Below are 57,671 nucleotides of genomic sequence, written 5' to 3' on the forward strand. Positions count from 1 at the left end.
AAGATGGCATCGTAGACCGCATACGGCTAACTAACATCCTTATCAACCAAGGCCGCTATAAAGTCATGGCGCATCTTAAGCAGTGGCGTGACGCTCTGGAGAATGCAACATGGGATGAGAAGGAGCGCGTGGCGGGCGAATGGGTGCGGACGGACGACGGCAGCTATCCGGTTGACTGCTTGGACAGCTCAGAATACGCCGTGCAGCCGTTTAAACGCAGATTGGAGGTGTAGGCTTGTGAAAACCAATCTTGATAGGATCAGGGGTATGACAGCAGAAGAGTTGGGCGAAATACTCGCTTACAAGGATATATGCCCTAATGCTTTTGGTGGACGGCGTAGAGGTAAATGGAAAACGTGCCCGTATCCAAGGCCAAATGCTGATGATTGTAAAAGGTGCTGGACAGAGTGGTTAGGAATGAAGGCGAGGTGCAGGGATGGGGTGGTTAAAGAACATGGTCATGAAGATGCTGAAAATACAGCCAGCTCCTGAAAACCGTATCATCACGATAACGGAGCCATTGAGCTACGGCACCAACGTCCTACGTAACCGGCTCTGGTACCGTGGCGATCCGTCCGAACTAGAGCAATTTGCGATGCAGACGGCTAGCGACAACGTGAGCGGTGCTCGCTTCTGGGCGGCCAGCGCATCGCAAAATCTACGAATACGCAAGATCCACAGCGGGCTACCTGCCATGATAGCGGGTACGCTGAGCGACATTGTTATCGCTGATATGGACGGCATCGAGCTGCAGCCTGTCGAGGTATCGGATAACTGGCAGGCCATTGCTGAGGATAACGGCTTTGACAAGCTGCTGGGTGAGAGTATTACCGATACGCTGGTGGCCGGTGACGGGGCGTTTAAGATTACCGTGGATCCGGACGTGAGCGAATACCCAATCATCGAGTTTTACAGCGGTGAGCAGGTCAGCTATAACCGCCAGCGTGGACGGCTCAAAGAGGTACTGTTTTACACCGATTACAGGCACCGTGACAAGGATTACCGCCTAGAGGAGACATTCGGGCAGGGTTATGTGCGGTCAAAGCTGCTATCGGCTGATGGCAAGGAGGTACCGCTGGCCACAGTGCCGGAGACGGCGCACCTGCAGCCGGAGGTCACCTATGAGGGCAAGTGGATCATGGCCGTACCGATGCAGTTTTACAAGTCCAGTAAGTGGACAGGCCGGGGCAAGTCGCTATACGACAGTAAAAACGATGAGTTTGACGCGCTGGATGAGGTCATAAGCCAATGGGTGGACGCAATCCGGGCTGGCCGCGTCCAAAAGTACATTCCAGAGGACATGATTCCGCGGTCTACGGAGACGGGTGAGTTGTTAAAGCCCAACCCGTTTGACAACCAGTTTATAAAGCTTGGAACGGCGCTAGCGGAGGATGCCAAGGGACAGATTACCACGGTCCAGCCGGCCATACTTTATGAGGCGTTTGTCGAGTCATACAGTAGCGCTCTGGATATGTGCTTGCAGGGCATCATGAGTCCAGCGACCTTGGGCATCGATCTTAAAAAGACCGATAACGCTGAGGCTCAGAGAGAAAAGGAAAAGGCCACGTTGTACACACGGGGTAAGTTGATTGAGACGCTTAACCAAGTCGTCCCACGCCTAGTTGATACCGTGCTTAAGGTATATGACACGATGCGAAACCGAGATGCAGGTGAATATGAGGCCAGCGTCAAATTCGGGGAGTATGCGAGCCCATCGTTTGACAGTGTGGTGGAGACGGTTGGCAAGGCCCGGACGTTTGGCGTCATGAGCATAGAGAGATCTGTCGAGGAGCTTTATGGGGATAGCTGGACGGATGAAGAAAAGGCGGAAGAGGTCAAGCGCCTGAAAGATGAGCAGGGGCTGCTTGATGTAAAGGAGCCAGCTATTAACCGAGACAAGCCGCCTGGCGAAGAAGACGAGGACGACAATCCAGAAGCTGATGACGAATGAGCAAATACGACGTCCGTAAAATCTTTGCCGACATGGAGCTTGATCTGATTAAGAGCATGCAGCGCAATCTTGCCAGACACGAGGCCGAGGAAGAGGAACTTGGCTTTGAGTGGGAGCAATGGCAAGCACGTAAGCTGCAAAACCTTAAGCAATTCCGCAAGCAGAACAAAAAGATTGTCGAGCAGCGCGCGCCAGAGGTTGAAAAACAGGTAACAGGCAGCATTCGGAGTGCTTTCCGTAACGGAGCAAAGAAGGTAGCTGACGCTGCGGGCAAACTCTGGAACAAATTCGGGTTTGGCCGCCGTGAGGATCTGCCCAGGCCGAAAATGCAGGAAGATGACGACGAGAACTTTTTTAAACTCAACAAGCGTCGCGTTGATGCATTGACGGATGCGTCCAAGGGTGAGTTGCGAGCGGCCCAGCACTCCATGCTGCGGCAAGCCGATGACGTATATCGGCAGACGATCTTTAAATCGCAGGTTTACCTTAACAGCGGGGCAGCATCGCTTGGCCAGGCTATCGACATGGCGACACGGGACTTTTTGGACAAGGGATTTGATTATGTCACTTACTCCAATGGGCGCCGAATCAACGTTGCCAGCTATGCGGAGATGGCGCTTAGGACAGCATCACAGCGAGCGGTGTTTTCGGGCGAAGGGGCCAAGCGCAATGAGCTGGGCATACGCACTGTCGTGATATCGGCTCATAACAACTGCTCTAAGCTATGCCTGCCGTACCAGGGTAAGGTATTTATTGATGACGTGTACAGCGGTGGCTCAGCCAAGGACGGTGATTATCCGTTGCTCAGTAAGGCGATGGCAGGCGGCTTATTTCACCCGAATTGCCGTCACAACATGGCGACCTATATACCTGGCGTAAGCAAGCTACCAGCTCCTGTTGACGATGAGGTGGCGACTGCAAATTACCAAGCGGAGCAGCGGCAACGCTATATGGAGCGCCAGATACGCAAGTACAAACGGCGCGAGGCTGGTGCGGTGGATCCGGCCAACAAAGATGCTGCAGCAGCCAAGGTCAAGCAATGGCAGGCGGAAATACGCCAGCACATAGCTAATAACGATCATCTGCGACGTGATCGAGCGCGGGAAAATTAAGGTCGTAGGCACTCACGCATAGGCGAGGGTGCTTTTTTGTTGCCCTGTCGTATGGCCTTAAACTAGGCGACTGCTCAAGGCCGGAGCATAGCGGCCTGCTCCCTTAGCTGGAGAGCAGCTATAAAAATCTATGGAGGCTGATGATAAATGGATTGGATGAAAGAGCTTTTGAAAGCGGCGGGTTTCGATGTAGCGAAGATTGACGCGTTAATTAGTGACGTTAATAAGGAGCTACCGAAGCATTTTGTGCCGAAAACGCAATATAACGAAATGTCTGAGGCCAAGAAAAAAGCTGAGAAAGACGTTACTGACCGCGATACTCAGATTGCAGAGCTTGGCAAAACGGCTGGAGCCAGCGAGGAAATGAAAAAGCAGATCGATACTCTGACAGCAGCTAACCAAGCAGCGGCAGATAAGTATGCTGCAGACCTTAAGGAGCTGACAGTGACCAATGCCATTAAAACGGCACTGGCTGGCAAAGTCCATGACGACGCGCTGGTAGCAGGCCTGTTTGACCGTGAAAAGCTCGTTTTGGACGGCGACAAGATTGTCGGTCTGGACGATCAGCTTAAAGGGCTGCAAGAGTCCAAGGCGTTTTTGTTTAAGACTGAGGACAAAGGCGGAGGCGGTCAGGGTGGTTTCAGGGTTGGTGGTGGAGGCAATGGGGGCGGAGCGCCAGCGGGCAACGACCAACTAGCCGCAATTTTCGGTGTTAAAACACAATAATAGGAGTGATTAAGATATGCCATACAATTACGTTGAAAGTTTTTTGACTGTACTGCAACAAAAGTACGCGCAGGAATTAACATCATCCGAGTTGACAACGGCTAATGCCCAATTTGTCGGTACAAAGACGGTCAAGATTCCGCGGCTTGATGTCGCTGGTTACAAAGACCATAGCCGTAACGGCGGTTGGAACCGTCAATCGATTGCTAACGACTTCGAGTTGAAGGTCCTTCAGCATGATCGCGATGTTGAATTTTTCGTCGACACAATGGATGTTGATGAGACGAACCAAATTCTTTCGGCGGCTAACGTGACCAACGTCTTTGAAGACGAGCAGGCTATTCCAGAGCTTGATAAGTATCGATATTCGAAATTATATTCTGAGGTCGTTGACCTCGGTGGGGCGCTGGATACTACTGTGCCGACCATTGCTAATGTGCTGAACATATTTGACGATCTGATGGAGGAGATGGACGAAGCCAGCGTACCACAGAGTGGTCGCATTCTCTATGCTACACCTACCATGCACAAGCTTTTGAAGCAAGCTGAAAAAGTGCAGCGTACTATCGAAGTTACCAATAATAATGGGGTGGTTAACCGCGCTGTACGAAGTCTAGACGACGTAAAACTGAAAATGGTTCCCTCGGATCGAATGAAATCGGCATTCGACTTTACTAACGGTGCGGTGCCTGGTGTAGGAGCCAAACAGATTAACATGATTTTGGTGCATCCATCTGCGGTGCTAGCTCCGGTCAAGCACAGCGCAATCTACCTTTGGGAACCGGGCTCACACACGGGCGGTGACGGTTATCTGTACCAGAACCGTAAATACACCGATCTGTTTGCCATCGAGCGCAAGTTGAAAGGCATTCAAATTAACGTCCAAGCATAAGAAGGAGGAGAAATCTATGCTATACGCAGTAAAGGGTAATAAGCAGCTTAAAATTGATGAGGCTGATGCAACTGGCTACCTGAAACTCGGCTACGACATTGCCAAGGAAGAAAACGGCGAGCTCGTGACGATTGAGGTGTCGCCATCCAAAACGGTGACCTATGCTGAGCATAAAAAGGCGCTGGACCGCATTGCAGAGCTGGAGGCAGCCGATCCTGACGAAAAGCTGCAAGCAGAAAATAAGGCGCTCAAGGAAAAACTGGCCGAGGCCAACAAGAAGCTGAAAGAAGCTACAGGCGGGTGATCGTATGGCCTATGCGACAGCAGCAGATTATGAGCAATACGGTAATGGCAGCATACCCACGGAGGCGCTAGACAAGGAGCTGCAGCTTGCATCCGATCAGGTGGACAGCCTTACGTATAATCGCATCGTGGGGCGCGGTCTGGTCGGGCTGAGCACTTACCAGCAGACAAGTGTCATTAAGGCAGTATGCCAGCAGGCGGACTTTAGCTATCAGTACGGTGACTTTCTGACGATGCCGATAGCTGGTTACAGCGCGGGTAGCGTCTCTTTGTCGTTTAAAACAGTAGAGGGAGCGGGCGGTGTTCAGACCACGGAGAGCGTTGTTAATCTGCTGCGTGCTACTGGCCTTACAAACAGGGGGCTATGCTGATGCGTGGTAAATTGCCGTTTCCAACGTGGATATTAGTCACCCCGATTAAAGTCTATCAAACTGAATTGTCAGAGGACGGTGAGCCTGTCGAGGAATTAATCTTTGATGGGCTTGCTTGCCATGACGAAAAGATGCGGCAGACCATGGACAAGGAGCGGCGTTTGGTGACGTTATCGGGCAAAGTAATCATCCAAGGCGATATTAACCCGGATAAGCTAATCGAGGGTTATGTCGTCGTTGGAGGGGCGCAGCGGTCTATATTTCGGGCTGCGCGACCACATAATCCAGACGGCACCATATTTTCTACGGAGCTGGAGCTGATGTAATGAAGGTTAAAACGAAAATGAATCGTAGGGCGCTGAGTGAGATTAGTGGCGGAGCTGTTGAGGCGCTGCAGCAAACAATCGCTGGATCTAGAAATAGTATCCTGGGCGAGATTATGGCAGCTGAGGTCACCCCTAAGCAAACAGGCGAGCTTGAGCGGAGCGCCCATATCGACGAGGCGCAGAGCAAGCGAGGCAAGGTATCCATTGTCTACGATACGCCGTATGCCAGGCGGCTCTACTATCACCCGGAGTACAATTTCCGGCGTGATAAAAATAGAGACGCACAGGGCCTATGGCTTGAAGCGTGGGCGACAGGCAAAAAGGACAATATTATCAAGAAAGTATTTTCGAAACTCTGGCAGAAGCTTGCAGGGGGCTTTATACGATGATGACAACAGGCGAGGTAAGAGATTGGCTTAAGACACAAGTAGAGTCGCCAGCGTGGTACATTGGCAAGCTGGATGGCAAGCAGCCCCAATGTATTGGTGTGTACAACCTTAACGCGGGCTCGCCAGTTATTGCATTAGGCGGGCTGGAGCAAACGAGCTACGCAGTCAAAGGCGTGTCTATCTTGGTGCATTGGGGAAAAAATGCAAACATAGCGGAGCGCAAGGCCCATGAGGTCTACGCTGCGCTATTTGGTCAGGTCGCAGAGATTGGCGGGCGTCGTGTAATCTCGTTTGATATGCGGGTGCCCGAGCCGGTCAATGTAGGCACGGACGACGACGGCATTTACGAGTACGTAATCGAGACAATTATTTATTACGAGAGGTGAGGTTAAATGGCAGAAACAGGCGTTTTTCCCGTCCATAATAACATTTTCAAAATCGGGACTGCTGGCCGCGCATCAACAGCGGCTGAAATGCTTACCGTCAAGGACTTGGAGACATTTACAATCAGCATCGACGCAAATACTGAGGAGTGGTCCCCTATGGACCAAGCAGGCTGGACGCGTCGGGCTGTAACGGGCAAGGGGATGACCATTAGCTTTTCGGGCAAGCGAAACTATGGCGATCCAGGTAATGACTACATTGCGGGCTTGATGATCGGAACAGGCCAAGAGGTAGAAACAAAATTTGAGTGGACGATGCCGAGCGGCGCGAAGCTTGTCATGGATTGCGTCATTAGCCTTACAGCTCCAGCCGGTGGCGACAGTACGAATATTGATGGTTTGGAATTTGAGCTGCTGAGCGACGGCAAGCCGACATTTACGCCAGCGGCATAATACAACATAAACGAGGAGGATTTTAAGCATGTCTAAAACAGTTGATTTGTCAGGGAAATTTAGTACGGAAAAGCCGGCCATTGTGATCGATGGTAAAAGATACATCGTCAATAACGGTATTCGTGAGGTTACGGCGTTTCAGGCTGCAGGTCAAGCAGGGCCATCCGGAATGCTTGAAGGTCTTGAAACCGTTCTGGGCAAAGAAGCATATGAAGAGCTTGGCGTTGGAAATTTCTCGCTAGACAACATCCAAGTTTTAACGACTGGGGTGATGGCTGCTGTGTTGGGTGTGTCCTACGACGAGGCTCTTGCCCGATTTCAACGGGCAATCAAGCAATCAGGAGACGTGGTATGACCTTGAGGATGACTGGTCGTTGATTGAGGCCAGCTTAGCGACTCAGTACGGTATCAGGATCCGGCAGCATCCCGATATGCCATGGGACGAGTTTTGTAATTATGTTGCAGGGATTATGCCTGAGACACCGCTAGGCGCAGTCGTGGCCATTCGCGCCGAGAAGGATCCGAAGGCTATCAGAGCTTTTGGACCGGATCAACGACGAATACACAGTGAGTGGCGTAAGCGGGGGGCAACTCGCAAGCTGGATGATCCGGTAAAGCTGGATATGGAAATGCAGAACTTTGAGCTTACGATGGCCCGACTATTCGGAGGAGGTGGCGGTTAGATGGCAGCAGGCAGTGCGGGTAGTGTCATACTGGATTTAGGCCTTAATTTTGCACAATTTAATCGCCAGCTCAACGGGATAGCGGGCACGGCGACAAACCTAGTAGGCGGTGCCTTTAAGCAGCTTGGGCTGATTATTGGTGCCGCCTTTGCTGTCCAGGGCATCACAGATTTTGCGCGGGAAGCTATTAATCTAGCATCCGACTTGCAAGAGGTCCAGAACGTTGTGGACGTTACGTTTGGGGCAATGGCAGCAGACGTAAACGCTTTTGCGGATAGTGCGCTGGAGTCATTTGGTCTGTCGGAGCTGTCGGCAAAAAAGTATACGTCAGTCATGGGGGCTATGCTTAAGTCATCCGGATTGACAGGTGACGTTGTACGTGATCTGTCGGTCGATATGACAAAGCTGGCTGCGGATATGGCGAGTTTTTACAACCTTGAGACTGATGAGGCTTTTGACAAGATCAGATCGGGAATCGCTGGCGAAACCGAGCCATTGATGGCATTGGGTGTAAACATGAACGTCGCGAACATGGAGGCATATGCGCTTGCTCAGGGCATTACAAAAAGCTGGACGGCCATGTCACAGGCGGAGCAAGTGCTGTTGCGCTACAACTACCTGTTAAGCGTCACAGGGGATGCGCAAGGCGACTTTGCACGTAATGGCGACAGCTGGGCTAACCAGATACGTGTATTGACCGAGCAATGGAAAATCTTTCAGGGGACTATGGGCGCGGGCTTTATTAACATTTTGACCCCGGTCGTTAAAGGCTTAAACTGGCTCATAGCCAAGCTTCAGATAGCGGCTGCCTATTTTAAAGCATTCACCGAATTGATTTTTGGGGACGCAACAGCAGGCGGCATGGGCGCTGTAACGACGGCTACGGAGACAGCAGCATCAGGCGTTGGGGATGTTGGCACAGCAGCTACCGATACAGGCAAGGCAGTCAAAAAAGCGGGCAAGGCCATTAAGGGCTCGCTAGGTGGGTTCGACCAACTCAACATCATATCGCAGGGCGCAGCTGGAGCATTAGACGACGCTGCAGGAGCTGCGGGCGGAATTGCGGCAGGCTTAGGCGCAGGTACAGGATTTGATATGGGTGCTATGACGCTGGAGCCCGACATTGACGTGGATCCGATCAAAGATAAGGTACAGGCATTTGTTGACCAGGTTAAGGGTATGTTTGGCGGGTTGATGACCACGTTTAAAGGCGTGGGCGCTACACTGGCAGCTATCTTTGGTCCATCCCTTCAAACGGCATGGGCGTCCATTGCGCCACAGCTCGAGCGGATTAAGCAGATATTTGCGGGAGTGTTTACCGATATTGTTGCGCTGGGCGACCCGCTTAAAAACTGGTTTGTTAACGACGTCATCCCTTTATGGCAACAGAATATTGAGGTTATGGGGCATGTGGTGGGCGGATTGATGGACAGCGTGCTAAATGTATTCCAGACCATTTGGGATACGGTGTATCCACTCATCAACAAATTTGTCACGGAGGGCCTGCCGAGATATACAGAGTTTGTCAGCGGAGCAATTGATATTTTTAAGCATCTATTTGATCTTGCGAAGCAGATATTCGACGATATATGGAGGGGCGCCGTTGACCCAGCGATGAAAATTGTATCCAAGATCATCATGGATATTATGGATATCATCTACAAAGCGTGGGATCAATGGGGTTCCAAGATCGTTGATAAGATCAAAATGGCGCTGGATGGCGTCAAGCAGCTGTGGACTGAACTTTGGAACGGATTCCTTAAACCATTTGTCGATGAAATGTTGAAAATGCTATCAACAGCTTGGGATAAGCACCTTAAGTATATGGTGGAGGATCTTGTTAACTTTGTTGCTAAGGTTGTAGATGGGGCACTAGATATCTATAACAAATTTATTTTGCCCGTGGTCAGCTATATGGTTAAGACGTTGGGGCCTACATTTAAAAATATCTTTGCATTCATCGGGGACGTTGTAGGCACGGCGGTCGGGATAATATCTGATGTAATACGAGGCATAATCAAGTCGCTTGGCGGCGTGATAGACTTCATCGTCGGCGTTTTTACCGGCAATTGGAAAAAAGCCTGGAACGGCATACAAGACTTTAGCAAGGGTATGTGCGACGCCTTGGTGGGCATTTTTAAGGGAGCGATAAACCTTATTATTGATGCCGTTAACTTTATGATCCGTCAGCTTAATACCGTTAAGATCGACGTGCCTGATTGGGTAAGCAAAACAACAGGCGTCAAAGATTTTGGCATATCCATCCCGACAATCCCAAAACTCGCAAAAGGCGGTCTAGCTTACGGCCCGACGCTCGCAATGGTCGGGGATAACAAAGGAGCTGCTGCGGATCCAGAGGTCATCAGCCCATTGTCTAAGCTGCAGGGGATGATAGATAGCAGTAATCAGCAATCCGTGCAGATACTTGGACAAATACTGCAGGTGCTCAAAAATAGCGGGAATCAAACGGCCGTCCTGCAAATTGGCGAATCGGAGTTTGGCCGGGTGGCTGCTAAATCTATCAATCGGGCATCGCAGCAGGCTGGACGGTCGCTGATAGATGTATAGGAGGTGTAAGGCGTGGAAATTAAAATAAATGGCGTGGCGATAGCGGCTTACCCGTCATCCTTTGTCCCGACAGTGCTTGACCTGGACGACGGAGAGTCAACGACCAGGACAGCTGACGGCACGCTCAACCGAGACAGGATAGCCGTTAAGCGGCAGATTGATATGGAGTGGGGCGTGCTGACATGGGCTGAGATATCGGCGCTGATGCAGGCTATGAGCGGCGTATTTTTCAGCGTTACGTATCCGGACCCTATGGCGGGGGCATATCAGACTAAAACGTTTTATGTTGGCAACAGACAAGCTGCCTTTGCGGTGGCCAAGGGCAACGACATACGGTGGCAAGGTCTTAAAGTCACCCTGACGGAGCGATAATATGTATCCTATATCAAGCGAGTTTTTAGCGATGTTGCGCAGGCATGATCGAGAATTTAAGGTTATGGCACACATTGACGGCAAAAACTACTTTGATTCGACAATTGTTGATTTTACCGTCGAAAACAGCTTGTTAGCTGGCGAAGAGTTTGAGCTGGGAACAACGGTAATCAGCCAATGTACCATCACGCTACGGACGCAGGACGTAATCCCAGCTAATGCGCTTGTACGTCCTTATATTGCGCTATCTCGTGCGGGACTCTCATGGGACGACACACTCACGAGTTGGGTCAGCACAACGCGGTCATGGGAAGGCGGCATGACTGACTGGCTATCAATGGGCGAGTATTTTGTTGACTCTCGCAAAAAGATCAACGATGTATGGACGTTTACGTGCTGCGATATGCTTGTGCGGGCTGATGTGCCCTATGTATCAGCACTCACCTATCCGGCGACGCAGCAGGCCGTGTGGAACGAGATATGCGGCAGGCTGGGCTATCTCTATGACGGCAGCGTACAGATTAATCCATCCTACCAGATCCAAGCGGGGCCAGCAGGATATAGCATGCGCCAGGTACTAGGTTACATTGCTAGCGCCAACAGTGCATGCGTCTATGTAGCCAAGTCGGGCGTGATCCGATTTAAAACGTTCGCAGCCAGTGCACCACCTGTCTTTAATATGACGACGGCTGATTACATCCGGATTAAGCAGCTCAATCCAGTCAAGACGTATACGCGGGTTGTGGTGACTTACAATACTGAGGATGGCTTAACATACGAGGCGGGCAGCGGAGACGACAACCACACGCTGTATGTCGAAAACCCGTTTGCAACGCAGGCGATAACCAATAACCTGTATGCAAAGCTTAACGGCTTTACCTATCTGCCGGTGCAAATGGACGCACGCGGGTATCCACAGCTTGAGCACGGGGACATCATCGGCTTTGAAATGCAGGAGGGCAACAGCTGGGCCGAGACATTTACAAGCTGGGATAATACGCATTTGCCGTGGAATGGCTTATCTGGCTACCAGACTATTGCGCTGCATATGTCATTTAGCTTTAAGGGCGGGCTGACAATGCAGATAGAGGCGCCGTCCAAGTCGGAGCAGCGATCCGAATTTGCGCTGGAAGGCAGCCTGACACAGCAGGTTAACCGACTCAATGCCAATACTGTACGCTATGGTAAACCGTATTACGGCATTACGCATAGCCGGACACAAGGCATGGTAATCGAGCGGGAGGACCACAAAAGCAAGCTGACGCTTAACAGCGACATTATGGACTGGCAGGTTAATGGTAGCAGCGCGTTGTATTACGATGCTCAAACAAACAAGCTTAAGTTTACCGGGGCACTTGAGGCGGCGAGTGGGACGTTCAGCGGTAACCTACAAGCGGCAGGCGGCACTTTCACAGGGACGCTTAACGGGGCCGATGGTAGCTTTAGCGGCACAATTACAGCTTCAACGTTCACGGGCGGCACCATCACAGGCGCTTTGATCCAAACTAAGGAAGTTGGTCAATTCCCACGGGCCGTAATGTCCGCGACAGACAACTATTTTGGAGTCTATAGCAATGCTGATAACTATGTAGTATTGGAAAACTATGCAGGTGCGCCAGCTTTCAGATTTGTAACCGCTGGACAGCAGCGGGCGCTAATCAATACATTGTTGGGTAATTTAGAGATGTATGGTGATAACGGAGTATATATTAATGGCAAGAACGGCGCTGCTGAAGTGCAGTTAGATGGAAGTCTAGTAAAGGTGCCTTCATGGTCAAGATTTGTTAATGCAGCGAATGGTCAAACCTTGCAAGAAGCCTTTTTAACAAAGGCGCAAAAAGGAATAGCAACAGGCGCTGGAGGTACGCATAACCACGGTATCCCTGATGGCACGAAGTTGGCAGTAACCAACTCCTCAGGCACGGTCACGGGATTTATTACGTTCTCTACTGCTGGTAGCCATACCCATGAGCAGATATAAGTGGTATAATGTGACAAAATAATCATATTCGAGGTGACTTTAGTATGAAGAAATTTGTCGCAGGATTTATAGCGGGTGCAATTGTCTTTACGGCAGGAACGGCCTTTGCTGCGAACGGGTTGACTGGAAAAAAAGTGGGCGGTGAAGTTCGAGTTACTTTAAATGGGAAGACAGTAGATAATGGAGCTGTCATTGAGGGGACGAGCCTACTACCAGTACGTAGTATTTCAGAGGCGCTAGGTTTAGATGTATCTTATAGTAAAGGGGTTGTAGCCTTGACAAGTGAGGTCGAAACGTCTGCTGAAACATCTGATCCATATTCTTTTTACAATACTGAAACGAAAATAAATGAAAGAATTACACGTCTAGAAGAAAATATAACCAGCAATGAAAAGTTTATAGCCGATCAACAGTATGCTATTGATGTCAGAACTAATTATCTGAATGAAAATCCGAACAGCCCTGATAAAGATTCTATTAATTCGGAGATTGAAGGTCGGAAAAAGCAAATTGAAACATACCAACAATATATCAATAATAACAAAAATGAAATCACAGCACTTAAAGCTAAGCTAGCAACCCTACAAACAAAATAGTAAAGGAATGATAAACATGGAGTTTGGCTTTAATGCTTCCGAGCACGTTAACAGTAATATTATCTTGTCGGATACCTTTTTCTACAAGCTTCCGAGTACATTTAAACGGGAAGATTTAATGAAAGCTGACATGATCATATTGGCTTCACAACACCCTGGCGGATATAAACTTGGAACAAAAATTCTTGACGAAAATGGTAATTTAATTATCAAAGTATCTGTATCTTAAAGCACAGCAAAAATAAAACGAAGGCGCTCCTATAAAGGGGCGTCTTTTTCGTTGGGAGTGAATCTGATTGGCACAAGTCCATCACGTTTTAAACATCGCACTTGATCCCCTTAAGCCGGTACCCGAGATATGCGCGGTCATAAAGGCCATCGTTCCGTACCATCCTGACCAGGAGGAGGCCATTTTGATTGGCGTACAAGAGGCTCTCCAAGGGCGACTGAATCAAATTAGGAAAGGAGCTGCTGCAGATGGCGAATAGATTTTGTAACCTTAACGGACCAACACCGATTAGCCAGGACTACCCTAATATCTCAATCGGTTTTGACCGTGTAGCGGCTGAGCTGGACGGGCTGGATACGCTCGATCCGGCAGACCGTACCAAGCTGGACAGCGTACAAAACGGCGCCGAGGTCAACCAAAACGCCTTTGCCAAGGTCAACAACCTGGATGCTGGGGCAGAGTCCGATACGCTTACCGTGGAGGGCGGGACAGGTATTACCGTTACCACAAACCCGGTATCAAAAAAAGTGATCATCACGGCTACAGGCGCATCAACGCCAGGTGCTCACGGTAGCAGCCACACGGAGCATGGAGCTGATCCGGTGCCCAATGCAACGGTCACTGAGGGCGGGCTAATGTCGGCAGCGGATAAAGTGGAGTTGACCGAACTAGCTGATGATATTGTCAATATGCCGTATAACGTCTATAGGCAGGCTATAATCAACGGCAATTTTGATATATGGCAGCGGGGGACGTCGTTTGCATCAGATGGATATACGGCGGATCGCTGGCAGTCGCTTAATTTTGCGGACGGCGGGACATTACCATCAATTACAAGGTCACGGCAACAATTACCGTTAGGGGTTTTAGATGGGGCGAGTTATTACTACAGTATCAGCCTTAACGGTGCAGGCAGCTCGCTTGGTGCGAACCGATACGGCATGCTCATGCAGGGTATTGAGTTTGGCGCTAGGTATTTGTGCGGGAACGGCAAAAAAGTCACTGTGTCCTTTGAAGCGAGGAGCAGCATTGCGGGCAAGCGTATTGGCGTCACGCTATCTCAAAACTATGGTACTGGTGGATCGCCTAGCTCTCCGGATAATCTTGTCGGTACTAATTTTACGTTGACATCATCTTTTCAAAAGTACAGCTTCACCTTTGACACTGCGACGTTAGCGGGTAAAACGCTTGGAACAAATAACAATGATGCCCTATATCTGTACCTGTATTATGCATGGGGATCTGTAAGGCGCTCATTTGTAGGTGCGACGACGGATGAGACATTTGGCGGCGCTGGAACAATTGAGATTGCTGAGGTGCAGGTTAATGCAGGAGATACAGCATTGCCGTTCCAGCCTAAAAGCAAAGGGCAGGAGGAGGTGGACTGCTTGAGGTATAGGTGGCAATCATGGACAGATGCATTTTTGTCTCCTAGTGTTGGATCAATATCAGGACTTGCGTTAACCACCAATGCTTTGCTTGTTAATTCGAGATTTCCAACGCCTATGCGCATAGTACCGACTATGACCGTTACAAACAATAATGTAATTAACCAGTTCCGCAGCACATCGACAGGGGCTGTTATTACGGTAACGCCGACATCGTATGCTGCCATCTCAAACAAAGGGTTTTTGCTACTGTCCGTAAGTGGGACGCCGTTTACCGTCGGTCAGTATTATGATTTTGATTTAATTGCGGACGCAGAGTTATAGGAGGGACAAAATGGACGGATACAATCACTATTTACGAGCAAACGAGGCCGGGACAATCGTCTACGGCTTTTCTTCTGCCTTCGAGCAGCCAGCGGATAACGATATTTTGCTGCTGGAGGATGGCCCAAGGCATTTCCAAGAGGCGTTCAGCGAGTCGCTGACAGACGGTCAGGGAGTGTACATCTATAAGTGGGATGGCAGTAAGATAGTCGAGCGAACAGCCGAGGAGCTGGCAGCGGATGCGACAGAACCGACAACAACGCTCACGCCGGAGCAGCAGCGGCTAATCGACCTTGAGCTTACCATGGCCGATCTAATCGCAGGAGGTGGGTTGTAATGGCTATGGCTGACTATAAGGTGAGGGTAATGGCTAATGCCTGCATCTCTCGTTACGACAAAGGGGAGCGCGGCATAGCTGATATTGTGGCCAGTTATGGTCTGCCAGCAGCTGACGCGGAGCTGGTAATGGCTGAGATTACGGCCAAGCGGTCAGATTTACAGACATCTTAAATATGAACCTAGTTTGTAAGATATTTTGTATGACAACTGTATGACAAGATTTACAGCTATGTGTTATAATACAGACAAGTTAAGCGTAAAATGAAAAAAAGGGGACGATTCGCGGTCGCCCCCTCCTGCACGATACTTGGGTGGGAATCCTCCAGCCTAGCGAAAAATAACCCGTTACCCTTGCGAGAACTTGGGCGGGTTATTTTCGTTTATGCAGATAAGTAAGTAATGCCAGCAAGAACATGCCAAGCATAATCACTTCCGTCAACGAAAAATTCATAAGCATCACCCCCGATCTGGAGGCGATACTACCCACCCAAGTAAGTCGTACCGAATTATTATACCATATCTTTACAACTATATTAATAGAATCATATAACTTTAAGCCGTATGGGATTTCAGCCCTACGGCTTTTACTATTTTAGGAGGAAAACGAGATGATGACAGGTAAAACAATTTTTGGAGCAATCGGTGCCGTAGTGGTGCCAGCGTTTGAATACATGTATGGGGCAGGGGATGCAGTGGTATCGGCAATGGTTGCACTCACGTTTTTTATTGTTATGGATTGGATTAGCGGGGTGCGAGCGGCAAAGCAAGATTATAGCTACAGCAGCAAGTATGGCATTGATGGCGTGTTTCGGACGCTGTTTATGTTGGGGTTGCCAGCTGGCGGTCATTTATTGGACAGCATGTTTAGCTTGCCTGGCATCCTGTTTGGGGCGCTCACAGCGGGGCTCCTGTACCATGTCATCCAATCCATGGTAGCTAATTCCCTACGCGCTGGCTGGGGGGAGTGGTTACCGCTTAACGTATTTGAGACGTTGCTCAAATGGGTTGGCAGCGAGCTCGATAAAAAGATTAATAGAGCAGCCGAACGCGGCGGCGTTGTGGGAGGAAAGTCTGATGACGATAACCTATAAGATTGACCACATCCCCAAAGGGACGGCCTGTAAGCGCCGTCCTGCCCTGCCTATGCAGGCTACAACGTTGACTATCCACAATACTGGTAACGCCTCCAGCACGGCGGCAAACGAGCGAGCATGGCTAACAAACGCCAGTAATGACCGTCAGGCATCCTATAATATTGTCGTGGATCAGATTGGATCAATCGAGTGTATACCACTCAACGAAAACACCTGGCACAGCGGCGACGGCAGCAAGGCGGGAAGCGGCAACCGAACATCGATAAGCATTGAGATATGCGAGAGCGGGGATTACAGCAAGGCGCTTGATAATGCCGTCGAGCTGGTAGCTGACATGCTTAAGCAGCGCGGCTGGGGCGTCGATCGGCTACGGCGCCATTACGACTGGTCAGGGAAGATATGCCCACGCCTGATGTATGACGGCGGTAAATGGACAGGCTGGGTGGCATTTAAAAATCGAGTGGCGGAAAAGCTGCAGGAGAGTGAATTGGAGATGAAGGTGGAGGACGCAAATGCAATCATTACATTTATAAAAGCGGAGTGGGCGGCAGCCCATGCTAAAGGGGATACAGCCAGAAAGACGGAGGCTAACCGGCTCGCAAACGTGCTGCGAAAAGCCAGTGGGCAAAAAGAGCAGTAATTTATCATTACAACCAAATTGCTAGAAAACCGAATAAAATACAACCAAACTCAAAAGTTTGGCAAAACTTACGTGAATTATTCCAAAAAATATTCCGGAACGCGAAAGCCCTGCTATCCATTGAATGGTCGGCGGGGCTTTTTCTTTTCCATCTAACGCAAAAAAAAGCCCACATCGGCTGCGGGCTTCGCTAGTGGCATCTTAACGAACCAGGACTATTGTCAGAGCTGTCAAGCTGATTGCCAACGCTACGAGACTAATAACCATTGCAGCCGTTATTGTTTTCGACTTCATAATATCAGCTCCTTTGTGGTATACTATATTGTAATGAGAAAGAAACAGCACCCTTATATTTCACCATCCCCCGTAAGGGGTAGCCCGCCGAAGCGGGCTTCTGGACTAGTCAGCCAGTGTGATGATGAGGATGATAATCGTATTTATCAGGCTAATGATTGCACTCACTAGCGTGATGATTTCACTACGATTAACTTGCTGTTTCTTTTTCTTTTTGCTCATGTCTCGTTCACCTCCTTTATACTCTTATTATACAACGAAAATCGTTGAATGTCAACTAAATTCGTTGACTTTATAAGGGTTTATTTTGTATAATGAGATTGAGGTGATAGTGAATGTTTAAACTTAAATTGGACAAAGTTATGGCTGAACGTGGATTAAATGCTAAACAGGTTAGTGAATTGACAGGCATTCGCTGGAATACAGTAAAAGATATGGAGAAGAACGTAGCAAAGCATTGGTCGCTAGAAAATTTAGAGAAGATAATGGTTGCGCTGGAGCTTAAGGATGCAAATGAGCTTATTGAATATGAAGCCGGTACTGATATATAATAGAAAAGAGCCGTATGGGAAAGCATCCCTGCGGCTCTTTTTCTTACCAATCTTCGTATGGCTCAATGCGTTCTATGTCTATAATGTCATACCAGTCATCTTCGACTCTAAAGGCTCCGCGTAAATCGGCTATGGCGTTCACGACGCCCTCCACACGCAGCGCCTCCCAAGGATCGTACATTTGTATACTCAACGGTACACGATGCTTGTATGACGATCTCAGGGCTATAGATATCAACTCTTTTTCCTGTTCGTCCAACTCGATACGCCCTCGTCGGTGACGTTCCTTCACAAGATTCAGATAAGCTAATCGATGCTCAGGCAGTATGATACGGCTGCTCTCCCATAGACCATTATCAGCAAGCTTTTTACTCATAACCAACGCCTCCTTGTTGGTTATATTATATGCAAACATATGTTCTATATTCAACGGAAATAAATTACTGTTGCACGAGTAAGCTAGTTTCTGCCCCCAGATATTTTGGGGACGAATTGGGGGCGGAAGCTGTTTTTTTGTCCTGTAATTTGCTCGGATGTGTAACTGGTTAAGGGTGTGAACCCTTATATATCAAGGGTTCACACATATTCGCTACGATTGGTAAGTGGTCAGGGGCATGTCTTAAAATCCTGCGGTAGGTGACTACCGTACCGGTTCGATCCCGGTCCTCGGCATACCGAAAACACCTTGAGAAATCAAGGTGTTTGTTATGTAAGTACTTGTATTAAAATTAAGAGTCCTGTGTGTTTTAACTAAGTACACAGGATTAATTAAAAGCTGATAATACCTCCTTTGTAGTATCTGACTAAATCAGATGCGGTCGAAGGAGGTTTTTTCGTTGGTAATGCGATTGAATAAGGTGAAAAAAGCGGCACCCGCAACTATGGATGAAGCTTTCACACAGTTTATTAATTGGAAGAAAGCGAACAATCTTAGTGAGCAAACTATTCTTGATTATACAACGCACTACAACCTACTAATTAAACGGTTTCCTAGTGCAATAGAATCTTATGAAGAACTCGAAAAGTCTGTATATGAACATTTGGGGCAAGAAAATATTAAACCAGCAACGTATAACAATCGTTTGGTTTATTTACGTACCTTTTTTAAATGGTGTGTAGAACATGAGGTATTATCTGACAACCCTTTGAGTGGATTTAAGAAGCGTAAAGATGAAGGTAGAATAGTCCATATTGATGAGAAAGTATTGATAGATTTACTCCAATTGCCTGATCAAACCACATATGCTGGATTGCGTGATTACGTTCTATTACTGATCTTCTTAGATACTGGAATACGTCCAAAAGAAGCTTTTAGTTAGTGTGAGTCTGATTACAATAGTCGTGCTTGCGAACTTACAGTTGATTCAGAGAAGGCTAAAACAAGAATGACAAGAACGCTTCATATATTACCGCAAACAGCAAAAGCAATCGATGAGCTGCTTTCTATAAGACCTGATGAGTGGAAAAATAAATCACCACTCTTCTGCACAAATGAAGGTAAACCATTAAATAGGCATACTTGGGGTGACAGAATCGAAATGTATTGCAAGAAGCTTGGAACCCGCTTTCATCCATATGCTTTACGTCATGCATTTTCAATCATGTTTCTGCGTGGTAAAGGAAATGCTTTTGCCCTCCAAATGATGCTGGGGTATGTAGATATGACTATGACCAAACGATATGTAAGGCTAACTAACAGTGACATTAAAGAGCAGCATTCAACAGCTTCCCCAATTAATAGAATCCTTCCTCAAAAGAAACGATTAAGGAAAATTGATGGGAAGTGAGGGTGAAGTTATGAATCACTTTGTTAGAATAGTTGTTGATGATGAGGCTGTTTCAAATGTGCTCTTAAAACTTGCGAGAAGGTATTGCTTATTAACGTCCTATGGAGTTGGTTGCGTATATGAGTGAGGGGTGGATTGTCAACAGTAAATCAGACAACTTTTTTAAGGGCTTCTTGTCGATACTGAACAGGCGTCATATAGTCTAAGGTTCCATGGATGCGATGCTTGTTGAACCAATTGACGTAATCATATCATTCCAATTCAAGATGACGGAGACTCTGGAAGGTCATCTGGTTCACAAACTCTGTTTTCATAATCTTGTATGTGGCTTCAGCCACAGCGTTGTCATAGGGACAGCCTTTCATACTTAGCGATCGGCCGATTTCAAACGTCTCCAAGAGTTCGTCCATCTATTGATTTTTGAACTCGCTGCCACGGTCGGTATGAAACCATTGAATCTGGCGTAGATCACTCTTAACGGTTGCGAAGGCACGGGTAATTAGAGCAGCGTCCTTGTTTGGACCTGCACGATGACCAATGATTTCTCGATTAAACAGATCGAACAACACAGATGTAATGCCATCGGTTCTGGACTTTCACATACGTCAAATCACTGACGACGAAGCATTTAGCTTCCGTTTGCTCAAACTCCCTCTTCAGAACATTTGTCGTTGTAGCTTCGTTACAGGACGATTTAAGGGGCTTATAGTGTGCCACCGTGTAAGTGGAAACGAGCCCTTGCTTTTTTCATAATGCGACCAATGCGGCGTCTGGAGACGATGAACCCGCGCTCGTGGAGCTTCACTTTGATCTTGCGCGTGCCGTAGGCTTTTCGGTTCTTGAGAAAGATATCCACAATAGCTTCAGTGACATCATCTGCAGTGGCTCGTTCTTGGGCGTCGTAATAAAATGTACTTCTTGCGATTTGCAGGACATCACACATTGCTGATACCGAGTATTTATCAAGATTGTTCATGATGATAGCTACTTTCGTCCCATGATCAGCGCGGCTTGCTTTAAAATATCCACTTCCATTTTTAGATGCTGGTTCTCTTTTCGCAAAGCATCCAATTCCTCTTCTTCTGACGAGCGATTGTCCTTCTCCTTGAAGGAGCCCGTTGTCTGAGCTTGATGAATCCAGTGGACTAAAGCAGAAGCTGCGAGGTCATATTCCTCCACAATCGCTGCCCTGGTCTTCCCATTTTCATAGAGCTGCACCATTTACATTTTGAATTCGGTTGTAAACGTGCGTCGTGGTTTTTTAGGCATGTAGAGATCCGCTCCTTAGCATGATAGGTTTATTCTACAAGCCCTTATTTTTTCTGTCCAACTTAGTGTAGCCGATCCAATTGAGAAAAATCTTCATAAGTTAGTGCATTCGAAAACTGTATTTTACTCCAACAAACAAGAAAAGCACATGTTTTTTGTGCAATCGGCATGAAGAGGTTGCGTTATTCTCGGCGATTACGAAATCGAAGCCAGCTAATGCTTTGCCTGACTACTACAGAGCGAATTGCACAACCATTATTATTTCTGCAAAAACTTAGACAATACCACATGCTGAATGAGACAATCCCAAATATGTAATGAGAAAGCCTCCAAAACCTCAGTGAGAGTTTGATGGAGGCTATATTTTCTTATGATTCGTATACCATAGTGGGCAAAGATCAAAAAATGACTCTAAAATAAACGGCATGAGGCAGACTAAAAGATCCGATGGCTCCAGCCGTTAAGCTTGGCGAATGCCTCCACGAAGTAGTAGTCTCCGTATATTAGCGATACGTTGATGTTGGCGTTCTCAGGCTTATGTCCGGTGCCTTGGAGAAGAATCGCTTCATGGTCCGGATTGTCCCAGGTCGCATAATTCTCGCTAAGTGAATACAGGATTCTCTCGGCAGCCGCGTTATAGATCCGGCGTTCCGTGGATGGAACCAGCTCAGCAAGTTCGAGCAGACCGGATGCTGCGATGGCGGCAGCGGAAGTATCGCGCGGCTCGTTTTCTATGTTTTCTACGCGGAAATCCCAATACGGCACATAGTCTTCCGGCAGGGCGGCGACAAAGTAATGCGCTACCCGCTTCGCAGCGTGCAAATAACGCTCAAGTCCGGTGCATCGGTAAGCAATCGCGAGGCCATGAAGCGCCCAGGCATTGCCTCGGCTCCACGCCGAGGAGCCGGAAAAGCCTTGACCGCCCAGCGGTTCTATAAACGCGCCCGTCTCCGGATCAAAAGATAAAATATGACATACCGAGCTGTCCTCGCGAATGGCGTAACGGAGGAAGGTGTCCGCGTGACGTATCGCGATATGCTTGTAACGCGGGTCGCCGGTCGTGCGGCTTGCCCAGAACAACAGGGGGATATTCATCATGCAATCAACAATGGCCCAGCCGAGCGCCTCTTGCCCGTTCCACGCACGAATAAACTCGCCATTCACGTTGAAGCGGCCCGCGAGGAAGTTTGCCGCCTTCAAGCCAATTCGCAGACCTTCCTGATCGCCCGTTAATTCGTATTTGATGACAGCAGTCGGCAGAAACTGAAAGCCGACATCGTGATGCAATTGTACAGGATGCTCGCAGAAGCAGCGCTCCAGCTTGGCGTCCCATTCCCAAGTGGCTGTCCGGAATGACTCTTTCCCTGTTACATCATGCATAACCCAGAGCAGGCCGGACCAGAAGCCGGACGTCCACCAGTTATCGTCTGTGCTGTCATAGATGCCGTTGGCTTTTGCCACATGTGGCGTTTTATCTCCAATTTGGTTTATCATACGCTCTACCTTTTCGGTTAATTGCGCCAATATTTTTTCTTTGTATGCCTGATTCATTTTGTAGTAAGCCTCCTCGTTGACCCATGATTGTGGTTAAGCTGCTTGCTAACATTATAGTCTCTGACAAATGGGCAAAGTTACGCTATAATGGTTAAAAATGTTGTTCTGTTGACTTGTTGAAATGAAGGGGTGCAATCAGTGAAGGGGACGCTGTTTCAGGAAATGGATTACGGGGGACTGACTTTTCTTTGGTCATACCGCAACTGGTCGCAGCAAGATTTCGAGGGGTATTACCATTGGCATCGGGGCTTCGAGGTGCTGGCTGTGCATCAGGGACACGGCTCGGTTACCGTCAATCAGAAGACGTACGAGCTTAAGCCCGGCATGCTGTTTTATTTCCAACCCTATCAGCTGCATAATGTTTATGCGGAAGTGGATGAAAGCCGGCCGTATGAACGCAGCGTCTTTCATTTCGACCCTGTATTTATGAAGGGCTACTTAAGGACGTTTCCGGCTCTTTATGACGTCTATAAACGAATGCTTCAAGGGCTTATCGCTTTGCAGGGCATAGATATGATCGATTGCAATGAAGAGTTGAATGCCGCTTGCTCCGCATTCCAGAATAACCTGCTCGCTTCCTCCGCCAGCAGCAAGGACGAGCAGAGCGCGCTTTATTTGTTGAAGGTGCTGTCGTTAATTATACGAAAGGTTATTCCGGGGCCCAAGCAGGAGGAGCATATGAAGCCGATTCGCCAATCGGAACGTGTTATGGCATGGATTGAAAATCATTACGGGGAGCCCTTTCAGCTGGAGCTGCTTGCGGACGAGCTCCATATGTCAAAATCTTATTTGTCCCGGCTGTTTCGGCAAGAGACGGGTAGCAATATTACGGGCTATTTGACAGCCCGCAGAATGCAGCAGGCTTGCAGTCTGCTTCAAACGACGAACAAATCCGTAGAAGTGATCGGCGAGCAGGTAGGGTTTACGAGCACCTCTTATTTTATTAGCCTGTTCAAACGGATTATGGGCGTGTCTCCGCATCAATACCGCCTGAGGCTGTAGCGGGGAAGCAGCGGTAATATAATAGCTGCTTCGTTCCAATTAAGGATTCTCTACCTTGCGAAGCTGGTTCTGAACGCGGTATTTGCTGGGACTGGCGTGAAAATGAGCCCGGAAGGCGCGGCAGAAATAAGGATAGCTGCGAAACCCGGAGGCTTCGGCGATATCTTCCAGTTTCATGTCGCTGTATAGAATTCTCTCCGAGGCAATAGACAGCCTGATCTCGATGACATAACGCATTGGAGATTGCCCGAACGCTTGCTTGAACAAGTGGGAGGCAGTCGATACGCTGATGCCATAACGTTCGGCGATATGGGTCAGCGTCAGCGGCTCGGTAGCATGCTTCTCCAAATACTGCTTCATTTTGTAAGGAATGTTGAGCTCTGGCCTGGAGGCCGCCGCCGTCTGCTTCCGTACATACCTCTCGATAGTTAGACATAAAACTTTGATCAAAGCGTCCATCATCTCCGCATTATCCCCATAAATATTCCGCTTCTCATAGATCAGTTTTCTCCACAATGCCAAGAAGTCTACCGCCGTATCCAAATGAACCTTGCTTGGAAAATCGTTCCGGCTGCACCACTGCTGAACCCATGCTCCGCTGCAGGATAAGTAGTAATCGGCGCTCTCAATTGGCTGAGAGACGTCAGCGTCTTTATCGGCCTCAACCACTAACCGGTAGTATTCCCCTGGCTTGCGGATGATCAGATCGCCGGGCTGCACAACATGTGTCTGATAGTTAATCTCGACACGGCATGTCCCTTTTACCTGGATGCGCAGGAGCAAGCGATTGTCGGCTGTGTCCTTTTGCAAGGAGCCGGTGAATGGAGAAGTATGATGAGAATAACCGATCAACAGGCAATCGATCCACGATGCGTCCATCATTTGCTGCCACCTCCAAGTGAGTAAACTAATTCTACTATCATAAATGTTGCAAAATAAGTCAACAAGCAGAGAATCGGATATTCACTTCTAAATCAGTTGTCACTATACTGGGGATTAATGAAGTGAAGGGAGATGGTAGTTTGTTAAAAGATAAGATTGCGGTTCAATTGTATACGCTTCGCGAGGAATGCCATGCAGATTTCCCGGGAGTTCTTCGTAAAATAAGTCAAATTGGCTATGGCGGCGTACAGTTTGCGGGCTTTCAAGGCTATGACCCGCAGGAACTCAAAGCGGTTTTGGACGAAGTTGGATTGAAGACCGCGGGCATGCATGTTGGTTTCCATGACATTGTTGCGAACACAGGCAAAGTGGTCTCGGACGCCAGGCTGTTCGACACACGGGATATTATTTGCCCGAGTATTCCCGCTGAGCTGCGAAATGAAGGCGGATACAAACAACTGAAGAAAGATTTGAACGGTATTGCGAAGCATTTGAAGGGCGAAGGCTTCCGAATCAGCTATCACAATCATGCTTTTGAATTTGAAACGGTGATAGAGGGGCAGAACGCGCTTTCGTACTTGCTTGAGGCTGCTGTAGACAATGAAATCCTTGCAGAGCTGGATGTATACTGGCTTCAGAAGTGCGGTTTAGAGCCAGTAACATTCTTCAAGCCATATGCGGACAGGATGCCGATTGTACATATGAAGGATATGACCGCAGACGGTGAGCAGGCATTTGCGGAAATCGGTACAGGATCGATTGAATTCGAACCGATTATTCGCTGGGGAGAGGAGAACGGAGTCGAGTGGTACGTAGTAGAACAGGATGTTTGCAGAACAGCACCGATGGACTGCGTGCAAACTAGCTTTACCAATCTATATAATTTAATGTCAAATCTGCAACCGAATCTGTTCGGTGAAGCCTGAGAACGCGACTGCCGAAAGGGCGGACCTCAGTGAGCCGCGAATCGAACAACCGGAACAGCTTTGCTGGCTTTTTTTGTAGAGAGAGGACAGCTCGTCCGAACATCAAACCATCCGGCGCTTCTCAGCTGAAGCGCCGGATGGTTTGCCCGTTATGGAAAGGGCCGGCAATACGGATATGCTCGCATGGCTCGCCCTGGTTGGCGAGGCGCCACAGCATTTTCTCAGCCGCTTTATTTCCGGTCTCCCTGATCAGAAGCTGGGGGCGGCTTAAATGCGGCAGCGCCGCCACCGGTCCGTTGGCCAATCCGACTAGGGAGATGTCCTCCGGGATGCGATAGCCCAGGGTGGTAAGGCTGTCGTACAGCCTTACGATATCTTCATCGATGCCGGCAATGATTGCTGTTGGTTGGCTGCTGCGCAGCTTGTCGATCAGCATGGACTCGTCCCAAACGTCCGTTATATGCAGTTCTGCGTCATGATCCAACTGAAGCTCACCCATCATTTCCTCAAACGCCTGCCATCTTCTTGTATACCCCCGCTGACTGTGAATATCTCCTACGTACATAATACGGGTATGGCCAAGCTGCGCGAGCCGGTCCACGGCCATGCAGACGGCTTCGAACACATCCCAGATTACGCTGTCGATCCGGGAAAGCGGTCTCGGATAATTAATCAGCACTTTGGGTAAAGGCAGCTCGAACAGCTTGCGCTCCGTGGAGTCCGAGAGCAGCCGGGGCGCGATGAACAGACCGTCCGCCGTCGGCAAATTGCGCTTCTCCATCCAGTCCGAGAATGCGTGATCCGGCACATCCTCATCCAGCACATAGCTTTCCAGTCGATGATCCAATTGATCGAGCCTCTCTCTTAACCCCTCTGTCAACAATACGTTGTAATTCATAGATTGCCGGGATTGTATCAATACAAATCGAAATTGGAAGGTAGGATAGGGCGCGATGCCGCGGCTGACCATCTCACGTGCCTGAGATACAGTCAAATAGCCGCGTACGGAGGCTGTTCGGATAATGCGGCTCCGCGTTTCCTCGGACATGCCGGCTCGTCCGCTCAGCGCTTTGGATATGGTCTGAATCGAAAGACCAAGTTCTTTGGAAAGATCGTGCAGAGTAATTGATTTACGAGTCCCCAACTTCAAAACCGCCTTCCTCTTTTCTCCGTGTGGTTAGGGGATGCGAACGTAAAGCTATCGTCCACGCTAACGCTTGACAGCTCTATTTTAAACTAAAGTTCAACTACTTTAGAAGTCCCCCGGCTCCTATAATGAAAATACTTTCAGAGGAGGGGTTAAGCATGAGAAAAATAGAGACGGATATTGTGGTATGCGGCGGAGGGCCGGCGGGGATCAATGCGGCGCTGGCAGCTGGAAGAAGCGGGGCTCGAACGCTGCTGATTGAACGATACGGTTTTCTTGGCGGCATGTCGACTGCAGCTCTGGTCTATCCATGGATGACCTTTCACACGATGGATGGCAAGCAGGTCATTGCCGGAACAGCGCAGGAAATTGTAGACCGCTTGATGGCCGAGGGAGCTTCACCCGGTCACGTTCGCGATACGGTAGGCTTTGTAAAGACGATCACCCCTTATGATCCTGAAGTGTATAAGGTGTTAATCATCGATATGCTGCGCGAGGCGGGCGTGAAGGTGCTGCTGCACAGCTTCATGGACGAAGTGCAGACCAGGGACGGCCTCATTGAAACGGTACGATTGGCTACCAAGTCCGGGAAGTACGAAATTTCGGCGAAGCAGTTCATCGATGCGACAGGGGACGCCGATCTGGCCTATCTGTCAGGCGCGCCGTGCTTGCAGGGACGCGACATTGACAATTTGACGCAGCCGATGACGATGAAGTTCCGAATGAGAGGCGTTGATCTGGCGAAGGTGAAACGGTATATGATCGAGCATCCGGACGAGTTTTACAAGAAGACACCTTTCGATGAACTGGAGGAACTGCCATTGTCCGGCGTATTGGGTTACTTCAAGCATTGGAAGGAGGCTGACCTGCCTATTAACAGAGACCAGGTCCTGTTCTTCACAGGTCCGGGACCGGACGAGGTGCTTGTCAATACGACTCGTGTTCAAGGGCTGGACGGAACTGAACTGGAGGATTTGACGGAAGGAGAGGTGCAGGGCAGGAAGCAGGTGCGCATGGTCGCGGATTTCATGGCCCGCTGCTTGCCAGGCTTCGAGAACGCTTCCATCTCTTCGGTCGGAGCTCAAATCGGCATACGCGAGAGCCGCAGAATAGACGGCTGCTATTCACTCCAGATAAAGGATGTTGTGGATGGACGTGCGTTCGACGATTGCATTGCACGAAGCGGCTATCCCATCGACATTCACGATCCGTCCGGCAAGGGCGTACAGGCCGCATGGGTCCAGGGAGATGGGGCATACGATATTCCTTACCGCTGTTTGCTGCCGAAGCGGATTGACAATCTGCTCGTGGCAGGCCGCTGCATCTCGACGACGCATGAGGCGCTGGCAACGACGCGTCTGACACCTAGCTGCATGGCGACAGGACAGGCTGCGGGTACGGCGGCAGCAATTGCATGGGAGCAGGGTATATCACCGGGAAAAGTCGACATTGGACTGCTGCAGGAGCGGCTAATTCATAACGGCGCGCTGCTTCGCAGCGGGCAGACTGCATAGCGCGTATCCGCCAGCAAGATAACGGCCAAATTCAATTGAAGAAATAATTGGAACATGGTAGACTTTCTCATAAGGTCGCCTCGTATCGGAAGTTTGTTGGAAAACAAACATTCTACCGGATGAGCGGCCTTTTTTACCATGTGATAGTATATGTTTTCGCTTACAATCTGTCAGGAGGAATCGGTGAAATGAAGCGGTATATTTCGATACGAGCCAAATTTATAACCCTGTTCGTTCTGCTTATCACCATTCCATTCCTGATAAGCGGAATCAGCACTTACAATAAATTTGCGGAGGAAACCGAAAAAAACTCCAGGGCGTACTCCATGCAAATTATGAATCAAGTGAAAATTAATTTGGAAAATACGATAAAAGACGCGGACAGAATAACTGTGGCTCCCTTGTATAACGAAGACGTGCTGCGTATTTTGGAGAAGCACAGTTATGAAGAACCAGGCGAAGAGAAGCTTATTCCGTCGGCGGAAATTACCAAAATGGCAAGAGTAGCGGCTTCGCTTACATTGGATCAGCCCGGAATTGAACGAATGATCTTTTTCACTGGCGACGGCATTATGTACAGCGTCGAAGAAAAACTGACGCAGCGTTATTGGAACGAGAAAGGGAATAGCTGGATGCAGGAGGTGCTGGATGCGGAAGGAAGGCTTGTCATTATCGAACCTCACGAGACGACTTATTACAAACGATCGGAGCGGGTTATTTCCGCTGCCAGAGCATTGAATCACCCTGCAACAGGCCAAAGCATCGGGGTTGTCAAAATTGATTTTAACATGAAAGAGCTCGAAGCGTTATTGTCAGAAGTGTGGTTGAGCGACAACAGCCAGTTTTACTTGACAAAGGATAACGGCGAGCTGTTATTTCCGGATGAACTGGTTAATTTCCCGGATACCGATCCGGGGGACGGAACGATAGATTGGAACGGCCAGACTTATCTGTACACAACCATGCACTCCAAATCAACGAAAGTGAATATTCACGGACTTATCCCGATGGCCGATTTGCAACGGGGCGGCAAGGAAATCGTCGGATTTACGATCCTCATTTCAGTCATATCGCTTATCATTGCCTATTTGCTTGCGATCTTTACGTCAGAGCGGCTGGTCAGGCCGATTCGTTATCTTCAGTCGCGCATGCGGCGGGTAAAGGACGGGGCTTTCAGCGAACGGGCAGATTTGAGCTTGATGAATCGCGATGAAATCGGGCAATTGGCCCAGGGTTTCAATCTGATGGTGACGGAAGTGGAGCGACTGGTCAAGGAGGTATATGAAACGAAACTGCGCGAACGCGAAGCCGAGCTGTCGGCTCTGCAAAGCCAGATTAATCCGCATTTTCTGTACAACACGTTGGAATTGGTAAGCATGCAGGCGCTGAAGGAGAGAAATCTCGAAATCAGCGACATTGTTGCCAGCTTGGGAAAAATGCTGAGATACACGGTTGACAAGCAGGAACGGCCGGTGCAATTGAAGGAGGAGATACGGTTCGTTCACGCTTATTTGCAAATTCAGTTATCCAGGCATGGCGAGAAGCTGAGTTCGGAAATGTATGTGGATCCGTCCTTCGAATCTTGTCTTGTACCAAAGCTGCTGCTTCAGCCGCTGGTTGAGAATGCATTGGAGCACGGAATGGGGAATAGCGGATTAACGATAACGATCAGGGCATCCGTGCTGGATCAGGATTTGCTCCTGACTGTACAGGATAATGGGGTGGGGATGCCGCCGCAACGTTTATTGGAGGTTCGCGAGCAGATGTTGTGCAAGCCGGAGCGGGACGGCAGCCGTCCAAAGTTTGGAGATACACTTAAAGGCTATGCCATCAAAAATATTCACCATCGCATTCAACTGCTTTATGGCGTGGAATACGGCTTAAGCGTGGAGAGCGATGAGGCTTCCGGAACACTATGGAGAATCCGGCTGCCATTACGATGGGGGGAATTGGAATGTACAATGTGATGCTGGTAGAAGACGAGAAGAAAATTCAGGAAGGGTTAAAGATAATGATCGAGGAAGTGATCGGCAGTTATAGGGTAACCGCGGAAGCGGAGCACGGTTTCGCTGCGCTGGAGCTTCTCAGAATGCAATCGGTAGATTTGCTGATTTCGGATATCCGTATGCCCCAGATGAACGGAATCGAGTTATTGCGGCATGTCCGGGGGCTGTATCCCGACCTTCCCGTATTAATCATCAGCGGGCATGAAGATTTCACTTATGCCAAGGCGGCGATGCGTCACAATGCGTCGGATTACATCCTGAAGCCGGTGGACCGGATTGAGCTTTCCCATTTTCTATTGAATTTGAAAGCGCGGCTGGATCGCGAGCGGGCGGTAGAGACGCCTAACGCCGAAGCAGCCCATGAAGATCTGACGATTCGAAGAGTAAAGGAACTGGTCGTCTCTTGTCTGGATCAGGATGTTTCACTTCCATTCATCGCGGAGCAGGTGCATTTGAATCATCAATATTTATCCACGTTGTTTAAAGTGAAGACCGGACAAAATTATTCTGATTATGTGACGGCCTGCCGGATGAGTAAAGCCAGGGAGCTGTTGACCCATACACATCTGAAAATATACGAGATCGCCAACCTTTGCGGCTATGCCAGCGCCAATCACTTTATGGCCGTGTTCCGGCAGCATTGCGGAGTGAAGCCTACCGAATATAGAAAAAGGCCGCTGAGTTAAGGCCGTTCAGTTCATTGAGCACAAAACAAAACAGATGCTATGAATATCGTAGTTTTTCTCGAAAATGCGTTGTTTTTCACTGACAGGCTGACTTGTATACTTATTGTTAAGCGCTTCCAATTGGTGCTGAGACTTCATGTATTGTGACAGAATGATTACATTCGGATGTTCGGGAGGTATTAGTGAAAGCTTGGGTTAGGTTGTATTGGCGGCGCTTACAAATAACCTGCAAGAGAAGAGCAAATGAAATGACATGAAAGAAAGGATGTGATGGATAATGACTAGTCTTATAAAAAGATCTACAGCGTTATTATTAATCCTGAGTATGCTGTTCACGGGTTTGATGGGCTCGAGCCGCGTGCAGGCCGAAGCCGATGCGGAGTCTGCCAACCGAATCGTATTCGAGGATTTCGAGAACGGCGCTCCGGATGAGTTTGTTCTCGATTCCGTATCAGCCCCATACTCGGTTGTTCAGACGGATGATGGGAATCACGTTTACAGAAATTTTAATTCCAGTGACAAGCAGTATGCTTACTACAAAAAGGATGACTTGCCGGACGATTACAGTGTTGAGGCGGATATAAGTCTTGACTCTTGGGGCGGTTTGACTCCTGCCGTTCCTGGGCTGTTACTGAAGTATGCGGATGCCGACAACTATTATGAAATCGGTTACAAGAAAAGCGGCGGCTCAGCTTCCGCCAAGTTCCATATTCGCAAGCGCTATAACAATACGACATCGTACTTGGCGATGAGTGCGCCGACAAGTTTCAATACGAATAAAGTCTACAAGGTGAGGGGTGAAATAATCGGCAGCCGGATTCGGCTTTATGTGGACGAAGTACTGCTGCTTGACGTTGTCGACAGCAATAATCCGCTGACATCGGGATACCCGGGGTTGTTCGCGCTGCGGACGAATGTGGATTATGATAATTTCGCGGTGTACGACGCTACGCCAGTGGAAGTGCCGGAAGCTCCGTCCGGCCTGAGCATGTCCGAGAAAACGAGTTCAACCGTGACCTTGCGATGGAATCCTTCGCCGAGTGAAGAGGTACAATCGTACCAGCTGTTCAACAACGGGGCTCAGGTTGAAGATGCTACGAGTCCGGTTTTGGATTCCGATACGGACACCTGGAGCGCCACAGCGCGCAATTTGACTCCGGAGACGGCGTACTCCTTTACGGTCAGGTCGGTGGGAAGCAATGGTCTGATATCCGAAGACAGTGCAACAGTTCAAGTGACAACTGAGGAGGCGGCGGTTGGGCCGGAACCGCCATTCGCTGTTCACGTTATGGAGACGACGAGCACAACTGTCAAGCTGCAGTGGAATCCGTTGCCAAGCTCGGATGTCAGCCAATATGTGATCTACAATGGCGACAGCCCTGCGGTTTCCGTAAGTTCTTCCACTTATGATGCGAATGGCGGTTTATATAGCGCGCTTGTGTTCAATCTGGAGCCTAGCACCGAATATGCCTTTACCATAAGAGCGCATACGACGACTGAGCTGACCTCTGTGCCGAGCAATGAGGTGATCGTATCCACACCGGCTCTTAGCGGAGCTTCAGCAACCCCGCTGACGGTCGCGGGTTATCGGGCCAGCGGCAGCGATTCCAATATTCCGGAATATGCCATTGACGGCGATATTCAGACAAGGTGGTCGGCGTATGATGACGGGCAATGGATCGAACTGGATCTGGGCTCGGAACAGCTGGTTTCTTATCTGGGAGTCGCTTTCTACCGGGGAGACAATCGCCGCAAGACCATTGATATCGAGGTTTCGAACGACCAGACCAACTGGACCCGCGTATACAGCGGCGACAGCAGCGGCACGACGATCCAGGTTGAAGCCTTTGGTTTTGAAACCGTCACCGCCCGTTATGTACGGGTTGTCGGGCGCGGAGCAAGCGAATGGACAAGCATAACGGAAATTCAGGTTTACCCTCCCCATGTGGACGGGTTTATATTAAGTGATGTGGAGATTCCGCCAACGGGACCGGATCCGGATTCCCCAATTCCGACAAAAGCAGGTCTCTATTATGCGGATGGCACACCGCATGTGCCGCATGAGGCTCAGACAGTGACCGGCTCTACGTATAATGTCCTGGACTTCGGCGCCGATCCTGCCGACAACGGAATAGATGACGCTCAAGCTATCCGGGCTGCACTGGCTGCAGCGGCGCTTGGGGACGAAGTGTATATTCCGAACGGACACTATCAATTAACGAGCACAGATAAGGACGGAGTTACCCATTTCATTATGAAATCCGGCGTGCAGGTGCGCGGCGAGAACCAGGATGGCGTTCTGCTGGTCTCCGACCATGCTAACGAACAGAAAGAATTTGCTACGGTTGAAGGCATCGTATTCCGCATGGCCGGACAAAACAATATTAAGATCAGCAACATGACGATTACGTCCAGCTGGGACTTAAATTATTCAACGAATACGTCGGTTGCGAATCCGGATCGGGGCGGACCTAAGCAGGTGATCATGATTACCTCCGCTTCCGGCAAACCGTCCTATAACATTATGCTGGACGGACTGACGATCGAGAAGTTTCAACGGACCGGCGTTGTAATTACGAACAGTCATGATGTTATCGTGGAAAATTCGCTTTTTCGCAACGCGACGGACTTAGCCGAGGGCGGAAACGGATACGGCGTTTCCATCGAAGGCAAGTCCAAGGAAAGCCGACTCGGCAGAGAGGACGACTCTCGTTTCAATGTCGTTCGCAACAACGAGTTTATCGGTCCCTATCTGCGTCACGGAACGCTGGCGCATTCTTACACACATAACAATCTCATTGAAAACAACTACTACTTGAACTCGGCATTAGACGCTATCGATTTCCACGGAGAAGACGAGTATATGAATGAAGTAAGCGGCAACCATATCGTTGGCGGCGGCGAAGCGGCTGTCGGCGTCGGCAATCCGGGCGCTACGCATGATGCCGCGGGACCAGGCAATTACATTCATAACAATTTAATCGAGAATGTGAAACGGTATGGGGTGCAGGTGTATTTGGGATCTCCCGATACGATTATCGAGAATAATACCATTACCGGATTTACGAACGCGGGGAGCCAGGGAATACGTCTGAAAAATGCGCCCGGAACGATTGTGAAGGGCAATCAGATCGTGAACAATACGGCTTCCGACTTCTGGGGCATAATTGCCATGAAAGACGACGGCGATCCGACCAACGCCGGGAACGGCGCAGGCATTCCCGAGAATATTGTCATTCAGGACAATCATGTTACGGGGAATACGAATGGCGTTATGATCTCGGACGGCACGAATATTCGTCTCTCCGGCAATGAGATCAGCGGAAATACCGGGTCGGATTATGAGAATCAAGTGGCGGTTTCCGAACTGCTGCCGGCAACCAAGGCGGCAAGCGTACAGAAAAATGCTCAGAACGCCCCGGTTGCGGATCTCTTACAGATTAAAGGCGGAGAAGATAGCGAATCGGCGAGAAGCTATCTGCAATTCGATCTGAATTCCATTGAAGGCAAGCTGGCTACCGCATGGCTCTACGTGTATGGACAGGCGCTGGAGAGCCCTGCTGGAGAGACGGGAGCTGCAACTTCTCTCTATGCAGTGGATAGCAATGACTGGGACAGCGATACAATGCAATGGAATACGTACCAGTCTCCGCCAGAGCTTGGCCAGAAGCTCACGACTGTGCAGCTGAATAATAACGGCGAGAATGTCTGGTATGTATTCGATGCGACTGTGCTCGTGCAAGAACGTCTGGATGGAGATCGGACGATATCGCTTGCTTTTGCCCAGGATGCCGATCAAACCGGTTACTTGACGCAGCTATACAATGGACCCGACTCCAGCTATAGGCCTTACCTGCGGGTTGAAACTTACCCTCCGGTCGAACTTGCGGCCGTAGCGGTAACGGCGGATCGTTCGCAGCTGGTGCCGGGCATGACTACCCAACTGCATGTGACCGGCACATACAATACAGGATCGAACGTTTCGTTGGAAAATGCGGACATATCTTTCATAAGTCTGACGCCGGATCTAGTGACTGTTGATAATACGGGCGTGGTTACCGCGCTTCAAGCTGGAGAAGCAACATTGCAGGCAGCTGTCGTCTTGGATGGCGTTGCTCGCACTGGAACGTTCGTTCTTAATGTAATCAATAATCTGGCGATTACTGCGCAGTTGTCGGTCGACTCCACGCTGGGTACAAATACAAAAGATAGAGTACTTGACGGAAGCTTGGAAACCCGGTGGATATCAAACGGCTCCCAAACGCCTTATCTGATGCTGGACTGGACAACGGAGCAAACGATCAACCAAGTGAAGCTGTGGAGCGGACATGTGCCGGTTATAGGCTCGGCCAACTGGCATGTCAGAGATTTTGATCTGCAGTTCTTGGAAGACGGAGAATGGAAGACGATAGCCGAAGTCCGAGATAATGATCAGGACGCTTTTTTGGGTCAGTATACGATGTTGAATTTGGAAAACCCCGTCGTGACGACTGCCTTGCGCTTCCATTTTGTCCGTCCGTCATGGGGCAATGGCAATTCGAATGATATGATGGCCAGAATCAATGAGGTGTTTGTCGGCTTCGTCAACGATTAGGAACCATCTCGGCCTAAGTCCTTGTCATGCGGGCTTAGGCCGAAGTTCTGTTATACAGCTGGTTCTATTAATGTACTCGAATTTACATAGTTTTTCTCGATTTCGTGTTATTTTTTCTGGAAGCCATCAAATTTATACTAGTAGTAGAAAGCGATTACAAACATTGAGAGGGGCATAAAGATGAAGAAATACGGGTTAGTCTTGCTGTCTGTTGTCTTGCTGCTCGGCTTGCTGAGCGCATGCGGAGGAAATGGAAAGAACAATAATGGCGCCGCAAAGGCAAACAAGGAAAATGCGAACAATACGCCGAGTGCGGAAGTGGCTGCTGAGTCAAAAGAACCTGTGGAGCTTGAGATGTCCGTTTGGGGCAGCGATGCCCAGGTGGCGTTGTATGACGAGCTTGCTGAGGAATACAATAAGCTCCATCCGAATGTGACAGTCAAAACTACCGTGATTCCGTGGGCGGACTACCAGCAGAAACTGGCGATCATGGCAGCAACCAAAACCTCGCCTGATATCGTATGGATCTCAGAGCGCATGATTCCGCAATTTATGAATGGGGGCCAACTGCTGGATATTTCGTCCGTGAAAGAGGATGCGGCTTATGCGTTCGATGATATAATACCATCCACGCTCACTGCATTTGAAAAGGACGGCAAACTCTACGGCATTCCATTCTCTACGCCGCCTCAGGTCGTTTTCTACAATAAAAATCTGTTTGAAGCGAATGGATTGAAGTCGCCAATGCAGCTTTATGAAGAGGGCAACTGGACTTACGATGAGATGGTCAAAGCGTCCGAAGCGATCTCCAAACCGCAGGAAGGGGTATACGGCGTGAAGTTCATACAAAATTCCTCCAACTGGTCCGACAATCTGATTCCATTGATTTGGGCGATGGGCGGCGAAATCTTCAACGAAGACACAACGCAATTCGCTATGAACACGCCGGAGACGGCCAAAGCGATCAATCTTTTTAAAGGGCTGCTCGATAAGAAAGCGCATCCAAGCATCGGCGAGCAGTTAACTTTCGATACAGGTAAGCTTGGTATGGCGTTTGAGAACGTTACCCGTACAAGCGCTTACCGTGACAAAGTCGATTTCGAATGGGATATTGCTCCGCTTCCGGAAGGCGATCATGGCGTCAAGATGCCTATTGGCTTTGGAGGCTATTCGATCTTCAAGGATGCAGAGTATCCGGAAGAAGCATTGGAATATTTAAAATTTATAAGTAATAAGGAAAATGCAGCTAAAGTAGCCGAGTTTTTTGTGCCGCAGAGAGAGTCTGTCCTGTACTCCGATGAGTATCTGAACAAGTTCCCGTTCCCGACTGTTGAAACGATGAAAGTGGCTGCGTACGATCGGTTGGCCAAAGGTACAATCCGGCCTTCCCATCCGAACTGGGTCAAGATTGACGAGCAGGTGACATTAAACCTGGACGCGATTTTGCTCGGTTCCACGACAACCGAGCAAGCGTTGAAAAATATGGAAGACAGCATTAATCCTCTATTGAAGTAACCCTCCAGAACGATGGAGCATTGCGAGATCACCATATGAACAATAGGGTGATCTCGTATATTAAAGGGAGGGTTTCGTCATATTCACAACAGGAGGTAGGCGCAAATGGCCGGAGGTAAGCCAGCAGGTTTAGCAACTTTGAAATCAAAAGAAATGTGGATGGGATATTTGTTTATACTGCCTATTGTGGCGGGATATTTAATCTTTCTGTTTGGCCCGATCGTTTACGCTTTCGTGATGAGCTTTACGAATTGGTCGTTATTTGGAAATAAGGCGTATATTGGTTTGGATAACTATATTTACGCCATGCGCGATGATCCCGTCTTCTGGGATACGGTCGTGAATACCGTATATTTCTCTGCGGGCTTGGTCCCGCTGAACATTGTATTATCGCTTTTGCTGGCCATGCTGTTGAAACGGAAAATATGGGGTATCGGCTTGTTTCGGACCGCGATCTTTACGCCGGTAGTCGTTTCCCTCGTGGTTTGGGGGATCGTATGGAAGTTTATTTTCTCTACGGACGGTGGATTAGTCAATCTGCTGATCCGAACGTTTGGCGGAACGGAGATTCCCTGGCTTTTCTCGGAAACTTGGACGATGCCTACCGTTATAGTGGTCAGTGCGCTTAAAGGTGTGGGCATGAACATGGTCATCTTCCTGGCCGCTCTGCACGATGTGCCGAAGGATTATTACGAGGCTTCCAAAATTGACGGCGCTTCGCGCTGGGAAACCTTTAAATCCATTACACTGCCAATGATTACGCCAGCCGTATTCATGGTAACGATAATAACCGTTATCGGTTCTCTTAAAGTGTTCGGACAAATCTATGTGATGACAGGCGGAGGGCCGGGAACAAGCACGTACGTGATGGTCTTCTACATTTTCAAACAAGCGTTCCGCTCCTACGAATTCGGTTATGCATCGGCACTGGCATTTATTTTGTTCAGCATTATCCTGGTTCTGACTTTGATACAGTGGAAACTAAGAAAGAGATGGGTACATTATGAACAATAAAAAGATAACATCCAACCTTGCATCCTATCTGGTTCTAACAATCGTTTCCTCCATCGTGTTGTTTCCTTTTTTTTGGATGGTCAGCACATCCTTGAAGACGGAATCCGAGGTGTTTCTATTTCCGCCCCAGTGGATACCCGCAGCTTGGGAATGGATCAATTATATTCGCGTGTTTACGGAAATGCCGTTTCATCTCTACTTTTTTAATAGTATGTATATCGCGGTGCTCGTCACGGCAGGCACTTGTTTCTTGTCCGCATTGGCAGGCTATGCGTTTGCCAGATTGCACTTTCCATTCAAAAACGCGATCTTTCTGTTCCTGCTCAGCGGGATGATGATTCCTACCGAAGTTACGGCCATTCCTTTATTCAACTGGATGTCAAACCTCGGATTCATCGATACGCATATTCCTCTAATTCTTCCGCCAATGCTTGGATCGGGTGGGATGTTCGGCGTATTTCTCGTACGTCAGTTTCTAATTACAGTTCCTATTGAACTGGATGAAGCAGCCAAAATGGACGGGTGTTCGCCGTGGCGCACGTTCAGGTCGATTATGCTCCCGATCGCCACGCCCGCATTGGCAACCGTAAGCATCTTTACATTCATGAATAGCTGGAACGAGTTTTTTGAACCGCTTATTTATTTAAATACGAAGGAATTGTTCACGTTGCCGATCGGCTTATCCATGCTGACTACGGATGCCGGCGTGGACTGGCCGCTGCTGCTTGCCGCTTCGACCATAGCAACTGTCCCTATTCTGGTCGTTTTCTTCCTGGCTCAAAACAAGTTTATTGAAGGCATTGCCAATACGGGCTTGAAATAATGCGTTTTCTCCAAAAAGGACTGCCAAAGATCAGGACAAGATCAATGGATATTGAGGGAAAGCGAAGAATATAGCTGAAAATACCCTGCTTATTTGAGCGTAATACTGCAGTTCTGCAATGTCTGACGCTGTGACTCGTGAGAATTCGCTGTAATGCTGATGAATGCACTAATACCGCAAGAAAAGGAAGCGCTACTTACTTTCATAGATGCAGCGGAAATCAGTTCTTGGGCTCAGAAAGCAGTCGTGCAAGCGGTACAATCAGGCTTGATCAAAGGCAATGAGGATGGTGCTTTCCGTCCACATGACGAAATAACACGTGCAGAGATGGCGTTAATACTCGCAAACGCTTCGGGTAAGTCTACAGGGGAGTATGGATCAAGTTTTGGAATAAGAAAAAACGGCGGATCCGAGCATGATAGTTTTCTACATTTGATCAGAACGAGGCAGCCCTCAATTAACTCGGGGCTGCTTTTTTATGTGCGCCCAGCATGGGCGCTATCTATAGGGTGTAAGTCCTGAATGGTGAAGGCAGTAGTAGCCATTAGCTTAAGACAAGGGCGTCCACCGTGAGGTGGAATATGAAGGAAGTCGGCGGCAAACATCCGGTTCGAGGAACACGAATCTCATATCAGGCTAACGTTCATTGGATAAGACTGCATAACAAGTCAAAGTCCTTACTGCCGAAGATGAACGGAAGTAAATGAGGCGAATAGATGGAGGGAAAGATAGCGTTCTTACCTGGGGAGATCTGTGCGAAATACGAAGACATCTTCGTAACCCTGGATTGTCAACAGTAAATTAGACAGCTTTTTTAAGGGCTGTAAGGCGATATTGAACAGGTGTCAGGTATCCCAGCGTTCCGTGAATGCGATGCTTGTTAAACCAGTTGACGTAATCGTATAGTTCCAGTTCCAGATGATGAAGGCTTTGGAAGTTCATCTGGTTGATGAACTCCGTTTTCATGACTCTATAGGTGTTTCAGCCACCGCATTGTCATAGGGACAACCCTTCATGCTGAGCGAACGGCCGATTTCAAAGGTCTCCAAAAGTTCGTCCATTTTTTCATTTTTAAATTCACTGCCTCGGTCCGTATGGAACCACTGAATGTGACGGAGATCGCCCTCTACGGTAGCAAAGGCGCGGGAAACCAGAGCCGCATCCTTGTTTGGGCCCACACTATGACCGACGATTTCTCGATTGAACAAGTCAATCAGCACGCAAATGTAATGCCACTTGTTTTGGACCTTCACATACGTCAGATCACTCACAACGAAGCGCTTGGCTTCCGTCTGCTCGAACTCACGATTCAGAACATTCGCTGTCGTCGCTTCGTTGCAAGACGTTTTACGGGGATTATACTGGGCGATCGTGTAGGTGGAGACCAACCCTTGCTCTTTCATGATTCGCCCGATACGACGTCTGGAGACGGCGATTCCTTGTTCATGGAGCTTGGCTTTGATCTTGCGTGTGCCGTAAGCTTTACGATTCTTGTAGAATATTTCGACAATCGCTACGGTTAGTTCATCCGCTGTCTTTTGATCCTTGGCTTCATAGTAGAAGGTGCTTTTTGCGATTTGCAGGACGTTACACATTGCTGATACCGAGTATTTATCACGGTTATTCTGGATGATAGCTACTTTCGTCCCATGATCAGCGCGACTTGCTTTAAAATATCGTTCTCCATTTTCAAACGTTCATTTTCTTTTCGTAAAGCAATCAGCTCATTTTCTTCTGACGAACGGTTGTCCTTCTCCTTGAAGGAACCCGTGGTCTTGACTTGCTTGATCCAGCGATCCAAAGCCGAGGCAGTGAGGCCATATTCCTCAACCAGATCCGCTCTGGATTTTCCGTTTTCATATAATAGCACCATTTGTTTCTTAAACTCTGCTGTAAACGTACGTCGTTGTTTTGGCATTGTAGAGATCCGCTCCTTAGGATGATAGGTTTATTCTACAAGCCCTCATTTTTATTGTCCAACTAAGTGTAGCCGATCCATTCACAATGTTTACATAGAAAAGGGTAAACCGCTTTACCGAATGATTGAAACGGAAATCCTTAAAGTCAATAGCTATCATCATCAGGGGATTAAGGAGCTGTCAAAGCAACTAATTTCTGTTGCAATTGCTGAAGATGGTATGATAGAAGCCGTTACTATGCCAGAAAAGAAGTTTGTTTTAGCTGTTCAGTGGCATCCAGAGTTCAGTTACAAATCGGATATTTATAACTTTAGGTTATTTGAGGAATTTGTAAAATCGTGTTAGAGGTATTCGTATACGAGAACTTCGCTTATTGAACTAGTGGGTACAATAGTTCAATAAAACAGTGGCAGTCTATGACTTTATTGTCCTTGAACAACAATAATTGAATTACAGGTGGAATTAGCACCCCTTACGTTTAACTCGTTGAAAAACAAATTAAACGTAAGGGGTGCTTTTTTTATATCCAAAAAGCTATAACAAGTAAGACGAAGGAATACGATTGCGGTCAGTGGCTATGCTGCTGCTAGTAATCCTATTGAAGCAGAAGATTTTAATGCTTTAAAAACTACATTTCTATATTTGCATTAATAAAATGAAATACGCTTTACTAGATCATATGGATTAGCGCAGACATTGAGTCACATGCTACAATTGGGATAAATAATGTTAGATATAAAGGTTGGTTTTTATTAGCGACAGAAATTTGCATTGCTATGGATCTAAAACATCAATCAGCAGCTATATCTATTAAAGGAGGTAAGCGCCGTGAGTTCAATATTATTTATCGCGGGTTGGGCTATAGTTGGAATTTGTATTGGAGGTTTAATTGTGTTTATAAAATCCATGCCTAAGAAAAAATAAGCATGAGAAGCTTAGATTATATAACAAAGGTTTTTAGGTGTGTAGGGGTTAGAAAATGTCTTAGGTCAGACAACCATCCTCAAAAATGAGAATGGTGTAGTGCTAGATGGTTTGTTGATGATTTTGAGATAAGTAAGTGTGTTAGATTCAATAAAGTGCAGCCCTCCATAGACAGAGACATATATATTTTTTTCTCAAATATGTATGTGGCTTGCTTTTTTTCGCTCATAAAAAGACGCATTAATACTAATAATCATGTTAATCTCGCCGCTTCAGCTGAAGCGGTTTTTCTTTTGCTAACTGTATATAGTAAGAGAATGAGGGATTTTAAAAGTTTCAAGAAGGAAATTAATTCTTATAATGACTGAACTTCTGAAAAAGTACACAGTTTTTTAGCAAGCTCCTCCTTCCCTGTTAACACTTCAATCATAATACCTGCGCCTAACCGGAATCCATATGTAAAGGTGGAGGTTAGCTCCATTGAGTGAGCTTGAGCATATAAGTCTAGTAATGCTTCGAGCTCTGTAAATTCATCCTCAGTATGTTTTTTCTTCCATGCTTCCATCACTTCAGATATGTTCTGGCTCATTTGAAGATACTCTGGATCATTGGCTATTCTTATTACATCAGGACGCATATTGCCATGGCACAATTCTTCCAAAAGACTTCTCATTTACCTGTTCATCCTTTCTGCAAAGTAAAATTTGTTGCTGCTAGTATATTTACAGTTTAAATTTAATGAATGGCATAAAAGTCAATATGCGAAATTCGTATAAATTATGATGGCGTTGGGTGATGAAAATGTATAAAAGAATTCGGGATTTACGGGAAGATAAGGATTTAACTCAGCAGGAGATGGCCAAGTTGCTGCATATTTCACAAGCAACCTATTCTCGTTATGAGAGTGGGGAGTTGGACATACCTACTGCCGTATTGATCACGTTATCTAAATTTTATAGTGTCAGCATCGATTATCTGCTTAATCAAACAGACATTGCTAAGCCGGAAGAACGAAAATCAAAATAATAGGAGATTTGAACGCTTAAATGAGTGCCCAAACTGAAATAGCAAACCCTCGAAAAGGAATATTCAACCAGCGTCATTTTGTTGAGTTTTCTTTATGTTCAAGACTGATTGCAAATGGTGTTTTTCGACTCTCACTTCAAGGGTGTAACGCTTAAGCTTCTGTCCATTTTTCTCGTAAAAATGCCCCTAGAAAAGTTATTGGATTATATCAGAGCTTTATTCTAATATTTATTCTAGGAGGGCACTTCAGACTGACTCATATATTTGAGCCATTTTTACATATGCGTGTATTATATTCCCCTTGGGTCCTCCAGTTAATGCCCGATGACACAGGGATGCTGAATACGAGGGAATCTTTCCCCGCAAACTTAGGAATAACCCAACCCGCCCAACTATCTCCCCACCCCAATCCTTTTTTCTCCAATCCAACCATGGACCGTTTGTTTGCCCACTCTATAGCCTGGCGAACCATTCCCACATCGGTTATACCGCCCTTTAGAAGATTTCTCAGAAAGGATCTGCTTATCAGAAAATATGGATTGCTCAATTGCTGTGATTTTGGATGTATTCATTCATTCCAATGACTGATATACTAACGAAAATTCAGTATTTTAGGAGTGGTTGAGAATGGATGGAGTTCGTTACAAGATAAGAGAAGTGTTGGACAGTGACAAAATTGAAGCTTTTCTGCATAAAGCGCGGATTGGCCATCTTGGTATGGTTGATGGTCAGTTGCCATATGTTGTTCCGCTTAATTTTGTTTGGGCAAAGGGGAAGCTTTATTTTCATGGAGCCACAGGCGGGAGGCGCAATCAGGTCATGAGTGCGAATGCAGAGGTCTGTTTTACGGTTTGCGAAGAATATGGAACCATTACCGATCCCGTACCAGCTAAGACGGACACGGCATATATGAGTGTTATGATTTTCGGAAAGGCCGAGCCTATAGATGATCTGGACGAAGCTACATATATGCTGCAGGAAATGCTTCAAAAATATGTGCCTGGTTACTATAACCGTCCCTTGTCCAAGCAGCATGTAGACAAATATAGGTCTGCTATATTCAATTCCCCTGTTCAAGTATACCGAGTCGATCCTTATCATATAACGGCGAAAGCAAATCCGATCGAGGAAGAAAAAATGTACAAATAAGAAAAAAAGAGGTTGTTATAAATGTTGAAGAGAGTGCAAATGAATACAACATCATCTTCGCTGCGCGGTCGTGATTGGATATCGCCCATTATAGCTGCTTTAATATCTGTCATTGTCAACTACGGTGGGACATTTATTCTCGTGTTTCAGGCGGCAAAAGTGGCAGGTCTGAGTCCTGAAATGACCGCCTCATGGATATTGTCGATTTCCGTTGGTGTGGGGATAACGGGTATATGGCTAAGCTATCGATACCGTGAACCGATTATTACAGCTTGGTCAACACCAGGTGTGGCTTTTCTCGTTTCGATATTAGCGATAACCCCCTATGAGGAAGCAATTGGCGCTTATATCATCTCTGCTTTAGGATTTATTGTTTTAGGTATATCGGGAATGTTCGAAAGGTTCGTCCGGCTGATTCCTCCAGGTATTGCTTCTGGTCTGCTGGCAGGCATTTTACTGCAGTTTGGTATTTCAGCCTTTGGAGGAGTGAAAGTTGATCCTCTGCTGGTCATTGTCTTGTTTGCTGCTTATGTACTATTAAGAAGGTATACGTCCCGTTATGTTATTGTCGGTATTTTAGTAATTGGGCTTATTTATTTAATCAGCTTGGGAAAAGTAGATTTCAGCACGATCAAATTAGCTATCGCGTCGCCGGTATTCATTGTTCCTGAGTTTTCGTTTCATGCGTTATTGGGTGTTGCCTTGCCGTTGTTCATTATTACATTGACGGGACAATATATGCCCGGGATGCTAGTCTTGCGAAATGATGGGTTTAAGACGAGTGCGAATCCAATTTTGATCGTAACGGGTTTGGGCTCACTCTTTGCAGCGCCATTTGGCTCGCATGCTTTCAATGTAGCAGCCATTACAGCAGCGATTTGTACAGGTAAAGATGCGCACGAGGATTCAACAAAACGTTACATTGCGGGTATTGCCTGTGGCATTTTTTACATGGTTGTTGGCATATTTGGTGTGACGCTGGCTGCTCTGTTTCTAATTCTTCCAGCCACCTTCATCGCGACGTTAGCGGGGTTGGCATTGCTCGGGACAATTGGCGGCAGCCTTGCGGGCGCTTTAACTGAGCCCAAGGGCCGTGAGACCGCACTGATTACTTTTTTAGCAACGGCTGCAAATGTTACATTACTTGGTGTTGGCGGTGCATTCTGGGGTCTGGTTGCAGGTTTGGCTGCGCATATTTTGATACATGGACAATTTCGCCAAAAACAATATAGGACGAGTGGAATACAACAAGCTGAACAAAAATAATAAGCGGCATGAAAAATGAATACAGGTACAGATTAGCTAAAAAGAGCTGAACATACTTAAGCTAAGCCGGAGATGCTTAAATTATAAAAGCATCTCCGCAAGACGATAAATGCCTGTTTCTATTGCTGCCTCATCCACTTTAGCAAAGCCTAGCACCCATCCTTTTCGATCACTTTCCAAACAATACTTGCTAAGTGGATAAACACGTATGCCTTTTTCCAGCGCTTGGTTCGTTGCGAATTCTTCATCAAACGAGTTTTCAGCTTCAAGAAGCATATGCAATCCTGTTTCTACGCCGCTAAGTTTAAAACGTTCACTTAGGCCGGTCGCGATGATGGCCTTCGTCATGGCTTCGTGTCTGCGCCGATATACATTTCTGACTCTTCTCATATGGCGCATGAAATGCCCGTGCTCGATAAAATGAGCAAGCGTCAATTGCTCCATAATCGGAAGATGGCGATAGGTTAATTCATGGACATGGGCAAGCTGGCGAATGGCCTCTGTTGGACCAACGATCGCTGATATACGAATACCAGGAGCAACCATTTTGGAAAAACTCATCATATACAACGTGTTTTGAGGTTGCTGGCTATATAAGGTTGGGAGTGGGTCGCCACGATATCGAAACTCGCTATCGTAGTCGTCCTCAACAATCCAAAATTGATGTTGAGCAGCCATATGTAGCAAATGCTGTCTGCGGGGCTCCGACGTGATCACTCCAACTGCACACTGATGTGAAGGCGTAACATAAACAAGCTTTGATTGAGGGTGAATACGGTCTGCTTGTATTCCGTAATCGTCGACAGGGACTGGAACAACATTCATCCGCCGATATTTCATCGCCATCCATGAAGCGGGGAAGCCGGGATCTTCAACAGAAACGGTTTCTCCTTCATTTAACAGGGCTTGGGCGATTAAATCTAGACTATGCTGTGCTCCCGAAGTTAAAATAATTTGATCGATATGAACGTGGACGCCTCGCTCAAGTGACAAATAACGTTGAATCTGCTCGCGCAGCGGCGCGAAACCATAGGGGTTGCCGTAAGCCCAGCTGGCTAGGTCCGTTTCTTTGGAGGCTTGTAAAAAGGAGTGTCTCCAGTTTGTTTGAAAATGCTGATCCAAATAAGGCTCGTGTGGGCTGAAATCGATCTCCACATTTCTGTTTTCTTTGCCCCTGAACCAGTTTTGCAACTGGCTGACTGCATCGTTTAATAAAGGCAACTCGGGAGTAACCGGCCCTCGAGCTATAACCTCCTCCATAAAACGGGTCTTGTGGGTCCAGTCACTTACTCTTGTTCCGCCGCGCCGGGAAGTAACCGTGTAGCCACGACTGAATAATTCCTCATAAACAATCTGTATAGTTGAGCGAGAGACACCGATGAGTAGTGCGAGTTCGCGAGAAGGAAGCAGTAATTCGCCTGCAGGCCAATTTCCGGTTGTGATATTATGGATAGCTTGGTCAAGCAGCTGCTGCCATATGGGGCGTTCGTCGTCACGGTTAACTTTTAGCATCTATTTCACCTCTAGTTGTATATGCGTCAAAAATATGGAGTGCTCTATTCACTTCAATATGTATGTTTTATAGCATTCCATTAATTGATATACTAGCATGGTTTTAGTTTACCAAGCAATATGATCGTGGTTCCACTAATTCATGGAAACGAAATAGCAACAGCCTCAGAACCGTCGAAGCTTCAGCGGCAGAGGCTGTTTTTTGATTTATCTGTCTTGCAAGGGAGGGGACTGATCCATCCAGTTCCATTCATTGTTCTGAATAAATAGACTGACCGCCTGCTCGGTCGATAATTCCAGTTCTCGAAAATCCAGTATGACTTGGGTTAATTCCATGCATTTTTCATGGGTAGGATTTAACAGCAGTTCATGGGAAAGGCCGATAAAGGTATCCGGTTTTTCTGGGGATTTTTCGACTTCAGCCATCATGGACTTGTGGCAAGGAAACAATATGCGATTATGCGCCAAAATAATTCGGCTTCCGAATAAGACCAGATTGCTGACGACTTGCGACAGCAGGTATGGGTTATTCTTTTTGACGGCTTCCCCTGCAAAATAATAACCGTAAAGCATCACCTGTGCCTGAAAATCTTTAATGTTTTGGTTTCTATTTTGCTCGGGATAAACCGGTATTTTGGTTAGCAGCTCATTTAGCCCTGAGACTACGGAGTAGTAAGCCTGCGAACCTGTAAAGGAAGCGCGAGTCGGCTCGCTGCCTTTCTCGGCTGCCAGCTCCAGAAACCGCATATTGATGATTTTGACGTCGATATAGCCATCTTCATAATTGCAAACTTCATGATTGGTGAATGCTAGCGCATTGGTTTTCTTCCGCTCTTCAAATTCTTGATCCGTGACAAGCAAATAAACGTCGATATCTGATGTTTCCTTGGCAGTACCTTTCGCGATGGAGCCAGTCGTTATCACGGCTAATAGGTTTGGATCAGATTGCAGCGTTTCTACGAATTTGTCCAGCGATTGCTTATGGTGCGTATACATATTCCAGCCTCCCTTTCATTATTTGATGGTCTCACTGTAACCTTAAACTAAAGAAAGGAATACATCTATAGTCATTCATGCCAAACGATTTTGAAATAAATAATATAAGTGTTTCATGCCCCTAATGCCGACTTTCTGTCCGATTAATTGTATGCTTCGGTCTGTGTGTTTAAGTAGCCATAAGCTGTAAAGCAGTTGAATATTCTGCACTTGGACTAAAGAAATCGTAATTAGCGTTCGCCTTAAACGTTACGAAGCGCGATGAGGAGACTTTTACGTGCCTGCAGTACATTTTGCGGACTATGTTAATGGAGCCTGTTTTTACACCATAAGCATCGAAAAGTCAATAAAAATGGGCCAGGACGAATTGTTGTAGGCTCTAATAGAAATAATGTATATAATCAATCGTAGGTAAAAGCGCTAAGAAGAAGGGACGTATTTTTGAAGACTAGCCCAAACATAGGATGAACGGCAAAACGCAGAAGATCAATAGGGCGGTGGAGCAAGATGCTGAAGCAGCATAGTATGATTAGAAAAATTACTGTGCAAATGACGGTGATTCTGACGATTCTGTTAGCAACACTTATATTGAGTAATTTTTATTCTTTGGAAGTCGTACGAAAAAATCAGATTGCAAGCTCCAAAAACACGTTGGCGATTTATATTAACAGTATCCAAAATAGCTTGAATAATACATCTAGGGATCTGTTAGAGGTGTTCGATACACAGATTAATAGCTTTAGTACGTTTGGAACAAAGGATGAGAGCCAGAAGTATTTTGAAGCCATTAGACTGAAGGAGATTTTGGCATCGAAGGCGTCTAATACTAGCGGAAGTGACGGATTGTTTATTTCAGTTCCGAATGAGGACTTTTTATTAGCCTCCTTCAGTAACCGAATGTATTCGAAGGAAGGCCTGTTTTTGACTGACTTTCTAAAGGAATATGATTTTGATGCCAGGAAAGTGGCGGGCGGGGCAGAGTGGATGCCTGTCGAAGTGAACGGAGTTGCTTATTTACTAACATCGATCACTTATTCTAATGTGATTTTTGGAGCGGTCATAAAGACGGATACGCTAATGTCTGCCATAAAGAAAAATGCAAACGAAGATAACTTATTTTACCTAACCGATAAATCGGACCGTATGCTTTCGGCAACGAATCCGGTAGAACTTTCTAAGGAGAAACAAAACCATACATTTACCTCCAAGCATTTTTTCGTTACTGAGCAGATTCCTGAATTCGGAAGTTTAACGAACGTTGTCGCAAGTCGAAATGTCTTCTTGGGCTTGGAATTGATTCAATGGATTATAATTATTTTAAGTATTATAGCGGTCGTCATCACGCCGGTTATTTTCAGATCCTTTGCAAAGGATTTGATTCAACCCATATTAGAGCTTGTAAAAGGCGCTAAAGAAGTTGAAAAAGGCAACTGGGACTATCCGTTTTCCAATAAAGCCTCCTCGATCGAGTTTGCACGGTTGTCCAATTCCTTTTCCTCGATGATACGCGAGATTAAAACGTTAAAAATCAACACCTACGAAGAGAAGCTTGAGCGGAATAAAACGGAATTAAAATATTTGCAAATGCAAATTAGGCCCCATTTTTTCTTAAATGCGATAACTACCATTTCGAGCCTCACCTACCATAACAAGAATGAGGAGATACGTCTGTTAATCAGTCATTTATCCGAGCATTTACGATACATGTTTAGAGGCGGGCTGGTTCAAGTTCAGATTCAAGAAGAAATGAAGCATGTCGAAAATTACATCCAGATGCAAGAAATTAGATATCCGAATCAAGTGTTCTATATGGCTGACATCGATCGGGAATTGCAAACTTATCCGCTGCCGCAGTATCTGATTCATACCTTTGTTGAGAACACGTTTAAGCATGCTTTAGCGCACAAAGAAATGCTGTCTATATTTATCAAAGTTGATAGCGTTCTCACGAATGGTCGACCTTTCATTCGGGTTGTTATTGAAGATAATGGAGATGGTTTCCCCGAAGAAATGATGGAAGAAGTGAATTTTTCGGATCTGCAGCAAAGCGGTACGGGGGAAAAAGTGGGGATCAGCAACATCCAAAGAACATTAAAGCTTTTATACAAGCGGGACAGGCTGTTAAAGCTATCCAATGCCCAGCCATCCGGCGCCAGGGTAGAAATAATGATTCCTATGGAAGACGTCGAGTAAACTCCTTACAAAGGTGATGAATACAAATGCAATGTTTATTAATTGATGACGATATTCCTACAGTAAACGTTTTGCACGATTTCGTAGACTGGGATGCATTCGGTATTTCCAAAATCATGACGGCACACAATATATCCGATGCGAAATTGCTATTTGAACAGAGCATCCCTGACATCATCATATGCGATATTGAAATGCCAAAGGGTACCGGGCTCGATATGATCAAATGGGTAAGAGAACATAAATACGACTGCGCCTTCATTTTCTTTACGTGTCACGAAAGCTTTGATTTTGCCTCCACCGCCATATCGTTTAATGCAGATGCTTATGTCATTAAGCCCTTCGATAAAGATAAACTTGAGACGTCTTTAATAAAGGCGATAGATGTCATAAAGCAAAGAAGGGAACTAAATGAATACAGCAGATACGGACAGGCATGGTTAAAAAACCGTGATCTCGTTGAGCAGGGTTTCTGGAGAGACATTATGTTTGCGACGATACCTCCTCGACTCGATGTGATTCAGTCCGAAATGCAGAAAAGAGATTTGGATATCCATCTAGAGGAAAGTTATCTTCTTGCCATTACTTGCGTCAGCAAAACGGATATGGAGATCGATTGGAACGATAATACGTTCAAATACGCCTTGCATAATTTATGTTCGGAAATGCTGTTCGGTACAACCGATCACTCACAAATCGTTACTTATAAAATAGAGGATGTTTTTTACAGCGCTTTAATTAAAGCCGAGAATGAATCCATCGATGTGATTAAGCACAAATACGATAATCTCATTAAACAATGCAGAAAGCTATTTCGCTGCACGGCTACTTCCTATCTAGCGGAAGGGAATGAAATTTTCCAAATAGCAGAAACTAAAATCAAACTAGAGGAAATGGATAAAAAGAACATCATTTATAAAGGAAAAGTTCATGATGGCAAAGAACGGTTTGTATATTCCAATTCTGAACCCTATTCTCTCGATGTCCATCAAATGAATACGTTGTTTATTCAAGGTGAAAGAGTGAAGATCGTTAATTTGTTGAAGAAGGAACTAGAGACGCTTGCGTCCCTGAATAAACTGGATGTGAACACGATTCGTGCCATACACCAAGATTTCGTACAGGTTGTCTATTCCCTATTGTATAAAAATAATATCCAGGCTCATAAATTATTTTCGGATGAGGTAGCTCAGCAATTGGCTCAAAGCTCGAATGGCAGTGTATTTGAATTCATGAAATGGGCAAATTATGTAACGAATACAACGATTGATTTTCTAAAGATGGTCATTGCTTCGGAAGGCGTCGTTGAAAAGGCGAAAAGATTCATTCATGAGCATTACGATCAGGATTTAAATCGGGAAGATATAGCGGCAGTCGTCTTCTTAACGCCGGACTATTTAGCTAAACGCTTCAAACTGGAAACAGGTTTGTCGGTCAAGGAGTATTTGAATGAGTACCGGGTAAAGGTTGCGCAGGAAATGCTTATTCACAGTAAAGCAAGCATAAGCCATATTGCAACCCAAACTGGATTTGACAGCATTTCATATTTCTCCACTGTATTTAAAAAAGTCACAGGCGACACCCCGAATGCGTTTCGTGCCAAATATAATGTACTGAAGATTTAAAATCCTAAAATAATTAACGGCAACTATGTTACCCGAACGAGGTGGCGAAGTTGCTATTTTTTTGTCGAGTAATGGAGCTGGAGTGGAATTCATTTGCTCAGCCGAGTTCTTATTTTTTAAAAAACAACACGGATTTATTAAAGCTAAGCAAGTGGATTGAAGTTAAGATGAAGGAGATTCATTATTCGAATGGAGGCAGAACAAATGAGAACAAAGAGGGGAATCACTGCACTGCTTTTGTCCATAACCTTAATCGGTTCGTCGTTAACCGCATGCGGCACAGAATCCGCGAACGAAGCGACTAAAGAAGCTGCTGGAAAGGTTGAAAAAGTTGTATTTGCAATCCCGTCATTTAACCGAATTCCTGACGATCTTAGTCGCGTAACGGACGCCATCAATAAGATTACAAGGGAAAAGATAAATGTTGAGGTTGAGTTAAAAATTTACGGACCAGCTGATTACAGTCAAAAAGTAAATCTGGCGCTGCAAAGCGGTGAACAATTGGATCTCTTTACTGGCTTCGAGCAGTTTGCGAATTTTGCATCGAAAAATCAGCTATATTCGATGAATGATCTGCTCCAGAAGTATGGGAAAGAAATGAAAGAAATTTTGGATAAAGACTTCGGTGACGACCTCCTTGAAGCTACAACGATTGATGGTCAAACTTACGGGATTCCCGCAAATAAAGGGATGGCGCTTCCAACTACCTTGGTCTACAACTCCGATATGATGTCGGAAATTGGAATGTCTGCTGATGATATCAACTCCATAAATGACCTCCCAACGGTGTTTGATGCCTTGAAAGAAAAGCTTCCAGAAGTCGTTCCATTCGGGCCTATCAATGTCAGCCCTAGTGATACAGGATTGGTGAGGTTATTAAGAGGAGCGGAAAAAGTCGACTATCTGACAGACAGCACGGGTGTCGGTGTCGTCATCGGAAACGACGGCAAGGTACGGAATTTTTACGAAACGGATGAATTTAAAGCTGGTGCCGCCATGATGAGAGAATGGTATAACAAAGGCTACTTGCAGAAAGATGCGGCAACAGCCTCCAGTCCATTCTCGGAAATGATTTCCTCAGGACGCGGCTTCTCCTATATGGGAGGTTATGGCGGCATGGCTGTAGCACAAGCACTTAGCGCTCAAACCGGAAAAAACTTAGAGACGAAACGCATTGCACCCTTTTATTTCGATACGACCGCAGTCAATGCTGTTGTTTGGATGATTTCTAGCAGGACTAAAGCTCCAGAGGCTTCCATGAAGTTTTTGAATTTGTTGTATACGGATGTCGAAGTTCTTAACACGCTGCTGTACGGAATCGAAGGCGAGGACTATGTGAAGGTTGATGAGCATCATGTCAAGTTCCCTGAGGGGAAAAATGCTTCGACAGTTGCTTACACGATGCATTTGAGTTCCGGGATTGTTGGATCGGAGTCTCTTCAGTATCAGCTTGAGGGTATAGATTGGTCAGATATTGAGCTGAAGCTGAAAGAAAATAAAGAGACGGAAAGATCTCCTTATTTTGGATTTATTTTTGACCAAAACAGTGTAAAAACGCAAATGAGTTCTGTTAACAATGTCGTCAATCAATATCTTCCTGGGCTGGTTACCGGCTCCTTGGACCCCGAAACGACGATACCAAAGCTCGTGGAAGCGCTGAACAACGCTGGCGCGGAAGCTATCATCAAGGCAAAGCAGGATCAGCTTGATGCTTGGCTGGCGAAAAAAAATCAATAAAATAAGTAAGATGTACAAGGTGGAGCCTACAGCAGACTCCACCTCGTACGAAAGGAGAAATGTCGATGAACGCAACGATAGCAAAACGCCGGGAATTAAAGAAGATGATGCCTCTTCTCCTTCTTGCGGCTCCAGGTCTGCTTTATTTGCTCATTAATAACTATATTCCCATGCTTGGCGTCTTTATTGGGTTCAAAGAAGTGGATTTTACTAAAGGGATATTCGGCAGCGATTGGGTTGGCCTAAATAATTTTAAATTTCTCTTCAATACAAGCGATGCCTTCATCATGACAAGAAATACGATTTTATATAACCTGGCTTTTATTATTTTAGGCACGATTTGTTCGATTTTCATAGCCGTGCTGATGTCTGAGCTGTTAACGAAAGTATACTCGAAGTTTTTTCAGTCCGGCCTAGTGCTTCCGAATTTGATTTCTATGGTTGTGCTGTCTTATCTTGTATTTGCTTTTCTTAATTCGGATAGCGGATTTATTAATCTTTCTATTTTACGACCATTGGGACTTCCTGAAATCAGTTGGTATTCGGAAGCCAAGTATTGGCCCTATATCCTAGTCATCATCCAGTTGTGGAAAACCGCCGGCTATGGGTCGATTGTTTATTTTGCATTTATCGCTGGTATCGATAAAAGCATTTATGAAGCTGCGAAGATCGATGGCGCAGGCAAACTGAAGCAAATTTTCAATATAACGCTGCCTTTGCTGAAACCGACGATCATTATACTAGGACTCCTTTCGGTAGGGAGAATCTTCAATTCCGATTTTGGTTTGTTCTATCAAGTACCGATGAATGCTGGTGCGTTGTACAGCACTACACAGACCATCGATACGTATGTGTACCGGGCTCTGATTCAATTAAATGATATTGGGATGTCGGCGGCAGCCGGTCTTTATCAATCGTTAGTTGGTTTTATTCTTGTTTTGATTGTGAATGCGATTGTCAGAAAAGTAAATGCTGATAATGCTTTATTTTAGGGGGTAAATACGTTGATACAAACAAGAGGGGAACGGACCTTTGCCCATTTCTCAGCCATCGTTATGACTTTGATCACCTTAGCGGCTTTTTTACCCTTTATTTTAATTTTCGTAGCCTCTTTTACGGATGAGTCTGCCTTGATCAGCAACGGATACAGCTACTTTCCGGAAAAATGGAGCCTGGATGCCTATGTGTACATGTACACAACCGCTTCAACTTTTGTGAGAGCCTACGGTGTATCCTTCTTCGTCACCATCGTCGGAACTGCAGTCAGCACGATTCTGACCGCTATGCTTGCATACCCGATGGCACGAAGAGACTTTAAACTGCATAATGTGTTGGCTTTTATTGTGTTTTTCACGATGCTGTTTAGCGGTGGCGTAGTCCCCACTTATATGATGTGGACGAAAATCTTTCATATTAAGGATTCACTGTGGGCGTTAATCGTGCCCAGCTATCTTATAAGCGGTTTTAACGTTCTATTGGTTCGCAACTATTATAAAAATAATGTGCCTGTGGATTTGATCGAATCGGCACAAATCGATGGCGCTTCTGAGCTGAAAACCTTTTACAGAATTATGCTTCCATTATCGATTCCGGTTTTGGTGACAATCGGTTTGTTTACGGCCTTGACGTACTGGAATGATTGGATCAATGCCTTGTACTATATTACGAAGCCTCAGTATTATGGCGTTCAAAATCTTCTGATTCAGTTAATGAACAATATCCAATATTTAAAGTCTGACCAGGCGAGCAGTATGATTGGTGTCGGCGCCGTAGAGCTTCCCAGCACGGCAGTTCGGATGGCAATGGCTGTTATTGGAATTTTACCGATTTTAGTTGTCCTTCCCTTCCTTCAGAAGTATTTGACGAAAGGCGTCGTAATTGGAGCAGTAAAAGGATAATCAAAGGAATGTCAAAGGAGAGAAAAAAATGAAGGTATATGAAGTAATAGACACGGTTATATTCGATACTTGCGGTGATCGAAAATTGGAAAAATCAGGGGATATATTAATGAGTGGGGATCCTGATATGGAAGTAACGGGTATTGTCACGAGCTTTATGGCTACCGTCGATGTGATCAGAAAGGCGATTGCGCATGGCGCGAACATGATCATTACCCACGAGCCAACCTTTTATACGGGGAAGGATGATATAGAATGGCTTGAACATGACCCCGTTTATCTGGAAAAGAAGAAGCTCATCGAAGACAACCAGATCGCGATTTGGAGATTTCATGATCATATGCACATGGGGCATACAGACCGAATCTACGATGGTTTGTTGAAGGATATCGGTTGGGAAGAGCAAATGATCGAAAAAAACCAGCCGCATACCTATGAGATTGCTCAGACTACGCTGGGAGAACTGGCTGAATTTTTTAAGCAAAAGCTAAATATGTCGGTCATCCAAATCGTGGGTGATCCCGCAATGCCGTGTTCAAGAATTGGCATACTCGTCGGCGGTGGCAGCTTAGGACTTGGCAGAGAACAAATGCCGATGGAGCTCATGCGGGATAAAAATCTTGATGTGATGGTGTGCGGAGAAATTGTGGAATGGACGCTTTGTGCCTACGTTAATGATGCCAAGATGCTTGGTCTTAATAAAGCCATGCTGGTAATAGGACATGAACGAAGCGAGGAGTCCGGCATGAAGCATATGGCGCAGTGGCTGCAGCCTTTGGTCGAAGGTATTCCAGTCTCCTTTATTGATGCCGAAGAGCCTTTTATCTATTTATAGCGGTAATAGCATCAGCTTGCTCAGATAAGTTAAAAAAGATAGGGGATATGAACAATGGCCATGATACAGGTTCATTTTTATTCAAAATCGCTGAGAAGAGAAGTCACTTTTAATGCGCTGATTCCATTAGACAAGTTTGAAATACCGGGTCAAGCGGCAGCGGAGAAAAAACCGATGAAGGCACTCTATTTATTGAATGGTTATTCGGGCAGCTGCATGGACTGGATTAGCTACACAAGAATTAGGGAGCTATCCAATAACCATCAAATCGCGGTGTTCATGCCATCCGGAGAAAATCATTTTTATGTGGATGACCTGGGCAAAGGTGAATTGTTCGGAGAATATGTTGGCAATGAGCTGGTTGCCTTTACACGAGAAATGTTCCCTTTGTCGACAAGAAGAGAGAATACCTTTATTGGCGGTTTATCCATGGGCGGCTACGGTGCGATCCGCAATGGCTTGAAGTATGCCGGGAATTTCAGCAAAATTATGGCGTTCTCCTCTGCCATTTTACCCTATCAAATTGCGGGAGCTGCTGAGGATTATCGGGATGGAGTAGCTGATTACAACTATTTTACACGGGTATTCGGCGACTTAAATCAACTGTTAGGGAGCGATAAAGATCCGGAAGCGCTGATTTTAAACCTAAAACGAAGCAACGAGGAGATTCCTCGTATTTATATGGCTTGCGGTACCGAGGATTTTCTACTCGACTTCAATCAGAAATTCCATAACTTTCTGGTTTCTGAAAATGTTGAAATCTCGTATACGGAAAACCCTGGTGCCCATACATGGGACTTTTGGAATGTTTACCTCGAAAAAGCGATTCTTTGGGCACTGGATGATGAAAAAATAAGGTGAGCAGCATGCTGACAGCGGCAGTCTAGGATTTTTTCTCATCCATGGCTGCCGCTGTTATGTTTTTTTCTTCATTCGAACGCCGATACTCGCTCGGCGACGCACCATACCAGCGTTTGAACTGCCGACTAAAATGCGAAATATCGCGATAGCCGAGAATTGCAGAAATCTGGCTGATCGACATCTGTGGATCGTTAAGCAGCACCTTCGCCTCGTGCAGCATCTCTGAGGAGAGAAACACACGCGGCGATATTTCAAAAACCTGCCGGAACACCCGGTTGCAGTGGGAGACACTAATGCCAAGCTCGGCAGCAATGTCGTCAATGCCGTAATGCTGGTTCAGTGCAGCAGCATCCTGCTTGAATTGCTGGTAGATAAGTCCCTGCAGCTTGTTGCGAATTTGATGAGCAAGCTGGACTTTCTCATAGGAGACGGCAGAGTGGAGGTCGGCTTCCGCAGAAAGTGCTTCCCAGAGCTGGCCGAACAGCTCAAAAACAGCGGATTGAAGACGCATCCGTTCCGTAAGCTTGGCAGCGGAATGTTCAGCGAGCTGGCTCGACATTTCGATGACTTTGTTGAGAGCTGGCCTTAATTGCTGGACGACATTGCTGTTGGCCCCAAATAGAACGGAGTCGAGCCGACTTAATAAGGATAAAAACATGCGGTCATCGATGTCAAAATGCAGGCAAAAATAAGTGAACGGTTTGCCGTTCCCGCTTTTGCTAGCGTGAGAGGCTCCTGGCTGAAGGAACATAAGAGCCCCAGCTTGCTGTATATAATGACGGTCATTGACGATAAATAATTGCTCGCCCTCGAGCACGTAATTGATCTCATATTGGGGATGGGTATGCACGGGATAATCCCATTCTCCGCTTACTTTGCGCAAATGCATGCCAAACAGGTTTATCGTTGTTTTGACGTCGGGAACAATAGCTTCGCTAATGCATTGTCCAAGTATAGGCGGTATAAAAGTGGCTGCCATCATGCAACGCCTCCGTTCAGTTCCTCGCAGATTTCCACGCTGTGCTTAACTAAGAGTATAACGTACT

55 protein-coding genes and 4 pseudogenes (1 of these 59 cut by a window edge) are annotated in these 57,671 nt (G+C 46.8%); 49 read left to right on the forward strand and 10 right to left on the reverse strand.

Features of this window, described 5'->3' with window-relative positions; all coding sequences use genetic code 11:
• The 25 genes from WH37_RS10175 to WH37_RS10290 form a co-directional block, all read left to right on the forward strand.
• On the forward strand, window positions 1-233 hold the 3' portion of the coding sequence (locus WH37_RS10175; protein WP_046230469.1) for a terminase. 1,099 nt of this gene lie to the left of the window's left edge; 233 of the gene's 1,332 nt are visible here — the last part of the coding sequence; its start codon lies off the left edge, out of view; it ends in the stop codon at window positions 231-233.
• Window positions 234-454: 221 nt separating this feature from the next.
• Window positions 455-1,951, forward strand: a complete 1,497-nt coding sequence (locus tag WH37_RS10180; protein WP_231594180.1) for a capsid protein — start codon at window positions 455-457, stop codon at window positions 1,949-1,951.
• Entirely contained in the window at window positions 1,948-3,063 is a 1,116-nt protein-coding gene (locus WH37_RS10185; RefSeq protein ID WP_046230471.1) for a phage minor capsid protein, read from the forward strand. The genes WH37_RS10180 and WH37_RS10185 overlap by 4 nt, the downstream gene beginning before the upstream one ends.
• Window positions 3,064-3,210: 147 nt before the next feature.
• Window positions 3,211-3,789: a phage scaffolding protein gene (locus WH37_RS10190; RefSeq protein ID WP_046230472.1), complete on the forward strand. Its 579-nt coding sequence runs from the start codon at window positions 3,211-3,213 to the stop codon at window positions 3,787-3,789.
• A 16-nt stretch (window positions 3,790-3,805) separates the two neighbouring features.
• Window positions 3,806-4,681: a hypothetical protein gene (locus WH37_RS10195; protein WP_046230473.1), complete on the forward strand. Its 876-nt coding sequence runs from the start codon at window positions 3,806-3,808 to the stop codon at window positions 4,679-4,681.
• Between the two features lie 16 nt (window positions 4,682-4,697).
• Window positions 4,698-4,985: a hypothetical protein gene (locus WH37_RS10200; RefSeq protein ID WP_046230474.1), complete on the forward strand. Its 288-nt coding sequence runs from the start codon at window positions 4,698-4,700 to the stop codon at window positions 4,983-4,985.
• Between the two features lie 4 nt (window positions 4,986-4,989).
• Window positions 4,990-5,355, forward strand: coding sequence for a head-tail connector protein (locus WH37_RS10205; RefSeq protein WP_046230475.1), 366 nt, complete (start codon window positions 4,990-4,992; stop codon window positions 5,353-5,355).
• Window positions 5,355-5,681, forward strand: coding sequence for a hypothetical protein (locus WH37_RS10210; protein WP_046230476.1), 327 nt, complete (start codon window positions 5,355-5,357; stop codon window positions 5,679-5,681). The genes WH37_RS10205 and WH37_RS10210 overlap by 1 nt, the downstream gene beginning before the upstream one ends.
• On the forward strand, window positions 5,681-6,070 hold the full coding sequence (locus WH37_RS10215) for a hypothetical protein (protein ID WP_046230477.1): 390 nt from the start codon (window positions 5,681-5,683) through the stop codon (window positions 6,068-6,070). The genes WH37_RS10210 and WH37_RS10215 overlap by 1 nt, the downstream gene beginning before the upstream one ends.
• A complete protein-coding gene (locus WH37_RS10220; protein ID WP_197091356.1) occupies window positions 6,067-6,456 on the forward strand; it encodes a phage tail terminator protein in 390 nt (129 codons plus the stop codon). Before WH37_RS10215 ends, WH37_RS10220 begins: the two co-directional genes overlap by 4 nt.
• Before the next feature lie 6 nt (window positions 6,457-6,462).
• A complete protein-coding gene (locus tag WH37_RS10225; protein WP_046230478.1) occupies window positions 6,463-6,906 on the forward strand; it encodes a phage tail tube protein in 444 nt (147 codons plus the stop codon).
• 28 nt (window positions 6,907-6,934) lie between these two features.
• On the forward strand, window positions 6,935-7,261 hold the full coding sequence (locus WH37_RS10230) for a hypothetical protein (protein WP_046230479.1): 327 nt from the start codon (window positions 6,935-6,937) through the stop codon (window positions 7,259-7,261).
• A 19-nt stretch (window positions 7,262-7,280) separates the two neighbouring features.
• Complete coding sequence (locus WH37_RS10235) at window positions 7,281-7,589, forward strand: hypothetical protein (RefSeq protein WP_231594181.1); 309 nt, start codon at window positions 7,281-7,283, stop codon at window positions 7,587-7,589.
• On the forward strand, window positions 7,590-10,157 hold the full coding sequence (locus tag WH37_RS10240) for a phage tail protein (RefSeq protein ID WP_046230481.1): 2,568 nt from the start codon (window positions 7,590-7,592) through the stop codon (window positions 10,155-10,157).
• Window positions 10,158-10,169: 12 nt separating this feature from the next.
• Entirely contained in the window at window positions 10,170-10,529 is a 360-nt protein-coding gene (locus WH37_RS10245) for a DUF6711 family protein (protein ID WP_046230482.1), read from the forward strand.
• Window position 10,530: 1 nt separating this feature from the next.
• Complete coding sequence (locus WH37_RS10250) at window positions 10,531-12,510, forward strand: hypothetical protein (RefSeq protein ID WP_052736916.1); 1,980 nt, start codon at window positions 10,531-10,533, stop codon at window positions 12,508-12,510.
• 44 nt (window positions 12,511-12,554) lie between these two features.
• Window positions 12,555-13,106, forward strand: coding sequence for a hypothetical protein (locus WH37_RS33495; protein ID WP_052736917.1), 552 nt, complete (start codon window positions 12,555-12,557; stop codon window positions 13,104-13,106).
• Window positions 13,107-13,122: 16 nt separating this feature from the next.
• Window positions 13,123-13,335 (forward strand): hypothetical protein, encoded by a 213-nt coding sequence (locus WH37_RS10260; RefSeq protein WP_046230483.1) that lies wholly within the window; start codon window positions 13,123-13,125, stop codon window positions 13,333-13,335.
• A gap of 67 nt (window positions 13,336-13,402) precedes the next feature.
• Window positions 13,403-13,594, forward strand: a complete 192-nt coding sequence (locus WH37_RS10265; RefSeq protein ID WP_046230484.1) for a hypothetical protein — start codon at window positions 13,403-13,405, stop codon at window positions 13,592-13,594.
• Window positions 13,584-15,047 carry a hypothetical protein gene (locus WH37_RS10270; RefSeq protein ID WP_046230485.1) on the forward strand — a complete coding sequence of 488 codons (1,464 nt, stop codon included), beginning with the start codon at window positions 13,584-13,586 and terminating at the stop codon, window positions 15,045-15,047. Before WH37_RS10265 ends, WH37_RS10270 begins: the two co-directional genes overlap by 11 nt.
• Window positions 15,048-15,057: 10 nt before the next feature.
• Window positions 15,058-15,384, forward strand: coding sequence for a hypothetical protein (locus WH37_RS10275; RefSeq protein ID WP_046230486.1), 327 nt, complete (start codon window positions 15,058-15,060; stop codon window positions 15,382-15,384).
• The gene (locus WH37_RS35500; protein ID WP_156182295.1) at window positions 15,384-15,557 is read left to right on the forward strand and encodes a hypothetical protein; all 174 of its coding nucleotides are present in this window, start codon (window positions 15,384-15,386) and stop codon (window positions 15,555-15,557) included. Before WH37_RS10275 ends, WH37_RS35500 begins: the two co-directional genes overlap by 1 nt.
• 437 nt (window positions 15,558-15,994) lie before the next feature.
• Complete coding sequence (locus tag WH37_RS10280) at window positions 15,995-16,477, forward strand: phage holin family protein (protein WP_046230487.1); 483 nt, start codon at window positions 15,995-15,997, stop codon at window positions 16,475-16,477.
• A complete protein-coding gene (locus tag WH37_RS10285) occupies window positions 16,461-17,120 on the forward strand; it encodes a peptidoglycan recognition protein family protein (protein ID WP_046230488.1) in 660 nt (219 codons plus the stop codon). Before WH37_RS10280 ends, WH37_RS10285 begins: the two co-directional genes overlap by 17 nt.
• 629 nt (window positions 17,121-17,749) lie before the next feature.
• The gene (locus WH37_RS10290; protein WP_046230489.1) at window positions 17,750-17,965 is read left to right on the forward strand and encodes a helix-turn-helix domain-containing protein; all 216 of its coding nucleotides are present in this window, start codon (window positions 17,750-17,752) and stop codon (window positions 17,963-17,965) included.
• Window positions 17,966-18,008: 43 nt separating this feature from the next.
• Here the strand turns inward: WH37_RS10290 and WH37_RS10295 are convergent, their stop codons facing one another.
• Window positions 18,009-18,341, reverse strand: coding sequence for a YolD-like family protein (locus WH37_RS10295; protein ID WP_046230490.1), 333 nt, complete (start codon window positions 18,339-18,341; stop codon window positions 18,009-18,011).
• Window positions 18,342-18,801: 460 nt separating this feature from the next.
• On the opposite strand from WH37_RS10295, the gene WH37_RS35505 reads away from it, so the two are divergent.
• Together WH37_RS35505 and WH37_RS35510 are read left to right on the forward strand one after the other, a co-directional pair.
• The gene (locus WH37_RS35505; protein WP_143088356.1) at window positions 18,802-19,284 is read left to right on the forward strand and encodes a tyrosine-type recombinase/integrase; all 483 of its coding nucleotides are present in this window, start codon (window positions 18,802-18,804) and stop codon (window positions 19,282-19,284) included.
• 45 nt (window positions 19,285-19,329) lie between these two features.
• Window positions 19,330-19,752, forward strand: a pseudogene (locus WH37_RS35510) (tyrosine-type recombinase/integrase); the annotation flags it as partial.
• A 149-nt stretch (window positions 19,753-19,901) separates the two neighbouring features.
• On the opposite strand, the pseudogene WH37_RS34565 reads toward WH37_RS35510, so the two are convergent.
• Window positions 19,902-20,973: pseudogene (locus WH37_RS34565) on the reverse strand (IS3 family transposase).
• Between the two features lie 170 nt (window positions 20,974-21,143).
• Here WH37_RS34565 and WH37_RS36370 point away from each other — a divergent pair.
• Window positions 21,144-21,299: pseudogene (locus tag WH37_RS36370) on the forward strand (FusB/FusC family EF-G-binding protein); the annotation flags it as partial.
• Between the two features lie 157 nt (window positions 21,300-21,456).
• On the opposite strand, the gene WH37_RS10320 reads toward WH37_RS36370, so the two are convergent.
• Window positions 21,457-22,572 (reverse strand): glycoside hydrolase family 88 protein, encoded by a 1,116-nt coding sequence (locus tag WH37_RS10320; RefSeq protein ID WP_046230493.1) that lies wholly within the window; start codon window positions 22,570-22,572, stop codon window positions 21,457-21,459.
• Between the two features lie 141 nt (window positions 22,573-22,713).
• Here WH37_RS10320 and WH37_RS10325 point away from each other — a divergent pair, with 141 nt between their 5' ends.
• A complete protein-coding gene (locus tag WH37_RS10325; protein WP_046230494.1) occupies window positions 22,714-23,577 on the forward strand; it encodes an AraC family transcriptional regulator in 864 nt (287 codons plus the stop codon).
• Between the two features lie 39 nt (window positions 23,578-23,616).
• Here the strand turns inward: WH37_RS10325 and WH37_RS10330 are convergent, their stop codons facing one another.
• The gene (locus WH37_RS10330) at window positions 23,617-24,459 is read right to left on the reverse strand and encodes a helix-turn-helix domain-containing protein (protein ID WP_052736918.1); all 843 of its coding nucleotides are present in this window, start codon (window positions 24,457-24,459) and stop codon (window positions 23,617-23,619) included.
• Window positions 24,460-24,599: 140 nt separating this feature from the next.
• On the opposite strand from WH37_RS10330, the gene WH37_RS10335 reads away from it, so the two are divergent.
• Window positions 24,600-25,385: a sugar phosphate isomerase/epimerase family protein gene (locus tag WH37_RS10335; protein ID WP_046230495.1), complete on the forward strand. Its 786-nt coding sequence runs from the start codon at window positions 24,600-24,602 to the stop codon at window positions 25,383-25,385.
• 121 nt (window positions 25,386-25,506) lie between these two features.
• On the opposite strand, the gene WH37_RS10340 is transcribed toward WH37_RS10335, so the two are convergent.
• Window positions 25,507-26,529 (reverse strand): LacI family DNA-binding transcriptional regulator, encoded by a 1,023-nt coding sequence (locus WH37_RS10340; RefSeq protein ID WP_143088358.1) that lies wholly within the window; start codon window positions 26,527-26,529, stop codon window positions 25,507-25,509.
• A 161-nt stretch (window positions 26,530-26,690) separates the two neighbouring features.
• On the opposite strand from WH37_RS10340, the gene WH37_RS10345 reads away from it, so the two are divergent.
• From WH37_RS10345 to WH37_RS37365, 8 genes are all read left to right on the forward strand, one after another.
• Window positions 26,691-28,046: an FAD-dependent oxidoreductase gene (locus tag WH37_RS10345; RefSeq protein ID WP_046230497.1), complete on the forward strand. Its 1,356-nt coding sequence runs from the start codon at window positions 26,691-26,693 to the stop codon at window positions 28,044-28,046.
• A 188-nt stretch (window positions 28,047-28,234) separates the two neighbouring features.
• Window positions 28,235-30,013, forward strand: a complete 1,779-nt coding sequence (locus WH37_RS10350) for a cache domain-containing sensor histidine kinase (protein WP_046230498.1) — start codon at window positions 28,235-28,237, stop codon at window positions 30,011-30,013.
• Window positions 30,001-30,738 (forward strand): response regulator transcription factor, encoded by a 738-nt coding sequence (locus tag WH37_RS10355; protein WP_046230499.1) that lies wholly within the window; start codon window positions 30,001-30,003, stop codon window positions 30,736-30,738. The genes WH37_RS10350 and WH37_RS10355 overlap by 13 nt, the downstream gene beginning before the upstream one ends.
• A 277-nt stretch (window positions 30,739-31,015) precedes the next feature.
• Entirely contained in the window at window positions 31,016-35,332 is a 4,317-nt protein-coding gene (locus WH37_RS33500) for a discoidin domain-containing protein (RefSeq protein WP_082110741.1), read from the forward strand.
• Between the two features lie 180 nt (window positions 35,333-35,512).
• Window positions 35,513-36,847, forward strand: a complete 1,335-nt coding sequence (locus tag WH37_RS10365; protein WP_052736920.1) for an ABC transporter substrate-binding protein — start codon at window positions 35,513-35,515, stop codon at window positions 36,845-36,847.
• Between the two features lie 105 nt (window positions 36,848-36,952).
• A complete protein-coding gene (locus WH37_RS10370; protein ID WP_046230500.1) occupies window positions 36,953-37,861 on the forward strand; it encodes a carbohydrate ABC transporter permease in 909 nt (302 codons plus the stop codon).
• The gene (locus WH37_RS10375; protein WP_046230501.1) at window positions 37,851-38,684 is read left to right on the forward strand and encodes a carbohydrate ABC transporter permease; all 834 of its coding nucleotides are present in this window, start codon (window positions 37,851-37,853) and stop codon (window positions 38,682-38,684) included. Before WH37_RS10370 ends, WH37_RS10375 begins: the two co-directional genes overlap by 11 nt.
• Window positions 38,685-38,843: 159 nt before the next feature.
• Window positions 38,844-39,206, forward strand: coding sequence for an S-layer homology domain-containing protein (locus WH37_RS37365; protein WP_414811831.1), 363 nt, complete (start codon window positions 38,844-38,846; stop codon window positions 39,204-39,206).
• Between the two features lie 279 nt (window positions 39,207-39,485).
• Here WH37_RS37365 and WH37_RS10385 read toward each other — a convergent pair.
• A pseudogene (locus WH37_RS10385) lies at window positions 39,486-40,602 on the reverse strand (IS3 family transposase).
• A 79-nt stretch (window positions 40,603-40,681) separates the two neighbouring features.
• On the opposite strand from WH37_RS10385, the gene WH37_RS10395 reads away from it, so the two are divergent.
• Entirely contained in the window at window positions 40,682-40,948 is a 267-nt protein-coding gene (locus WH37_RS10395; RefSeq protein ID WP_082110742.1) for a gamma-glutamyl-gamma-aminobutyrate hydrolase family protein, read from the forward strand.
• 934 nt (window positions 40,949-41,882) lie between these two features.
• Here the strand turns inward: WH37_RS10395 and WH37_RS10400 are convergent.
• Complete coding sequence (locus WH37_RS10400; RefSeq protein WP_046230504.1) at window positions 41,883-42,200, reverse strand: DUF6809 family protein; 318 nt, start codon at window positions 42,198-42,200, stop codon at window positions 41,883-41,885.
• 128 nt (window positions 42,201-42,328) lie between these two features.
• Here WH37_RS10400 and WH37_RS10405 point away from each other — a divergent pair, with 128 nt between their 5' ends.
• From WH37_RS10405 to WH37_RS10420, 3 genes are all read left to right on the forward strand, one after another.
• The gene (locus tag WH37_RS10405) at window positions 42,329-42,553 is read left to right on the forward strand and encodes a helix-turn-helix domain-containing protein (RefSeq protein WP_046230814.1); all 225 of its coding nucleotides are present in this window, start codon (window positions 42,329-42,331) and stop codon (window positions 42,551-42,553) included.
• Between the two features lie 627 nt (window positions 42,554-43,180).
• Window positions 43,181-43,702 (forward strand): pyridoxamine 5'-phosphate oxidase family protein, encoded by a 522-nt coding sequence (locus WH37_RS10415; RefSeq protein ID WP_046230506.1) that lies wholly within the window; start codon window positions 43,181-43,183, stop codon window positions 43,700-43,702.
• 39 nt (window positions 43,703-43,741) lie between these two features.
• Window positions 43,742-44,968, forward strand: coding sequence for a benzoate/H(+) symporter BenE family transporter (locus WH37_RS10420; protein WP_046230815.1), 1,227 nt, complete (start codon window positions 43,742-43,744; stop codon window positions 44,966-44,968).
• A gap of 81 nt (window positions 44,969-45,049) precedes the next feature.
• Here the strand turns inward: WH37_RS10420 and pdxR are convergent, their stop codons facing one another.
• Window positions 45,050-46,480: a MocR-like pyridoxine biosynthesis transcription factor PdxR gene (gene pdxR / locus WH37_RS10425; protein ID WP_046230507.1), complete on the reverse strand. Its 1,431-nt coding sequence runs from the start codon at window positions 46,478-46,480 to the stop codon at window positions 45,050-45,052.
• Window positions 46,481-46,687: 207 nt separating this feature from the next.
• Entirely contained in the window at window positions 46,688-47,476 is a 789-nt protein-coding gene (locus tag WH37_RS10430; protein WP_046230508.1) for a nucleotidyltransferase domain-containing protein, read from the reverse strand.
• A gap of 507 nt (window positions 47,477-47,983) precedes the next feature.
• On the opposite strand from WH37_RS10430, the gene WH37_RS10435 reads away from it, so the two are divergent.
• The 7 genes from WH37_RS10435 to WH37_RS10465 all read left to right on the forward strand — a co-directional run bounded on the left by WH37_RS10435 (window position 47,984) and on the right by WH37_RS10465 (window position 56,625).
• Entirely contained in the window at window positions 47,984-49,669 is a 1,686-nt protein-coding gene (locus WH37_RS10435) for a sensor histidine kinase (RefSeq protein WP_046230509.1), read from the forward strand.
• 26 nt (window positions 49,670-49,695) lie between these two features.
• Window positions 49,696-51,294: a response regulator transcription factor gene (locus tag WH37_RS10440; RefSeq protein ID WP_046230510.1), complete on the forward strand. Its 1,599-nt coding sequence runs from the start codon at window positions 49,696-49,698 to the stop codon at window positions 51,292-51,294.
• 204 nt (window positions 51,295-51,498) lie between these two features.
• The gene (locus tag WH37_RS10445) at window positions 51,499-53,031 is read left to right on the forward strand and encodes an ABC transporter substrate-binding protein (protein ID WP_046230511.1); all 1,533 of its coding nucleotides are present in this window, start codon (window positions 51,499-51,501) and stop codon (window positions 53,029-53,031) included.
• A gap of 65 nt (window positions 53,032-53,096) precedes the next feature.
• Window positions 53,097-54,023 carry an ABC transporter permease gene (locus WH37_RS10450; RefSeq protein WP_046230512.1) on the forward strand — a complete coding sequence of 309 codons (927 nt, stop codon included), beginning with the start codon at window positions 53,097-53,099 and terminating at the stop codon, window positions 54,021-54,023.
• Between the two features lie 12 nt (window positions 54,024-54,035).
• Complete coding sequence (locus WH37_RS10455) at window positions 54,036-54,929, forward strand: carbohydrate ABC transporter permease (RefSeq protein WP_082110743.1); 894 nt, start codon at window positions 54,036-54,038, stop codon at window positions 54,927-54,929.
• 28 nt (window positions 54,930-54,957) lie between these two features.
• Window positions 54,958-55,764, forward strand: a complete 807-nt coding sequence (locus WH37_RS10460) for a Nif3-like dinuclear metal center hexameric protein (protein ID WP_046230513.1) — start codon at window positions 54,958-54,960, stop codon at window positions 55,762-55,764.
• A gap of 54 nt (window positions 55,765-55,818) precedes the next feature.
• On the forward strand, window positions 55,819-56,625 hold the full coding sequence (locus WH37_RS10465; protein WP_046230514.1) for an alpha/beta hydrolase: 807 nt from the start codon (window positions 55,819-55,821) through the stop codon (window positions 56,623-56,625).
• Window positions 56,626-56,647: 22 nt separating this feature from the next.
• On the opposite strand, the gene WH37_RS10470 is transcribed toward WH37_RS10465, so the two are convergent.
• Window positions 56,648-57,604, reverse strand: a complete 957-nt coding sequence (locus tag WH37_RS10470) for a helix-turn-helix domain-containing protein (protein WP_046230515.1) — start codon at window positions 57,602-57,604, stop codon at window positions 56,648-56,650.
• Window positions 57,605-57,671 lie beyond the last annotated feature (67 nt).

This window comes from Paenibacillus algorifonticola (genome assembly GCF_000971975.1).
In the GTDB taxonomy this organism is placed as follows: Bacteria; Bacillota; Bacilli; order Paenibacillales; family Paenibacillaceae; genus Pristimantibacillus; species Pristimantibacillus algorifonticola.

Coding starts and splice junctions, on each gene's coding strand:
- WH37_RS10185 (WP_046230471.1), top strand. CDS start 1,948: ATGAGCAAATACGACGTCCGTAAAATCTTTGCCGACATGGAGCTTGAT.
- WH37_RS10365 (WP_052736920.1), top strand. CDS start 35,513: ATGAAGAAATACGGGTTAGTCTTGCTGTCTGTTGTCTTGCTGCTCGGC.
- WH37_RS10200 (WP_046230474.1), top strand. CDS start 4,698: ATGCTATACGCAGTAAAGGGTAATAAGCAGCTTAAAATTGATGAGGCT.
- WH37_RS10415 (WP_046230506.1), top strand. CDS start 43,181: ATGGATGGAGTTCGTTACAAGATAAGAGAAGTGTTGGACAGTGACAAA.
- WH37_RS10180 (WP_231594180.1), top strand. CDS start 455: ATGGTCATGAAGATGCTGAAAATACAGCCAGCTCCTGAAAACCGTATC.
- WH37_RS10225 (WP_046230478.1), top strand. CDS start 6,463: ATGGCAGAAACAGGCGTTTTTCCCGTCCATAATAACATTTTCAAAATC.
- WH37_RS10400 (WP_046230504.1), bottom strand. CDS start 42,200: ATGAGAAGTCTTTTGGAAGAATTGTGCCATGGCAATATGCGTCCTGAT.
- WH37_RS10355 (WP_046230499.1), top strand. CDS start 30,001: ATGTACAATGTGATGCTGGTAGAAGACGAGAAGAAAATTCAGGAAGGG.
- pdxR (WP_046230507.1), bottom strand. CDS start 46,480: ATGCTAAAAGTTAACCGTGACGACGAACGCCCCATATGGCAGCAGCTG.
- WH37_RS10350 (WP_046230498.1), top strand. CDS start 28,235: ATGAAGCGGTATATTTCGATACGAGCCAAATTTATAACCCTGTTCGTT.
- WH37_RS10280 (WP_046230487.1), top strand. CDS start 15,995: ATGATGACAGGTAAAACAATTTTTGGAGCAATCGGTGCCGTAGTGGTG.
- WH37_RS10430 (WP_046230508.1), bottom strand. CDS start 47,476: ATGTATACGCACCATAAGCAATCGCTGGACAAATTCGTAGAAACGCTG.
- WH37_RS10230 (WP_046230479.1), top strand. CDS start 6,935: ATGTCTAAAACAGTTGATTTGTCAGGGAAATTTAGTACGGAAAAGCCG.
- WH37_RS10440 (WP_046230510.1), top strand. CDS start 49,696: ATGCAATGTTTATTAATTGATGACGATATTCCTACAGTAAACGTTTTG.
- WH37_RS10345 (WP_046230497.1), top strand. CDS start 26,691: ATGAGAAAAATAGAGACGGATATTGTGGTATGCGGCGGAGGGCCGGCG.
- WH37_RS10240 (WP_046230481.1), top strand. CDS start 7,590: ATGGCAGCAGGCAGTGCGGGTAGTGTCATACTGGATTTAGGCCTTAAT.
- WH37_RS10370 (WP_046230500.1), top strand. CDS start 36,953: ATGGCCGGAGGTAAGCCAGCAGGTTTAGCAACTTTGAAATCAAAAGAA.
- WH37_RS10450 (WP_046230512.1), top strand. CDS start 53,097: ATGAACGCAACGATAGCAAAACGCCGGGAATTAAAGAAGATGATGCCT.
- WH37_RS10375 (WP_046230501.1), top strand. CDS start 37,851: ATGAACAATAAAAAGATAACATCCAACCTTGCATCCTATCTGGTTCTA.
- WH37_RS10190 (WP_046230472.1), top strand. CDS start 3,211: ATGGATTGGATGAAAGAGCTTTTGAAAGCGGCGGGTTTCGATGTAGCG.
- WH37_RS10420 (WP_046230815.1), top strand. CDS start 43,742: ATGAATACAACATCATCTTCGCTGCGCGGTCGTGATTGGATATCGCCC.
- WH37_RS33495 (WP_052736917.1), top strand. CDS start 12,555: ATGAAGAAATTTGTCGCAGGATTTATAGCGGGTGCAATTGTCTTTACG.
- WH37_RS10470 (WP_046230515.1), bottom strand. CDS start 57,604: ATGGCAGCCACTTTTATACCGCCTATACTTGGACAATGCATTAGCGAA.
- WH37_RS10435 (WP_046230509.1), top strand. CDS start 47,984: ATGCTGAAGCAGCATAGTATGATTAGAAAAATTACTGTGCAAATGACG.
- WH37_RS10215 (WP_046230477.1), top strand. CDS start 5,681: ATGAAGGTTAAAACGAAAATGAATCGTAGGGCGCTGAGTGAGATTAGT.
- WH37_RS10320 (WP_046230493.1), bottom strand. CDS start 22,572: ATGAATCAGGCATACAAAGAAAAAATATTGGCGCAATTAACCGAAAAG.
- WH37_RS10460 (WP_046230513.1), top strand. CDS start 54,958: ATGAAGGTATATGAAGTAATAGACACGGTTATATTCGATACTTGCGGT.
- WH37_RS10205 (WP_046230475.1), top strand. CDS start 4,990: ATGGCCTATGCGACAGCAGCAGATTATGAGCAATACGGTAATGGCAGC.
- WH37_RS10195 (WP_046230473.1), top strand. CDS start 3,806: ATGCCATACAATTACGTTGAAAGTTTTTTGACTGTACTGCAACAAAAG.
- WH37_RS37365 (WP_414811831.1), top strand. CDS start 38,844: ATGAATGCACTAATACCGCAAGAAAAGGAAGCGCTACTTACTTTCATA.
- WH37_RS10405 (WP_046230814.1), top strand. CDS start 42,329: ATGTATAAAAGAATTCGGGATTTACGGGAAGATAAGGATTTAACTCAG.
- WH37_RS10270 (WP_046230485.1), top strand. CDS start 13,584: ATGGCGAATAGATTTTGTAACCTTAACGGACCAACACCGATTAGCCAG.
- WH37_RS33500 (WP_082110741.1), top strand. CDS start 31,016: ATGACTAGTCTTATAAAAAGATCTACAGCGTTATTATTAATCCTGAGT.
- WH37_RS10295 (WP_046230490.1), bottom strand. CDS start 18,341: ATGAGTAAAAAGCTTGCTGATAATGGTCTATGGGAGAGCAGCCGTATC.
- WH37_RS10275 (WP_046230486.1), top strand. CDS start 15,058: ATGGACGGATACAATCACTATTTACGAGCAAACGAGGCCGGGACAATC.
- WH37_RS10330 (WP_052736918.1), bottom strand. CDS start 24,459: ATGATGGACGCATCGTGGATCGATTGCCTGTTGATCGGTTATTCTCAT.
- WH37_RS10445 (WP_046230511.1), top strand. CDS start 51,499: ATGAGAACAAAGAGGGGAATCACTGCACTGCTTTTGTCCATAACCTTA.
- WH37_RS10210 (WP_046230476.1), top strand. CDS start 5,355: ATGCGTGGTAAATTGCCGTTTCCAACGTGGATATTAGTCACCCCGATT.
- WH37_RS10285 (WP_046230488.1), top strand. CDS start 16,461: ATGACGATAACCTATAAGATTGACCACATCCCCAAAGGGACGGCCTGT.
- WH37_RS10465 (WP_046230514.1), top strand. CDS start 55,819: ATGGCCATGATACAGGTTCATTTTTATTCAAAATCGCTGAGAAGAGAA.
- WH37_RS10290 (WP_046230489.1), top strand. CDS start 17,750: ATGTTTAAACTTAAATTGGACAAAGTTATGGCTGAACGTGGATTAAAT.
- WH37_RS10220 (WP_197091356.1), top strand. CDS start 6,067: ATGATGACAACAGGCGAGGTAAGAGATTGGCTTAAGACACAAGTAGAG.
- WH37_RS35500 (WP_156182295.1), top strand. CDS start 15,384: ATGGCTATGGCTGACTATAAGGTGAGGGTAATGGCTAATGCCTGCATC.
- WH37_RS10260 (WP_046230483.1), top strand. CDS start 13,123: ATGGAGTTTGGCTTTAATGCTTCCGAGCACGTTAACAGTAATATTATC.
- WH37_RS10250 (WP_052736916.1), top strand. CDS start 10,531: ATGTATCCTATATCAAGCGAGTTTTTAGCGATGTTGCGCAGGCATGAT.